The sequence below is a fragment of the Acidithiobacillus thiooxidans ATCC 19377 genome (assembly GCF_009662475.1).
Lineage (GTDB): Bacteria > Pseudomonadota > Gammaproteobacteria > Acidithiobacillales > Acidithiobacillaceae > Acidithiobacillus > Acidithiobacillus thiooxidans.
Genome location: NZ_CP045571.1, coordinates 188364 through 243644, shown reverse-complemented (window position 1 = coordinate 243644; position 55281 = coordinate 188364). Strand labels below are relative to the sequence as shown.

The window sequence follows — 55281 nt, the reverse complement described above, 5'->3', positions numbered from 1 at the left end:
TGAATGTGAAAACGATGAATACCTCCACTGATTTTGGGGTAACAATCCATATCATCGGCAATTTCCAGACGGATCAATGAGGGCGGTCGACGCGGATCAAGGGCAGAACCATAGCGCCCTTCCTGAGCATCCACGAGTGACCATGCACAGGAATCCCGCAGCAAAGCCAGAATCAAATCGACACTTTGCTGCAATAATTCCAGCCCTTTCTCCCAGCCACCAAGCAGGATTTTCGCGCGTTCCGGTGCCTGCTGACTCCAAAAAGCCAACAAAGGTAAATCGCAGTCTGCCAAACCGCCAGCCACCCCCATACGACCCCGCGCCAGCTGAATGATTTCCTGATGTCGTAATAACTCTCCAAAAGCTTCCCGATGTTCACGCAGTAATTTGAGTTGCTGATTAATGCGAAACTGCCAGGCCTGCAGAGGCCGCTCATCCACCTCAGGACTTTGGGACCAGATACTGAGGCTTTGCCCAAGTCGCTCCAGCTCCAGAATCAAGTCCAGACGCAGCTCAGGTCGACTGCAAAAATCCAGCAGTTCATTATATGGACGCAGTGCCTGCCGCAAATCTCCCTCATGAATACGCTGCACCTGCGCAAAAACGCTCTCCATGCGCAACAACAATCGGGCGCGTTCGTGGAGGGGATGCTCATAAACTGCCATGCCTGTCCTTTTTTATCCGTAAAAACCGTTCATAGCGACAGCAATTGATGCACCATTTTCGGGCATCAACCGACAGGTTGCCACAGGCAATTTTTCTAGGCAAATCCACGGGCTTTATAAACTGTGTCCCAGTAAAGCAAAATGGCTTCGCGCAACGCCTGCACGTCTTTTTCATTGCTAATAACATAATCTGCAGCGGCATTCCGCTCGGCACGCGGAAGTTGTGCCGCCAGAACAGCCTCAATTTGCGCGTTGGACCAGCCGGGACGCAACTGTAATCGTTCAATTTGCAAAGCACTCGGACAATCAATGACCAGAACCTGATCCAGCAGGGCCTGATAATGATTTTCGACAAGCAACGGGACTACCCAGACGATGACCGCTTCGGGCTGATCCTTTTGCAGGCTTTGACTGCGGTCCAGAAAAAGTTGGCGAATCCGGGGATGCAACAGGGACTCCAGCCATTTTTTGGCGACCGGATCGCTGAAAATCCGGTCCCGCAACAAAGACCGATCCAAACAACCATCCGCCAGCAAATATTGTGGCCCCCATTGCCGGACAATCTCCGCGTAGGCCGGCTGGCCCGGCTCAACCAGCTCACGGGCCATGAGATCCGCATCCAGAATATGCGCACCCAAGGCCCCCAACATCTCCGCCACGGTACTTTTGCCGCTGGCAACTCCGCCTGTCAGCCCTATGTGCATAATGGCTCAAGCTCCCAGAAAATGCAGATACGCATGGACAATATCACCAGGCCAGAGCAGCATGAGCCATCCTCCCAGAGCCAGATAGGGACCGAAGGGAATGGCATAGTCCCGCCCTTTCCCGCCCAGCAGGAAAACAATGGCTACCAACCCTCCGCTTATTGCCGCTATGAATAGTGTCAGAAATACTGCCTGCCAACCCAGCCAGGCTCCGATTAAACCCAGCAGCTTGAGGTCGCCACCACCCATGCCATGCCGTCCGGTCATTTTCAAATACACGGTCGCCAGCAACCATAAGCTGCCATATCCCAGAAAAATACCGAGGAGGGCATTCAATGGCGTGGTCAGGGCTAGTCCCGACCCCAAAAAAGCGGAAGCATTAATGAGCAGACCGAGGAGCATACCCGGTTTGGTAATGCGGTCCGGGAGCAATTGAGTTTCCAGATCAATCAGGGTAAGCGCCAACAAAGCCCAGGTGAAAAGCAGTGCAGGAATTAATGACCAACGGAATCCCCACTGCCAGGCAACCACTACGCTGAATATCGCCGTTAATAACTCCAAAGCCGGATAGCGCCAGGAGATCGAACTACCACAAGAATGACAGCGACCACGCAGCAATAACCAGCTCAGCACCGGAATGTTTTCCCAGGAATGGAGCACATGCCCACACTGTGGGCAATGGGAAGAAGGCCGAATGATTGATTCCCGGCGAGGAACACGGTGCACGACCACATTGAGAAAACTGCCAATCAGCAACCCGAACAGTCCCAAAAAAACGTATTCGGCAACGGGAAAAAGTGGCGTCACCTCCCCCTCCCAGTCACGGCACGGGTCAATCTGAGTGCAAAAGATTGTGGACAAATACCCAGTCGTGTCGCCGCTGCCACAGGGTCTCCAGAGACCTCTGCAAGCACGGATCGGAGCAAATCGGCTTCGGCACTATCCAGGGTGCAGGCAACCCCGGATTCGGTTTTCGGAGCGACTGAAGAGAAACTTCGGTCCACATTCCGGTTCGGAGCAACGTGATTTCCATTTTCAAGAATATTCTTGTCCGGAAATACCAGACTACGCTCCAGCAAATTCTCCAGTTCGCGCACATTACCCGGAAAATCATATTGCTGCAGCTTTTCCAGGACGTCTTCCGCCAAAATGGTCGGGCTCTGGTCTGCTTGCCCATTGATGCGCTGAAGAATCGCCTCGACTAGCTGGGGAACATCTTCCAGTCGTTGCCGTAATGGCGGCATGTGTAACTGCACCACATTCAGCCGATATAGAAGGTCTTGACGAAAGCTCCCAGCCTCCACCATCGCGCCAAGGTCGCGATGCGTCGCCGAAATAAACCGCAGATCCAAAGAAATTTCGCGCGCTCCACCCAGCGGCCTGATCACCCGCTCCTGAATGGCACGCAGCAACTTGACCTGCATCAACATGGGCAACTCAGCAATTTCGTCCAGAAAAAGCGTGCCTCCGTTAGCCGCCTGGAAAAGCCCCTGGCGGGACTGGGTTGCGCCAGAATAAGCGCCTTTTTCGGCACCAAATAATTCGCTCTCAATCAAACCTTCGGGAATCGCGCCACAATTCACGGCCACAAAAGGCTTGTCCTGCCGCAGGCTGGAATCATGAATAGCCCGTGCAGCCAGCTCCTTGCCGGTTCCTGACTCGCCCGTAATATGAACAGGGGCATTACTACGGGCCAGTTTGCGAATATCTGCTCTTAATTGCTGCATTACGAGAGACTGACCGATCAGCCGGTTCGTCGCATCCTGCTCCATACCCTGGGGATGATTCAGCTTGAGCGCCTGGGCCACCAACTGACGCAGGCGTGCCAACTCAATGGGCTTGGACATATAGTCAAAAGCCCCAGCCTGCATGGCCTCTACAGCACCATCCGCTGATGAATAAGCCGTAATGACGGCCACCGGAATATGTGGATGGGCATTGTGCAAATATCGCACCAAATCAATACCTGAACCATCTGGCAAACGTAAATCGCTCAGCACCAGCGAGGGGAGATCATGAGATAGACGGGCATGAGCCTCCGCCAGAGAACCTGCTCCGGACACCTGCAGCCCCATACCCTGCAAAGTAATCTTTAATAATTCAACAATATTGGGCTCGTCATCTACGACCAATGCCGAGGGAACAGGACAATTCGTCATCATGCCGCCTCCTCGTGCGGGTCCCAACAGGGCAGAAATATTTTGAAGATAGCACCACATTCAGGGTGATTTTCGCAAAGCACTTGTCCATTATTCATCTGGATCAACTCGCGCACCATTGGTAAACCCAGTCCGGTACCCCGAGAGTTGGTCGTAAAAAAAGGCTCAAAAATGCGTTCCATGACTTCCGGTCGGATGCCGGGACCGAAATCTCTTAAAGTCAGCATGATTTGTTCTTTTCCATAACGTTCTGCACTGATTTCCACCCGCACCAATCCATCTTCGTCAACGGCATACTGGGCTGTATTATGCAGCAAATTCCAGACAACCTGACGCAATTGTGCGGGATCTGCGTAAATCAGCAAGCTCATGGGAATATCCTGAACCAGCACATGCATGTCCGCCAACTGCGGATCGGCCTGAAGCTGAACAATCAATTTCGGCAACCAGCTGGATAAGGCGATGGGCTCCAGATGGGCGGGTCCCGGTCGCGCCATTTCCAGCACCGACTCGACAATGGCGTTGATACGCACCGTTTCCCTTTCCAGAATTTCAAATAAATGCCGAGAACTGGCATTTTCCATGCTCTCATCAAGCAGATTGGCTGCGTGACGGATGACACTGAGCGGATTGCGGATTTCGTGGGCAATATTCGCAGCCAAGCGCCCCAATGCGGCGAGTTGCGCCTCACGCTCCATCGCCCGCAACACAGAAGCATCCCTTAACAACAACAGCCGGTAGGGACTCCCAGGAAGCGTAATTTTTCGTACCATCAATGAGGGAGTCTGGTCTCGTAAAGCCGGATCTTCCGGACCCAAAGGAACCAGAACTTCAGTGTCGTTCCCATGATTTTTAATCAACATGGCGGCCAAACGCGCCTGCACCAGATCCAGGGCAACGGGTACATTGCCCCAAAACCGGTAACCGGAGAGTTTGCGGGCAATCGGATTGCTCAGGATAACCCGGTTATGCTTATCCAGCACCAGGACGCCCACATCCATGTGCTCGACGATTTCCCGGTTGAGCACATTGAGGTTGAAAAGCTCCTGGTCACGTTGCAGGGCCAAACGATGGTCGCGATCCAGACTCCGCACCAGACTGTCCGCCAGCACGGCTACTGCTACCAAGGCCAGGATATAAATGAATAACTGACCCAAAAGAGGATGCACACTAGTCATGCCCCCCTGCAGAGACTCCAGCACCAGAAGTAGCAGCAATACCCAGACAAATAAAAAAGCACCCCTGCCACGCAGCAAACTGGCCACAGACACCAACAACAAAAAAGGCAGAATACTGAAGGGACCGTTTATTCCACCGCCATAGCGCAGGAGCAGCAATACCAGGACGGTATCCATCAACACTTGTAACCAGATATGCCAACGCGTCTGGCCTGGAAACTTCATAAGCAGGAACAAAATATAAAACAGACTTATTCCCGCAGCGACCAGCGTAAGCACAATAAGCGGATGATTATGCGCATCTATATCCAGAATGCTTTTACTGAACGGCAATTGCACCAATACGGCAATCGCCGCCGCAATCAGGAGGCGATATGCGGAAACACCCCACAGACGCCGCCAGGATCCGTCCTGCTGGATGGACTCAGATACCATAAATTTGAATTTTGTGGTGCTGCATCAGTTATTCATTGCAGATTGGTAACCCGCAAAACTTCTTCCAGACTGGTTATGCCTTCCTTGATTCTGCGTAGACCATTCTGGCGCATGGTGAGCACCCCCTCACTGGCTGCCTGTCGTGCCAAATCTATAGCGGTGCCACCCCGCATGATGATTTCGCGCATCGCTTCACTGACTGGCATGACCTGATAGAGACCCGTACGCCCTTTATAGCCCGTTTTGTTACATTCATCACAACCCGTAGGACCCATGGGACGCCAGCCTTGCAGATCATCCGCAGCAAACCCGGCTTCCACAAGCGCCTGATCAGGAATACGAACCGGCTTTTTGCAATGCGTACACAGCTTTCGGGCCAGACGTTGGGCCATGACCAGGTGCACTCCACCGGCGATATTGTAGGTAGGAATACCCATGTTCTCCAGACGGGTCAGGCTCTGAGGTGCATCATTGGTATGGAGCGTGGCCAACACCAAATGTCCGGTCTGGGCAGCTTTTATCGCAGTTTCTGCGGTTTCCAGATCGCGGACTTCACCGACCATGATAATATCGGGATCCTGACGTAAAAATGACCGCAGGGCAGCGGCAAAATTCAAGCCGATCCGCTCATTGATATTCACCTGATTGATTCCATACACCGGAATTTCTACCGGATCTTCCGCCGTGCTGATATTACAGTCACCCGTATTGAGAATGTTCAATGCAGTATATAGCGTCGTGGTTTTACCGGAGCCGGTAGGTCCGGTCACCAGAATCATGCCATAGGGACGGTGAATGGCCTCTTCAAAGGCTTTGCGTTGTTCCGGTAAAAAACCCAGTTGCTCGATGGGTACCCTGGAACTGGCAGGATCCAGCAGACGCAGGACAATGGTTTCCCCGAAACTTGTTGGCAGGAAAGACACACGAAAATCAATGACCCGAGCCGGAGGCACACGCACCCGCAAGCGTCCATCTTGAGGCAAACGCCGCTCCGAAATATCCAGGCGACAGAGAATTTTCAGCCGCGACGTGACCCCATCCCGCAAGGCCAGTGGCGGATGCAGAGCATCCTGCAACACCCCATCCAGGCGGTAACGCACCCGGAAATCCTTCTCATAGGGTTCCAGATGAATATCCGATACGCCGCGCTGAATCGCATCCAAAAGCAGCTGCTGCACAAAACGCACCACCGGTGCATCATCCACAGTGCCATCGCTATCCTTGGATAAATCAAATTCTTCCTGGGCATCATCGGTATTTACATCTGATGACTTTTCAAGGAAGACATCATCAATTCCTGTTCCGGCATTATTGGCCAGGTTTACCGCGCGCATCAGCTTGTTGGCTTCCACAAGTATCGGCACAACTTGCAGGCCGGTATTGAACTTGATGTCCTCAACGGCTTTGAAGTCGGTAGGATCTGCCATCGCCAGATAAAGTGTCTCGCCGCGTTTGGACAAGGGCAGAACGAAATAACGGCTCATCAGATTTTTATCAATCCGGCGTATCAACAGGTCATCAATCATGACCGCATCCAGATCAAGCATTGGCATATTGTAGCGCTGGGATAAATGCGCCATCAGCGCAGGTGCCGAAACAGCCCCTTTTTCTACTGCATAAAACAGTAATGGTTTTTTTCCCCGCCCGGGATCACTAGCCAGGGCAAGCAATTGCGCCTCATTACCCAACCCATTGCTGACCAGTGCCCGCAATACGGGCGTTAAAGTGATTTGTTCCGGGTTTGCAGCCATCGACGTAATGTATCCTCCACAGTTTGGGTTTGCGGCAGAACGCCCGTCCAGATCCGGAAACTTTCAGCCCCCTGTTCTACCAGCATACCCAACCCGTCAATAGCAACCCGTCCGTACTGACGAGCCGCGCGTAACAATGGGGTTTCCAACGGGTTATAGACGATATCGTACACATTGCCATGATTTGGCAACGACTCCAGATCCAGTTCCGGATGGCTTTCCCCATACAAACCTAAGGCGCTGGTATTCACCAGCAATAGCGTCTGCGGCAAAATCCGGGCAAGGATTTGTCGTTCCAGTGGCAGAGGATGCAGGGGGAATTGGGGAAATTCAGCCGCCAGTTTTTCGGCGCGTTCGGCATGGCGGTTGGCCACATAAATAGCGGGGCAGCCAGCCGTTCCCAAGGCATAAATAATGGCCCGGGCTGCCCCACCCGCACCAATTATCAGAACGGGGCCAGAGCGCCAATTATCCCCCGCATGACGCTCCAAAGCCCGCTGAAATCCAACAGCATCGGTATTGTCTCCCATAAAACGACCCGCTGCATAATGTACCGTATTTACTGCACCAATCTGCGCTGCGGCTGGACTGAGCTCGTCCATCAGGATCTTTGTGGATTCTTTATGCGGCACCGTGACATTGAGTCCCAATACACCGGCTGCCGCCAACCCTTTGAGCGCTTTGGGCAAGTCAGCAGCCATCACTGGAAATGGCACATACACCATGTCGATCCCCAGTTGTTGCGCAAACAGCCGATGCATCCAGGGGGATAAACTGTGTTTTACCGGGTCACCGATGATTCCGTAGACGGCAGTTTCTCCACCGGGATGCCATGTTTCTACTGCTGTTACCAAAATCTGCTCCTCATAAACCCAATGCCGCAGCAATTTTTATAAAACTTATCTAAAAAACGGCAGAGGGTCAGGAGGCTTTTTGCTCCAACGCCCCTTGCCTGTTGTTCTAAGGCTCATCCTGCTGTCAGGAGAGAACTCGCCCTACGGGCTCAAACAGCTCTCCTGACGGGCGCTGGATTTCGCCAAGAACAACAACGGCGCGGGACAAAGTCGCTGCAAAGCCTCCTGACCCTCTGCCGTTTTTTAGATGACAGAACCAGATATTAAGCGTGGGCCAGTCGAGATAATAATTCCAGCCAGTTCCTGCCTGGCAGAATATTGCCCAATACTACCGGCTCACGAACTCCCGTCACCTGACCATAGGCTAGAGCTTTTCCTCGCAAGCATTGTTCACCCAACCAGGCAAAGGCCAAAGCCTCAAGCGCCTGACTGGGAATCCCGCTTTGTTCTGAACCATTATGTACCTGCAACTCAGGTAAAGCCGACTGCAATTCCCGCATCAGCGTTGGATTTTCAGCGCCGCCGCCAAACACCAGCAATTCTTTTGCATCCGGTGTCCATTTTCGCAGGGCATCTGCCACCGTTATGGCCGTCAATGCCGTTAACGTAGCAACAAAATCCGCCCCCGAATATTTCCAGTCATTCCACCATTGATGGACCAGCCGATCATCAAAACTTTCCCGACCGGTACTTTTGGGTGGAGATTGCCGGAAATAGGGGTGTTTCAGCCATTGGTCGAGGGGCAACGCCTGAACTTTACCTGCCGCTGCCAATTTGCCGTCCAGATCGCAACAGGCTTCGCCTCCGCTCAGAATCCGGACCGCAGCATCAATCAATACATTCCCGGGCCCGGTATCGAAGGCCTGCAAAGCCCGGGAGTCATCACCGCCAGGGATCCAGGTTAAATTTGCCATACCGCCCAGATTCAGGACCAGACGTGGCTGATCTGCCTGGAACAGGCGCTGATGAAATGGGGGAACCAATGGTGCACCCTCACCTCCAGCAGCAACATCTGCTCGCCGAAAATCGTGAACCACCGTCAGACCCGTAGCGATAGCCACATCAGCAGCGGAACCAATCTGCAGGGTAAAACCGGGAACAGCACGCGGCTGATGCCGAATGGTCTGGCCATGCAGGGCAATAAAATCGACCGGACCCAATTTATGGATGGCAGCCACTGCCACCTCCGCATAACAGGCTCCCAGTTGCCGATCCAGAATGGCCATTTGCTCAACGCCCAGCGGGCCATTGGCAGCAAGCACCATTTCCAGCAAGGGCGCAGCAAAAGCCTGGCTGAATAAACCGGCATATCCCCGTGCGGGAGTAACATCGCAATCCAGCACCGCTGCATCAACGCCATCGGCACTGGTTCCGGACATCAAACCCAAAGCGCGCAAGCCGTTACCGCTTCGCAACAGGATTCAGAAATTGTTCCTGCGGCGAACAGCCTCGCTCAATGTTCGTGACCGTGCTCACCATGTACGTGGCCGTGAGCCAGTTCTTCTGCAGTCGCATCACGCACATCCAGTACCGTGACATCAAAATTCAGCGTCATTCCGGCCAGAGGATGATTCAAATCAACGGTCACCTCTTCGCCTTCAATATCAATCACCGTGGCCAGACGAGCACCTTCGTCCGTCTCGGTTTCAAACTGCGTCCCGATTTCGAGATCTTCCGGATCATCAAAATCTTCCTTGGCAACCACTTCCACCAGATCCTCATCCCAGTCGCCATAACCTTCTTCGGGCGGAATGGATACTTCAACCTTGTCACCCGTGCGATGCCCGGCCAACGCCTGCTCCAATCCGGGAATGATTCCGTGGTGTCCGTGCAGATAAATAAGTGGTTCTTCACCTACAGAGCTGTCAATCAGCTCTCCCTCTTCATCGGTGAGGGAATAGTCGATGGTGACTACCTTGTCGTTGCTGATGATCATATTGGGCGTCCTATAGATGAGGGCTGGAGGATAAAGACTGATTTCAGTGAGAATTCTAGCTTGACTGGGCAGAAACGGCAAAATTTTCCGGGGTCTCCCAAAACTGCCAGGAAGGCGCAAGAATCTCGCTGAATGCTTTGATCCACAAAGGATTGTCATTAAGTGCCGGAATATATCGCAAAGTCTTCCCGCCAGCATTCAAAAAAGTTTCTTTGCCCTCCAGCGCAATTTCCTGGAGAGTCTCCACACAGTCCGCCGAAAATCCGGGGCAGAGAGCATCTATTTCCCGAACCCCCTGCCGGGCCAGATTCTCCAGGGTTTTGTCCGTATAAGGCTCAAGCCATTTTGCCGCGCCAAAACGACTCTGGAAGGTCTGAACCCATTCCTCCTGCTTCAGGCCCAACGCCTGTACCAGAAGTGCCGTGGTGACTTCGCACTGTTGACGATATGGATCACCCAACTGAATAGACCGCTGGGGCAGGCCATGAAAGGAAATCAGCAACTTTTCAGCGCGACCGTTTTCCTGCCACCAGTGGCGGACACTTTCTGCCAGCGCATGAATATAGGCAGGATGGGTATGCCAATCCCGGAGCATGCGCAATTCGGGAATATCGCGCATACCGCGCAATACATCGGCGACCTTGTCGAATATGGAAGCCGTAGTAGCTGCGGCATATTGGGGATAGAGCGGCACCACCAGTAATTTTTCGCATCCCGATTGGCGCAATTCTGCCATTTTCTGCGGTAAGGACGGTTTTCCATAGCGCATGGCCAGAGCTATGCGGACCTGCCCGGAAAAATGGGTATCACAGTACTGCTGCAAGCCATCCGCAAGACGTTGACTGTAAACCATCAAAGGGGACCCTTCGGGCATCCAGATGCTGGCATAATTGCGTGCCGAACGCGCCGGACGGAAAGTCAGAATCGGACCATTTAATATGGGCCACCAGATAATCCGGGGCAATTCCACCACCCGCCGATCACTGAGGAACTCGCGTAGATAACGGCGCACGGCAGAAGCTGTAGGAGCTTCAGGCGTACCCAGATTGACCAGCAGAACACCAATCATCACACCTCCTCAAGTTGAATCAAAACGGGTGCGTGATCTGAAGGTCGTTCAGCAGCCCGTGCATTCCGATCGATGACTACATCCTGAACCTTCGTCATCAGGGCATTGGAGGCCAGAATCAAATCAATCCGCAACCCGCGATTGCGGCGGAATCCTGCCGCCCGATAATCCCACCAACTCCATTCCTGAAGATCACCATGCTGGTGACGCCAGCTATCCTGCAACCCGAGATTCAGCAGGGCCGTCAGGGCTGCCCGTTCGGGGGGTGAGCACAGGACCTCTTCACCCCAGGCCACCGGGTCATAAACATCCCGGTCATCGGGGGCAATATTAAAATCTCCAACGAGCAGCAGCCGGGGCCACTGCTGCAATTCCTTTGCAATCAACGCGCGCAAACGCTCCAGCCACTGCAGCTTGTAGGGATATTTGTCACTTTCCAATGACTGACCGTTGGGCACATACACATTCACCACCCGGGTACCCGCGAAAGTGCCGGCGCAAAGCCGCGCCTGACCGTCGCTTCCATCAGGCCAATCACAGCGCCCATCTTCCGGCACGCTGCGACTGAGTATCGCCACGCCGTTATAGGTAGGCTGCCCATGATATAGTGCGTGATAACCCGCTTCAGCCAGTTCGGCAACGGGAAATTTTTCATCGCTGAGCTTGGTTTCCTGCAGACACAGCACATCCGGAGATTTTTCCTGCAACCACTCCAGCACTTGCGGAAGCCGCACCTTCAGTGAATTGACATTCCAACTGGCCACTTTCATGGACATTACTGCGGTAGTGTCGCACTGACACTGGGCCGTAAACGCATACTGTGCATCCAGGCCAACAAATCGGGAAACTGGACCAGAAAGTCCGGAGCCCGCAGATCCACATAACCCACTGCAGCTACCGTCGCAATTTGTGACAGATTCAATACCGGCGCGGACCCCACGTCTTTCCATGCCATGGTTTCCTCCTGAAGCATGGCCAGCGCCGTAGTCACCTTGCCGCGCGCGCGCTGCAACATGTTCAGATCCTGACAATCAGCCGCGTGACGCTGCTCCAGAACCCAGGCGATGGTTGTATCCATGATGCCGCTGGCCAGTGCTTCCACACGCAGGGCTTCAATACGCGCTTCCGGGTCCTTGGGAATAATCGCCGGGTCCGGGCGCAACACCTCCAGGTACTGAACAATCACCGCAGAATCATAAACTGCTGAACCATCATTGCGCAGCAGTACAGGGATTTTGCCGAGCGGATTGTGGGCCAGAGCGGCGTGATCCTGAGTCCGCAGATTAACCCACTCCACTTCGCAGGGGATATTTTTTTCCAATAACACTATACGGACCTTGCGGGCGTAGGGGCTGGTTTCGGTAGCGAACAGGCGCATCTTTTTTCTCCTTATGAGTAGGCCGGCGTTGACTCTGTTATCATGACTTAAATTATCATCCCTAGCCAAGCCCAGGAATCATGAACTACCAACATCATTTTCATGCCGGTAATGCGGCAGATTGCATCAAACATCTGGCGCTTTATCTTGTTTTGGAAGCCTTGACCCGCAAGGACACCCCCCTGGCCTACATCGACACCCATGCCGGGGCGGGCAGTTACCCGCTGGGCAATAGCGGAGAACATCTCGGCGGCATTACGCGCCTCTGGGCAGATCGGCGCAGCCTGCCCCAATCCGGAGAATGGCTCAAACGTATACAGCAGATCAATCACGACAAACAACTGCAGTACTATCCCGGCTCGGCCCGGCTGGCCGCAGAACTGCTCAGGCCGGAAGACAGGATGATTTTATGTGAAACAGAGGCGGAAATTGCCACGCAGCTACGGGCGAATATGGGTAAAAGACCGCACACCAGTATTTTGAACGAAGACGGATATCGCGCCCTTTTCGCCCATATTCCTCCGCAGGAAAAACGCGGTCTGGTGTTGATTGATCCGCCCTTTGAGCGCCGGGACGAATGGGAAATGCTCGCCGATACCATACTGCGTGCCTATCAACGCTGGCCGCAGGGAACCTATCTCATCTGGTATCCCATAAAAATACGGGGTACGATCACGCGGTTCTGGCAAGCCATACGCGGCAAAATTGCGGCGCAGGTATTTGAACTGACACAACGGCCGGAAGAAGGTCGCGAAGCCCTGGCCGGTAGCGGGTTATTGCTGATCAATGCGCCTTGGGGCGTCAAGGAAGCCCTCAGCGCCGGCCTTACCGAACTTGGTCCTCTACTGGCCGACCCGCAATCTGGAGGATTCTGGTCTCTGCGTTGCAGCGGCTGGGCCGCCCCTGAAAAAGCCGGTCATAAAAAATGATTCATCTCAATCACGCAGAAAAAGGTTAAGCGGATGGACAAAGAAACTCTTCCCAATATCGATCATATTCAAAAGCTGCTGCTTTATGGCGGCCCCTCCGCGCAGCTACAGCAGGAGCTGGTCAAAACGCCCGGCGCAGAAATCAGTGTCGCCGTCCTCTATCAACTGGCCCTGCGTCATGGCGTCATCAGCCCCACTGCAGCGCGTGAAGGTCTGGCCCTGTTGGCTACTGCCGGGACAGCCGGTGACAGTGGCCGCAAAATTCTGGAAAAAGTGATTGCCGACAGTGATTTTCTGGCTGTACGGGTCATGCGCTGAAGGAAACGGACATTGCGTCTTTATAGTTGGAATGTGAACGGCTGGCGGGCAGCCTACCGCAAAGGTTTGCGGGACTGGGTGAAAGAGACCGGCCCCGATTTGCTCTGCACTCAGGAAACCAAGGCGGATCCTGCAAAACTGACCGCTGCGGAAAGTCGCCTGGAAGGATATGGCAGCTGCTGGGCCGTGGCCGAACGGGCCGGTTACAGCGGCGTCGCCACTTTCACCAAAATTCCCGGACAAACTTCTCATGCGGGCTTGGGCATAGAGCGTTTTGACCGCGAAGGCCGGGTGGTTGTCACCGATTGCGGCGATTTTGATTTGTACAACGTTTATTTTCCCAACGGCAAAAAAGATAGCGAACGACTGGCCTTCAAGCTGGATTTTTATGCCGCCTTTCTGGCGCATATCAACCAGAAAGCGGCGGCAGGCCGCCCGGTGATTTTTTGCGGGGACGTGAACACGGCGCATCAGCCCATCGACCTCGCCCGCCCCAAGGAAAATCAGCGCATTTCCGGCTTTCTTCCCGAGGAGAGAGCCTGCATGGACCAATGGCAACAGGCTGGTTGGGTGGATAGTTTTCGTCATTTTCATCCTGATGAGGCCCGTTACTCCTGGTGGAGCCAACGCACTGATGCCCGCAGTCGCGACATTGGCTGGCGCCTCGATTATTTCTGGGTACACCAGAGCCTTCTGCCGCGCCTGCGCGCTGCGGGTATCGCTACGGAAGTCATGGGTTCTGATCATTGTCCCGTCTGGCTGGAGATTATTTGATGCGCCTCGAAAAGTATGTACAACTTGCCGAAAATGAGCTGTTCACCGTGGCAGACTTGCGGCGCTGGGGCAGCAGCCGCTTTGCTGCCGCCGATCTGGATTTCAGTCAGGGGCAGCAAAACCCCCGCGCCGAAGCCGATCTGATCCTGGCGCGCGCCCTGCACCTGGAACCCGAAGATCTTGCGGACTTTTCAGGTGCCCGGCTGCTGCCGGAGGAAAAGCGCCGGGTATTGCAACACTTTTATGCGCGTGAAATTCTCCGCAGGCCGGCGGCCTATATTACTGGAGAAGCCTGGTTCGCCGGGCTGCGCTTTATGGTGGATGAGCGGGTATTGATCCCCCGCAGCCTCATTGAGCCCTTTATTGAAGAGGGCTTTGCGCCCTGGGTGGAAGAATCGCGCATCCAGCGTATTCTCGAAATCGGTACCGGTTCCGGGTGCATGGCCATTACCCTGGCCCTACGTTTTCCCTATGCTGAAATAGATGCTGTAGATATTTCTCTAGAGGCCCTGAACGTGGCGCGCAGCAATGTCCAGAAATACGGGCTGGAAGATCAGGTACATTTATATCAGTCAGATTTATTCTCGGCTTTGCAGGGCCAACGTTACGATCTGGTTATCAGCAACCCCCCCTATGTGGATGCCGCAGCTATGGCCGAGTTACCCCCGGAATACACCCATGAGCCACGCCTGGCCCTTGCCGCTGGCACGGATGGACTGGACTGTCTCCTGCCCCTGCTGGAACAGGCTCCCCGGCACCTGGAAGCAGGCGGGGTATTGATTGTGGAAACCGGCGATGCAGAAGTAGCGCTCAGCGAACAAAGACCCGATTTGCCGCTGATCTGGCTGGAACACCCTGCGGGGGGCTCCGGTGTTTTCCTGATGACTTTTAATGGCTGAACAGCAACTGTAAAAACACCCGCACCGCCCGCGACTGAAAATCCCTCTGCGGGCGAATCAGAAACAGTGTCCAGAATAACCCGCGCGGCGGTTCCAGGCGCAGGGAGGCCAAAGGCCAGCGGACCTTGTCCAGAGCCTCCACCGAGGCAAAGCCAATACCCAATCCCGCCGCGACCGCGTCGCGTAGGGCTTCGACGCCCGTCACCTCCACGCTGTAACGGGCACACAATCCGGCATGGGCAATGGCGGCCTCCACGCGGCGCCGGATTCCTGAATGGGCTTCTCTCCAGACAATAGGTTGTTGCAGAATTTCCTCCCAGCGCGCCGATTGTCGTCCTTCCTGCACCCAGGGATGATCCCGGGGCAGAATGGCCACCAGTTCGTCTTCCCGCCAGGCCTCCTGCTCCATATGTTGGGGCAAATGATCTGCAGCAATTTGTTCTTCGGTAAACAGCAAATCCCAACTACCCAAAGAAAGGGCATCCGGCAAAGGACCCGTTTTCAATTGCAACTGGATACTCGGGTAAGCACTGCGGAAACGGGCCAGATGTTCCATTAAAAAATAGTTGGCGACCGTATTGGTGGCCGCAATGCGTAAACTGCCTTCCTGCAGGTTCTGGCGTCGCGCCGACCAGCTTTCCACCTCCTCCAGGCTTTCGCGCAGGCGACGCGCATAGGGCAACAGGGACTCACCCGCTGCCGTCAGCTTGATACCGCGACCACTGCGTTGATAAAGCGGTTCTCCCAAACTCAGCTGCAGGGCCCGCAGGCGCTCGGAAACAGCAGGCTGACTGCGCTGCAACATTCGGGCCCCACGTCCTACCCCTTCGGCTTCGGCAACGGCCAAAAAGGTCAACAATTCTTCTGCATGTATTTTCAATAGGGTTTTCCGATGAATGCGTACAAATCAATCTATTAGTTCTATATTAGTGACAGCGCTACAGTAGGGCAAATTTGATGGGAGACATCCTATGGAGCGTATCCAGCCATTGTCCAGAACCTGGCCACTTTTTGCAGGCGTAGCATTGGCTTTGGGCATGGGTTCTTTTGATGGCGCCTCGGTGCAGGGTATTTTTCCCTATGTGGCGGGCGGCCTTTCCACCAGTAACGATCACGCCCTGTGGACTCTAACCTACTTCATCGTGCACTGGTCCCTGGGTATTACCCTCATGCCCTGGACCACCCAACGCTTTGGCATGCGGCGCGTATTCCAGATGGCGGTTATGGTCGCTGGTATCGGTACCATCATTAGCGCCACCACCAGCAATCTCTGGATCATGCTGCTTTCCCGCGCCCTTGAAGGGATTGCCGCCGGGCTGCTGGTCCCTCTGAGCCAGAGCCTGTTTCTGCGCCATAGTCCCGAACGACAGCATGGCCTCGTCACCATTTTCTGGAGTAATGCCATGCTGGTTCCCTTTTTTTTCGGGCCGGCCCTGGGCGGTTTTTTGGCTACAGACCTCGGTTATCGCAGTATTTTTCTGCTTTCCCTGCCTTTCTGGATACTGGCATTACTGCTCGGTAGCAGTGGTATCCCCAAAGATCAGGGTCGAAAAAACATGCCACCCTTTGACGGCTGGGGATTCGGCCTGCTCTACGCCGGGCTGATGAGTCTGCAAATCGTACTCGATCAGGGCGAAGAATATGGCTGGTGGCACTCTGCGTTTATTCTGAAAATGACCCTGATTGCTCTGGCTTGTTTTTTGCTGTTTGCCTGGCGCGAAAGCGAAACAGCCCATCCCCTGCTGGAAATCCATTTTCTGAAGCGGCGCAATTACTGGTTGGGGCTTTTGTTACTCTGCCTGGGATGGGCCATGTTCATGGGCTGGGCTTCCATTTTACCGCTTTGGGCAGAAGAAGATTTGGGCTTCAACGGATTCTGGGCCAGCCTCGTTCTTTTTCCCATTGGGCTGGGGGCGATTCCCCTGTCCACCCAGATGGATCGCCTCCGGGGTCTGCTGGGCTTGCGTCGTCTGGCTGCCTTGTGTTTCAGCATTTTTGCCTTCGCCTATGGTAATGCTTATCTCAGCCCCATCAGCAGTCTGTCTGACCTTTTTATACCCATCCTCCTGATCGGCATCGGCGTCGGCATGCTCTTCGTGCCCCTGACCCTCATCATTCTTTCGGGTCTGGATAGCGAAGAAATCCCTTCAGCGGCAACGACCAGCAACTTCATCCGGGTATTCAGTGCAAATATCGGCGTCAGCCTGCTGAGTGTCTATTGGACCCGTTACAGCGCCATGGCTGCCGATCATTTTCGCGGGCAGATCAGCCGCTTCCAGAGCCATCAGGATTTTTCAGCGGCCATGTTGCACAGCATGATCATGGTCAAAGCCGACACCCTCAGTATCGACAACCTGTTGCGACTGTCCATGTGGATTTGCCTGGCCGCCGCCCTGATAGCCTATTTTTTCATCATCCCCCCGAGCCGCATGAAAACAGCCAGCGGCCCGCAAAACTATGTGGAAGAGGAAGAAGAGGAAACCGGTTTTGCGGCTTCGGCAAAAGCCGAAGCCGCCGACGGCGCCAGAACCACTTCCTGACGCGGGCGGGGAATTTCTATACCGGCATTTTCAAGGGCATCCGCCAAAGCCCAGTTAAAAGCCGCATGGGTACTGCCAGGGCGCATCAATCCGTCACGCTCTACCCAAACAATCATCTCGCAATCATATCCTGCTTCACCAAAAGCGTTGAGCCAGAGTGAAGGTGGGTACTGCTTGTTTGGCGTACATAAGGGATGCGCCAAGGCGGTATTCACCACCAGCTCACGGAGTTTTTCCCGGTCAGTCCCGTAGGGAACCCGAAAAGGAACGTGAATACGCATGACCGGATCATCCAGACTCCAGTTAATCACTTCCCCATTCACAAACTGGGAATTAGGGACCAAAACATCCACATGGTCGTTCGTCATTATCTGGGTATAACGCACGCTGAGTTTTTTGACTTCACCGTGCAGGCCATTTTCCTTGATCTGAATATAATCTCCGACCTTGATACTGTGTTCAAAAAGCAGAATCAGACCAGAGGCAAAATTGCTGAAAATATTCTGCAGACCAAAGCCCAAACCGACACCGACTACGCCACCGAGAATACTCAGACTGCTGAGATTGACGCCCACCGTTTGCAGGGCAATCAAAATACCCAGAGCAATGACGATATAGTAGGTCAACCTTGAGATTGCATAAGCCGTCGCCGTACCCAAGCTTCGGGACAGGGTTTTTCGTATCAGCCTTCTCAGCCAGATAGCGCCCCACCAGAGGAAAAACAGGATCAGCACAAATTCGACAATACCCAGGGGTTCAATAAGAATATTGCCCGGCAAATGCCATGGCGTGGTAAACCATCGCCAGAAAGCCCCCAGATAATCATGCATATTCGGTTTCTCCATCGATTTTTTTGCCCAGGTTAGGGTGTTTGTCCTGGATTATTCCCAGTCTATCAGAATGCGCTCCGTGACAAACATACAACAACCCCTGCCGCAGAGCGTCCACATCAGTTACACTAAAGCAAAAATTGACTGGATAAGGTAGCCCCGTGAAAGCATTTGTTCTCCAGCCCCTGCAAGAGGCCCTCAATGCCCTGCTACTGCAGGGCGTCATCCCGGATGTTCCGGCTCAGCTCGAACTGGATCGTCCCAAGCAGGTGGAGCACGGCCATCTGGCCAGCAATATCGCCCTGCTTCTCGCCAAAAAGGCGGGGCGTAAACCCCGTGAACTGGCCGACGCCATTATTGCGGCATTGCCCGCCAGCCCGTGGATAGTGCGTACGGAAATTGCCGGACCGGGTTTTATCAATTTTTTTCTGAGCCCTGCCGCTTTTCATGCGGTCATCGAAAAAATCCAGACCGAACAAAACCAGTTCGGGTCCAACCAACGGGGCGAGCAGCAAAAGCTGCAACTGGAATTTGTTTCGGCCAATCCCACTGGTCCGCTTCATGTGGGGCACGGTCGGGGTGCTGCCTACGGTGCGAGCCTGGCCAATATTTTGCGCTTCAATGGGTATGATATTTTCTGTGAATATTACGTGAATGATGCCGGTCGGCAGATGGATATTCTGGCCGCCAGTGTTTATATGCGTTACCTCGAAGCGGCCGGACTGCTTCCCTGGCCCTTTCCTGACAACAGTTATCGCGGCGCTTATGTGCGCGAAATTGCGGCACAACTACGCACGCAATGCGGTGATCGCCTGGAGCATGCCGCAGCCAACATCCCCAACCTGCCTGCCATGGAAGACGCCGATGCGGCTGTGGACACACTGATCGCCCACCTCAAGCAAAGTCTGGGGAACGATTACCGTGTGTTGCACAGTGCCGGGCTGGATGAAATCCTGAACGACATCCGCAATGATCTGGAACAATTCGGCGTGCATTACGAACGCTGGTATTCAGAACGACAACTGGTCGATTCCGGAGCCGTAGACCGGGCGACAGCCGAACTGGAAGCTGCGGGACATTGCTACATTCAGGATGGCGCGCTCTGGTTCCGGTCAACCGCATTTGGCGATGACAAGGACCGGGTTCTGCGTCGGGAAAACGGTGCGTACACCTACTTTGCCTCGGATGTGGCTTACCATGCCGAGAAATTTGCCCGTGGTTTCACTCATGTTTTGGATATGTGGGGTGCCGATCATCACGGCTACGTTCCTCGCGTCAAGGCAGCGCTCAAAGCACTGGGACTGGACGACGAAAAGCTGGAAGTCGTACTGGTCCAGTTTGCCATTCTGTATCGTGGTGCGGAAAAGGTATCCATGTCCACCCGTGCCGGAGAATTTGTCACCCTGCGCGAACTGCGCGAAGAAGTTGGTAATGATGCCGCCCGCTTTTTTTATGTGCTGCGCCGCGCTGACCAGCACCTCGACTTTGATCTGGATCTGGCCAAAAAGCACTCGGAAGAAAATCCGGTATTTTATATCCAGTATGCCCATGCCCGGGTTTACTCCATGCTCCGCCAGGCTACAGAAAAAGGCTTGAGTCTTCCTGCCGATAATGAGCGTGCACTGGATTGTCTGCAGGATTCCCGCGAGCTGGCTCTGGCCGATGCTTTATGGCGTTTTCCGGAAGTCGTGCACAACGCCGCCCGGGATCGGGAACCGCATCAGATTGCTTTTTATCTGCGCGATCTGGCCGCCGCTTTTCATACTTATTACAACTCCACCAAGATTCTGGTGGAGGAAACACCCCTGCGCCATGCCCGCCTGACGCTTTGCAAAGGGGTCGCCCAGACCATTGCCAATGGCTTGAAACTGCTTGGGGTCTCGGCACCGGAGCAGATGTAAACCGTCATGCGTGATTATAAGAACCAGACCAGCCGCCCACCTTCCAGAGAGCAGCGCCCGGCGCCTCCGCCCCGGAGGCCGAGGGAGCCCGAACCCGAACTGGAAATGGAGGAAGAGCAGGAAGCACTGCATTCTGCCGAAGATCGAGGCCCCAGACTCTGGCCCTGGATATTGCTCATTATCATCCTGTTGCTCAGCGCCCTGGTGTGGTGGTGGATCGCGCAATTACCCATCAACACCGGCAAACTGGGGCTCCTGTCGAAAAATTCAGGAAGCACTGCCGCCGCCGCATCAGCCAGCAGTAATGCCAAGCCTGCAACAGGGGGCAAATCATCCAGTGCCAGTTCCGTGGCATTGGCTACGGCCATCGCGCCCTCCGCTGCTCCTGCCTCCAGCACCAGCACCAGCACCAGCAAACACGGGACAGCAGCCAGCACCACCAGCACCCAGTCAACAGCCACTGCCGCCTCCACACGCAGTGGCGTGGATTTCAACTTTTATCAGATCCTGCCAAAAATGCATGTTGATATACCGGCGGACATTCTCGGCAGTGGTCCGGGTATTCCTTCCGCAAGCACCAACAGCACTGCTGCCGTGGCCGTACATCAGCCGGTAACCATTCAGGTGGGAGCATTTACGAATCGGGCTGCCGCCGTCGTGCTCCGCGACCGCCTAGCGCTACTGGGCGTCAGCACCAGCATGACCAAAGTGGATGGCAATGGCAGTAACACGCTTTATCGCCTGCAAACCCGAACGTTTGATTCTTTGGCCGATGCCCAACCCACTCTCGCCAAAATTCGTGGCATGGGCATCACCCCTTTGCTGATTGGCAACGGCATCATCGGTGCAGCAACTAATGCACCGCTGTCCCAGTCTCCAGTGCCTTGATGGCTGCAGCGGGAGTTTCCTGACCGGCCAGCACCTTGTCCAACCCGGGCAGATAATGGTTTATGGTTTCCACACCCAACAACAGGTAGGGACGCAACAAGGCCGTAGATAATACGGCTGCCGGTGCCTGCAAAATCGTCTTGAAATTGATTTCACCATCTTCCATATCCAGCTCGAAATTACCCAGAGACAGACCATAGTTGGCACGGGTCACAAATTCGGCCACCGCCAATCGCTTGTTCGCCGTAATATCCAGATTCTGTGGACGCAAATAAAACAGGATGCGCTCACGATCTGCATGAACATGACAGAAAATATCCAGGGTGCCATTGGGTACCTGCAGTGCACAGGTCATGACCGGATAATCCGGAAGCATTTTGGCTTCCCATTCCAGTTCCATAAACAGTTTTTCAACCACTTCCACATGATTCATTGTTGGGATCCTTGTTCAGCAAAAGCCTCGGCGAGGCGAAAAAAGGCAGCCTGATCCAGTGTTTCTGCACGACAGGAAGGATCAATATCCAAGCTCTGTAACTGCTCCGCACTGAAAATGCCGCGTAAATTATTGGCGATGGTCTTGCGGCGCTGCGCAAAACTGCTGGTGACAATCCTGGTAAAAGCCGGGCGCAGACAATCGGTCAGCAAAACCGGCTTACAGGGTAGCAAACGCATGAAGGCTGAATCCACCTTGGGCGCCGGAAAAAAATTCCCGGGGCCCACTGTAAACAGAGACTCCACTTCACACCAGGCCTGAATCATCACCGATAGTCGTCCATAGGTTTTGCTGCCGGGGGCCGCCACCATGCGTTCGACGACCTCCTTTTGCAACATGAAGTGCATATCCTGAATCCGCTCTACCGACTCCAGAATATGAAAAATAATAGGGGTCGCCACGTTGTAGGGAAGATTACCCACCACCCGCAGCGACTTGTCGCTGTCACCCAGACGCGCAAAATCCACCTTCAGGGCATCGGCCTGCAGGATCGTCATTTGCCCGGGGATCGCCAGCGCTTCAAGACCGGGGATCATGTCCCGATCCAGCTCAATCACGGTCAGATGATCCAGTGCCTGGAGCAGCTTTTGGGTCAACGCCCCCGGCCCCGGCCCGATTTCCAACAGAACATCCTGCCGGTCTGGACGAATGGCATCCATGATGCGCTCCACAATGTAGGGTTGCACCAGAAAATTCTGTCCAAAGCGCTTTTTGGCTGCCGGCAAGGCCCCCACTTGCATCATTAACCTCGCTTCATGCTATATTTGGGTGACGCCTTTAGCAGGCGATGCGAAACGGAAAGCCCATGCACCTTGTGCTTCGTCTTGACGTCGGTGGTCGTCCCATGGCCTGGGAAACCTGGGAAGAAGCCGCCGCCCATTATGTCCGGGGTAATGTGGCCTGGACCCTCGGGAATCCTTTTTTCACTGCCCACGGTGGAGTATGCCGACGCAGTGGCATTCATTCCCAGCTTGACATTCATCCGGTCATTGCCGTGCGCGGTCGGCATCTTGGCAAAATCAGGCCTCCTGCCCTGTCCAATCAAACCCTGTTTCACCGCGATCATCATCTCTGCATGTACTGCGGCAAACATTATCCGGTGCGCGAATTGACCCGTGATCATATTATTCCCATTTCTCGCAAGGGCCGGGATATCTGGACCAATGTGGTGACCGCCTGCCGCAGTTGTAACAGTCGCAAGGACAACCGCACTCCGGACGAGGCGCACATGCCCTTGTTGGCGGTACCTTTTACGCCGACATGGGCGGAATATCTGTTGCTCAGCAATCGCCGTATTCTCGCCGATCAGATGGAGTTCCTGCTGGCTCAGGTGCCCGAAGGACGCAGCCGGATTGGCTAAGCGCCTGTTGTTTTCGACCTGAACCAGCTTCTCCATCAGGGCCGGTTCATATGCCGGTTACGGACAATTTCTGTGGCAGCATCAAGTGCATGGAGAAGGCTTTCGCCTTGCGCCCGCCCCGTGCCCGCCACATCCAGGGCCGTACCGTGGTCTACACTGGTGCGCACAATAGGTAAACCCAGGGTAATATTCACGGCCTCACCGAACGCATGATATTTCAGCACCGGCAACCCCTGATCATGATACATGGCCAGAACCGCGTCGGCGTCCTCCAGTAAGCGCGGCGTGAACAGGGTATCTGCCGGCCAGGGGCCCGAAACCCGCATACCTTCCTGTTGCAGGGCATGAATAACCGGGATAATGATATCAGTTTCTTCGTGTCCCAGATGTCCACCCTCACCGGCGTGCGGGTTTAAACCAGCGACCAGGATACGGGGCGCGGCCAGGGCAAAATCCTGAATCAGGGCAGCCTGTAAAATCCGCAGGGTCCGTTCCAGACCACCCCGGGTAATGGCGCTTGGCACTGCGGCCAGAGGCAGATGGGTGGTGGCCAGAGCAACCCGCAAGCCGCGTCCGGCCAGGAGCATCACCACTTCGTTTTGCCCACAGGATGCAGCGAGGTATTCGGTATGTCCCGTAAAGGGAATACCCGCGTCATTGATGATGCCCTTATGCACGGGCGCAGTGATCAGAGCGTCCGCCATCCCCACGCGCAGTAAATCCAGGGCTTTGTCCAAACTGCGCAACACCGCCGGAGCATTGGCAGGATCCAGATGTCCCGGCTGGCAGCTGTGCAGCAGGGGTATATCCAGCACGCGCAGAACATCGGGCTCAAGCTCAGGCCATGGATCCCCTTCCTGCCAGGGTTCCAGTCGTACCGGCAACCCCAATATCATCGCCCGGCTGCGCAGGCAATGCAGATCCCCCAGCAGAATGACGGCTGCCGGCAGGGGATGAGTAGCCAACTGCAGACAAATATCCGGACCAATTCCGGCAGGTTCGCCAACGGTCACCAACAAACGCGGCAATGTATTCATAACCCGGATTCCTCTGGCATCATTTCCACGATCCCCTCGGGTCCTTCCACCCGCTGAGGCAAGCGCAATATCCGCGCCCGCAGCAAACGGTCACGAATATCCACGGTCAGCACATCTTCTGGTTTTACTTCTGCCCCGGCCTTGGCAATCCGACCATTGATTTGCACACAACCGGCATCACAGATTTCCTTGGCGAGACTGCGGCGCTTAATGAGCCGCGACATTTTCAGGAACAAATCCAGGCGCACTGAAGCAGAGCCTTTCAGCGCATCCGTCCGAGGATGTCGGTAAAGGCATCCTCCAGACGTGGTTCCTGCAAATGCAGATCGAGAATTTGCGCAGGCAACTGCTGCAACTGGGCGAGGACTGCACCCAGAGGATTGCGTTGTGCATCAATGCGAAATACCCGGATATTTTCACTAGCCCCGGTCAGCAAATCCTCCAGCGCTGGACCCAGTTCTCCAGGGTCATGATCAAAAGTCACTTTCAGGATTCGCCAGCTTGCCGCACTCAATAAATTCTCTTTTCTGTCGAGGGCGACAATTTTTCCCTGTTGCAGGATGGCAATCCGTTCGCACAACTCCTCGGCTTCTTCCAGATAATGGGTGGTCAAAATGACCGTTCGGCCTTCGGCATTGTAGCGCCGTATGAACTGCCAGAGTCCCTGGCGTAACTCCACATCCACGCCTGCAGTCGGCTCGTCCAGTACCACTACCGGCGGCCGATGTACCAGGGCCTGGGCAATCAGCACCCGCCGTTTCATGCCCCCGGATAAATTCCGCAGATTAGCATTAGCCTTGTCTGCCAGATCCAGCTCTGCCATGAGCTCATCAATCCAGTTATCATTATGGCGCAGGCCAAAATAACCGGATTGCATATGCAAAAACTCACGCACGGTAAAAAAGGGATCATAAGCCAGCTCTTGGGGAACCACCCCCAGCAATTGCCGGGTTCGGCGAAAATCTCTTTCGACATCGAACCCGAAAATTTCCGCTACGCCACTGGAGCGGCGAACCACACCGGCAAGAATATTAATGAGAGATGACTTACCCGCCCCATTGGGGCCCAGCAAACCGAAAAACTCACCGGCGTGAATATCCAGATCCACACCGGCCAGCGCCAGATGTCCGCTCTGATAGGCTTTACGTAAACCCTGAATGTGAATGGCAGGGCAATCAGTCATGGTCAATGTGCAGCATGTCCTGTAAACGATAAAGCGCCACCAGTTCCTGCAAGGGCTGCGATATCCCGCGAATTTGCAACGTCATCCCTCTGGACGCCTGGACCTGGGTCCATTCCATGAGCAGGGCGAGGGTGGCACTGTCTCCGGCCTCAAGCTCATTCAGGGCAATCACCGCACAGCCCTGACTTTCCCTGCTCCAGTCAAAGCGTTTGAGCAGTCCGTCCAGATGCGCAATCCGCCAGTCGCCCAGCAAGAAGAGCTGGGTCTGTCCGCCGACTTCACGGCGCTGCCAGCTGGCTCCCAGACTCAAGCGGGCTGCTTCCCGGAACTTTTTTCAGTCGCATCTTTCTCGGTCATTTGCTGGAGCAAGGCGGGGATTCCGCGACTGGAAGCTATCTGCCCGAAACTCTGTCGATAATTCAGAACCATACTCACACCATCAATGTAGGTGTTATATATCCGCCAGGTATGATCGGTGTAGAGCAGGGCATAAATGACCGGAATATCCGGACCACCATCGGCTTGGCGAATAACCATGTTGACCTGGGCTACGGGCGGGTCTTGGGAAACCTGCTGGCTACCCGTGATTTTTACCGTCTGCCCATGATAATGATTCAGCGCATTACTGTAGGTACGCACCAGCAGATCCTTGAAAAGGACTACAAACTCTTTCTGCTGCGCAGGATTCATCTGCCGCCAGTACTGCGCCATGACATATTGGGACATAGTAGTGAAGTCCATATGTGGCAACACAATATCAGCCACCTGCTTTTTGACAGCCGGGGTGATGGGTTTACCCTTGTTGGCGCGCAGCACCTTCAAGACGTTATTGGTGAGTTCATGGACCACGGTGACGGCACCCTGGGCGTTGGGAGCATCCGTAGCACTGGCCGGCACAGTCCAGGCGAAAATCAAACATAACAGCGCAATCCAGGTGATCTGACGCATCAAAATTTCTCCTTATTGACTTCCTGAAGACTTGCTGCTTCCTGCAGCCTTGCTGAACACCATCTGACCAATCATCTGATCAATGTTAACGGCCCCCTGAGTCATGGTGATGGTAGCACCGGGCTTGAGGTTCTGCGGCATGCCACCCGGCTGAATGGCAATATACTGTTCACCCAGCAGTCCCTGGGTATAAATCGAAGCGCCCGTATCAATCGGCAGCTTGATGGACGGCTCGATGCGCATGGTCACATTGGCCATATAGGTTTTCGGATTCATACCAATATGGGTAACTTCACCAATAGTGACGCCACCGATCTTGACCGGACTGCGAGTCTTGAGACTCCCGACATTGCTAAAATCAGCATGCAGTACATAACCGCTATCATAGGCAAAGCCGGAAAGATTCCCTACCCGTAGAGCCAGCACCACCAACGCTGCAATGCCCAGCAGTACGAATATGCCGACCCACCAATCTATTGCCCGAGTTTCCATGTGCTTCCTGCCCTCAGCTGAATAGCAAAGCTGTAAGAATAAAATCAAGACCCAATACGGTCAGCGAGGCTGTCACCACACTCAGCGTCGTTGCATTACCTACCCCTTCCGCCGTCGGCCGCGCCGTATATCCTTTCCAGGCGGCAATCCAGGTCACCACTACACCAAAACACAGGGCCTTGAACAAACCCGTCAGTATATCCCCTGAAAAGGTCACGTTAGACTGCATCTGCGCCCAAAAAGTCCCACCATCCACACCTAATACCGGCACGGAAATCAGATATCCGCCAAAAATCCCGACCAGATCAAAAATCGCGCAGAGTATGGGCACCGAGATGATTCCCGCCCAAATGCGGGGAGCAACTACCCAGGCAAGGGGATTAACCGCCATCATTTCCATGGCGCTCAACTGCTCGGTGGCTTTCATGGAGCTGATTTCTGCAGTCAGCGCAGAGCCCGCACGCCCGGCAAATAGCAAAGCGGTCAGCACCGGCCCCAGCTCGCGCAGCAAAGACAAGGCAATCAGCGTTCCCAAAGCCGAAGTGGCCCCAAAGCGCACCAGCGCGTAATAACCCTGAAATCCCAGAACCATGCCGGTAAAAAACGCCGCAACCACCATAAGGATGAGCGAGCGCACACCAAAACCATAAATCTGCCGGAATAACTGCTGAAAGCTGAAATGCCGGTTAAACACGCTGAGCAGGCTCGATAACAGGAAACGACTGGCGGCACCCAGGCCAGGAATGCTTTGCAAGGTGCGTCGGCCCAATTGCGGAATAAATTCGAGCATAGCCATGCGCTATAGCACCTCGCCAGCGGCATGGCTGTCCCGCAGCGCTGCGGCATAATCCTGCCGGGCCGGATAATGGAAAGGCACCGGCCCATCGGGCTGCCCCCCCAAAAATTGTCGAGCCAGGGCAGAATCACTGGCACGCAAGTCTGCCGGGCTGCCCTCAGCAATGATTTTGCCACCCGCCAGAATAAAACCGTAATCGGCAATGGAAAAAGTTTCTTCCACATCATGGCTCACCAACACGCTGGTCGCCCCCAGGGCCGTATTCAGCCGTTTGATGAGTGAGGCAATAATGCCCACGCTGATGGGATCCAGCCCGGTAAAAGGTTCATCATAAAATATCAACATCGGATCCATGACGACCGCCCGGGCCAGGGCGATTCTGCGCCCCATTCCTCCCGAAAGCTCTGCCGGAAACAGACCCGCAGCGCCACGCAACCCCACTGCCTCCAGCTTCATCATGACCAGCTTGCGCAGCAGGTTCTCCGGAAGGCGGAAATGCCGGCGCAGCGGAAAAGCCACGTTTTCAAAGGCAGTCAAATCAGTAAACAAAGCACTGTGCTGAAATAACATACCCATCTGCCGACGCAGAGCATACATGGCATCCTCACTGAGCTTTTGCAGATCCTGCCCGGCAATACGAATCTGGCCGGATTGTGGACGCAAAGTCCCTGCCATGAGATTGAGCATGGTCGTCTTGCCCCCGCCACTGGCCCCCATCAGCGCAACAATGGCACCCCGGGGAATGTGCATGTCTACTCCCGCCAGCACCGGGTGCGAGCCACGGGCAAAGCGCACATTATCCAGCTCTACAAGAGCCTCAGCAGCCATGAGCATCCTTGTTCCATTATCAGTCAGGGGTCAGAGTATAAACCGAACGGTCAACAGGGTACCAGAACAGCAGAATATCGGCCTGCGGGCAGATCTAAAAAAATCTCAAAAATCCCTTGCATCCCATGCGGATAAGTGTATAGTTCGCATCCTGTTTCCACGGCACCGAAAGCAGTTACTAAGGGGGTCAGTCCTTAAGAGACTTGGAGCACGGCATGGCCACGTTCCAGCAAGGTAGGGCATAAAACCAAGTACTGTCTGGGGGTGCACGGGAGCTACTTCTTAACCTTTTTAACTTTGGTAAGGGGGGCACCTATGCGCTCGTTAGGACATCAAATCGTTGCAGACTTTTATCACTGTGACGGCAGTACCTTGTCTGATGTTGATTTTGTCACGGATGCCATGCTGGAGGCCGCCCGGCGCGCCAACTGCACCATTGTGACGCAAACCTTTCACCACTTTTCTCCTTACGGGGTCAGTGGTGCCGTAATCGTTGCGGAATCCCATCTGGCCATTCATACCTGGCCCGAATATGGTTATGCAGCGGTAGATGTATTCACCTGTGGCGATATCATTCAGCCTGAAGATGCCTTGAATTATCTCAAGGAAGCTTTTGGTGCCGGCCAGGTCTCCACCATGGAGATGAAACGCGGGCAAGTAGACATGATGGGCATTCCCGCCCATGAACTGCGCGTCAAGCCGGTTCTCTGCGCCTGAAAGTATCCGTCACCACAGCGGGCGGGCTCTGAATACCGGAGCCCGCCTTTTCTTTTATCTCATTCTTCCGCAAAATCCACGCGGGGACATACCATTCCGGTCACAATGAGAGGCAATCATGAGCACAGAACTTTGGTATACCGAACGCTATGAAGAACATGGCGCGAGCTTGAGCCTGAAAATCCGCGAAGTACTGCATCGCGAACAAAGCCCGTACCAGACCATAGAAATCTTTGAAACGGAACATTTTGGCACCCTCATGACTCTGGATGGTCTGGTGATGGTCACCGATCGTGACAATTATCTGTACCACGAAATGATGAGCCATCCCGCCCTGTTTACCCACCCCGCACCCAAAAGGGTGCTGATTATTGGCGGCGGAGATTGTGGCACCCTCCGGGAAGTGCTGCGTCACCCGGAAGTGGAAGAAGCCACGCAGGTCGAACTAGACGAAAGAGTGACCCGGGTTGCCGAACGCTTTTTTCCCGAGTTGTGCGAAAAAAACCATGATCCCCGCGCCCACTTTCACTTTACAGATGGCATCGCCTGGATCAAGGAAGCCCCTGCCGGACGTTATGACGTCATCATTGTGGATTCCACGGATCCGGTAGGACCGGCTGCCGGTCTGTTTGCCACCGATTTTTATGCCGCCTGTCACCACGCTCTGGCCGAGCAGGGCGTTCTGGTTGCACAATCTGAATCTCCGCTACTGCATGCTGACCTCATTCGCCAGTGCCAAAGTCGCATGGCAGAGGCAGGCTTTGAAGCGGTGAACAGCGTGTATTTTCCCCAGTTTTGCTACCCCTCCGGCTGGTGGAGCGGCACCTTGGGGCGCAAGGGTCTGAGCATGGACGCGTTTCGCGCTGAAGATGCCAAAGCCTTTACCGGCACTCACTACTACCATGCTGGTATGCAGCAGGCAGCACAGGTAGCCCCGGCTTTCCTGCTCGGCTAAACCTGTCCGGAACTGAACCGCTTCATCCTAAAAACGGCAGTTGCCGTGGGTGCTTTTTGCTCCATTGTTCCTTGCCTGTTGTTCTAAGGCGCATCCTGCTGTCAGGAGAGAACTCGCCCTGCGGGCTCAAACAGCTCTCCTGACGGGCGCTGGATTTCGCCAAGAACAACAACGGCTCAGAACAAAAGTCGCTGCAAAGCACCCACGGCAACTGCCGTTTTTAGGTTCATTGGGCAGGCCGCCCCGGTCCGATATGGGTGTACCGGGGACAGTAATTCCAGAGATGCAAGGCTGGCGTATCATGTTCCCAAGCCAGGCGGGAAATGCTCCCGGGGTCCAGATGCAAATGATCTCCAAAGCGGAGATCCAACCCCAGCCAGCGCGTCGCCAGGGCGCGCAAAATGTGCCCGTGGGCAAAGCAAAGAACATGCTTGTGCCCTTTTGTATCCCAGTCGTGAAGCAGCCGATCGCAGCGTTTCGTCACCTCTGCCGGGCTTTCTCCCTCCGGCCCGCCACAGCGGAATATGCTCCACTCTGGATTTTCCTTGTGAATTTCCTGGGTAGTCTTGCCCTCATAACGGCCATAGCGCCATTCCATCAAATCATGATGTAATTGCGGATGCGCAAAACCGGCAAGGATGGCCGTGTGATGGGCACGAATCAGCGGGCTGGAATAAATCCCGTCAAAATGCCCCTGATTTTCAAACGCTGCCCAGAGCGCCTCGGCATCTGCTCGCCCTGCGAAGGTCAGACCAATATCCGTGTCCGAGGTATGCTTACCCTGATCCGCCCATTCGGTCATACCATGCCGCACCAGGGTAATGGATTCAATTTGCATGATGGCTCTCCTGTTTTTTGCCAGATACTCTTCAAACTATAGACGCTCCGACAAGGGGCTTGCGCGAATGGTCGTGGGTCGTTATGGTTTAATCAGTTTTTCTGATTTATCTGATCAAGGGGCGCATAATGAACAAGACAGCAATGGAACTGGTCAAGGAAGCCAAGGCAGAAATTCGGGAAATGGATTTACAGCAGGCCCATGGCAAACACCAGTCGGAAGAAGTGGTTATTATAGATGTTCGCGAAACCCATGAATTTTCTGGTGGCCATATTCCTGGTGCGCACCATATATCCCGGGGCATGCTCGAGTTCAAGGCAGACTCCCATCCGGCCCTCAAGGACAAAGATCGGGAAATCCTGGTTTACTGCAAAACCGGAGGGCGTGCCGCACTGGCCGCCCAACAATTAAAGAAAATGGGTTACACCAATGTTCATTCCATTCAAGGTGGCATGGACGCCTGGGATGATGCCGATCATCCAGTTCACAAGCCCTGAAAACATCAGGGCGGGATTCGCCTGAAACCCAATTCAGCCGCAAATGGATTGGGCGAGCCTCAATCACTGCGGTCATGGGTGTGCCTTGGCAACTTTATTGAGCAGCTGCCCGCCGCTAATGGCTGCCAGCGCGGCGGGGACAGTCGTTTATTATAATCTCCCCCACCATCATTCTTCGCCATAAAATGATGTCCCAATACGTTATAAAGCAACTCATCTTTCGGCGCGAGAATGCGGTGCAGCTTTGAACTTTACCCACTTGTAAAGTGACCAAAACCAGGAAGCTCTCACCTACTACCAAGGAGAACCACATGGTCAAGCGCTTTACCGAAGACAGCGATATCACCCCGGCTTATGGATCCCGGACCATGGATCACCCTATTCCCAAATACCGATTGCCTGATGGAGAAATGTCTGCGCAAACAGCCTACCAGTTGATTCATGATGAGCTTATGCTGGATGGGAACGCCCGCCTCAATCTGGCCACTTTTGTCACCACCTGGATGGAGCCTGAAGCCGAAAAGCTCATGGCTGAAACTTTCGACAAAAACATGATCGACAAGGACGAATATCCACAAACCGCCGAAATCGAAACCCGCTGTGTGAATATGTTGTCCCGTTTGTTCAATGCCAACCCCGAAGAAAAACCCGTAGGCGTCTCGGCCATTGGTTCCAGCGAAGCCGTCATGCTCGCGGGTATGGCGTTGAAATGGCGCTGGCGGAAACGCCGTCAGGATAAAGGCCTGAGCACAGAAAAGCCCAACCTCGTCATGGGCCGCAACGTGCAAGTCGTCTGGGAAAAATTCTGTCGCTATTGGGAAGTGGAACCTCGTTATATTCCCATGCAGGATGATCGATATACCCTTACTTCCGACGAAGTCCTGGCTATGGTGGATGAAAACAGTATCGGTGTCGTCGCAGTACTGGGTACCACTTTTACCGGGGAGTTTGATCCGGTCAAAGAAATCCACGACGCCCTTGTGGCCCATAATCAGCACAGCGGGTTGCAGGTTCCCATTCATGTCGACGCTGCCAGCGGCGGCTTTGTAGCCCCTTTTTTGCAACCCGATTTACACTGGGATTTTCGCCTGCCCAATGTGGTTTCCATCAACACCTCCGGGCACAAGTATGGACTCGTATATCCTGGAGTGGGCTGGGCGCTGTGGCGGGGTGAAGAGCATCTCCCGGAAGATTTGGTATTCCATGTCAATTATTTGGGCGGTGACATGCCCACTTTTACCCTCAATTTTTCCCGCCCGGGCAACCAGATTGTCGGACAGTATTACAATCTGCTGCGTCTTGGGCGGGAAGGTTACACGCGAATCATGTCGAATTTACGGGATACCGCCCTTTGGCTTTCTGGCGAAATGGCCAAAATAGGGTCGTTCAGCCTCTTGAGTGATGGCAGCGCCATTCCGGTATTTGCCGTAAGACTCAAAAAAGCCAAATCCTACAGTGTATTTGATGTATCCGAACGGCTGCGTATTCGGGGCTGGCAGGTTCCTGCTTACACCCTACCGGAAAATGCCGGTGAAATCGCCGTATTACGGCTAGTCATTCGAGAAGGATTTTCACGAGATATGGCGGGTCTGCTTTTACAGGATATCAAGAACGTGATTGCTGAACTCGAAGCAGCCCCGCCCGCCGCCAAAAAATCAGATGATCAACACTTTCATCACAATTAGCTCATTCTTCGCCTTCTTCTTCATCTACCGTTCCATTTTCCTTGAAGGCTGATGGATCCAGGTGATAGCGTCTTAACAAACGATAAAATTCGGTGCGGTTGCGCTGCGCCAACTGAGCCGCCTGACTCACATTTCCCCGGGTCATGCGCATGATCTGAATAAGATAGTTCATTTCGAAACGCCCTTTGGCATCGGCCAGGGGCATGACTTCGCCCTCTTTGTCGCGCAGGGCGTGGCGAATCAGGGGCGCACCAATACGTGGTGTGGTGGATAAAACCACCGCCTGCTCAATGACATTGGCTAACTGCCGGACGTTTCCTGGCCAGGGCGCCGCCACCAGGAGCTCCATCGCCTCCGGAGCAATACCGCGCACATCCTTGCGGTTTTTAGCGGCGGTATCGCGCAGAAAAAACTCTGCCAGCAAGGGAATATCCTCAGGGCGTTCGGCCAGGGCGGGCAATTCCAGCGTCACCACGCAAAGACGATAATACAAGTCGTCGCGAAAACGCCGTTCAGCCATTTCTTTTTCCAGATCACGATGACTGGCGGAGATGATGCGGACATCGACGGCGATGCTTTCTGTCGACCCTACCGGGCGAATCATGCGTTCTTGCAGAGCCCGTAATAATTTGACCTGCAGGGAAAGCGGCATATCACCAATTTCGTCCAAAAACAGGGTGCCCTTTTCCGCTGCCTGGAATAATCCCTGATGATTATTGGCCGCCCCGGTAAAAGCGCCTTTCTTGTGACCAAAAAGCTCCGACTCCAGCAACTGCTCCGGAAATGCCGCACAATTCAGGGCAATAAATGGCTGCGGACGCCGTGGACTGGCCTGATGAATGGCCTGCGCCAGCAACTCTTTGCCCGTACCGCTGGCACCGTGCACAAAAACGCTGGCATCGGAGGCCGCTACCAGGCGTGCCTGATCCAGCACCGCCTGCATTTTAGGGCTACGGGTCAAAATTCTATCCCAACTGGTATCCTTGCCCTTTTTTCCGGAAGATGGGGCTACGGCTGCGGTCAAACTAAAAGCGCGCTCAACCTGGGCCATCAGATCTTTACCATCAAAGGGCTTGGTCAAAAAGGCAAAAACCCCCTGATTGGCGGCCAGCAAGGCATCGGGTATGGAACCGTGGGCTGTCAAAATGATGACGGGCAAGGTGGGATACTCCCGACGAATGGCATCCAGCAGGGCCATGCCATCCATCTGGTCCATTTTAAGGTCGGTAATTACCAGACCCGGATGCTCCATGGCCAACAGCGCCAGAGCTTCATTACCATTAGCCGCCGTACTGATGTTATATCCTGCCGTTTTCATGCGCAGCGACAACAGGCGCAGCAAATCTGCGTCGTCGTCTACCAGCAGGATTTTACCTTTATCTGCCATGATTCAGTGTCCCTGCGGAAAGCGGGCGTTTTTCTCTATTTGTACCAATTCGTTCAGTTTACGACGTAATTCGGCTTCATGCTGCTGCGACTGGAGAAGACGATTTTGCAAGTCGTTCACCTTGTTTTCCAGCTTTTGGTATCCGGGATCTCCTGCCCTTGCATCGGCCAACTGTTTACTCAGAACAGCTGCTTCGGCTTTTTCGGAAATGCAGGGTGCAGTCACCGGGGTCACTTTTTCCAGTTCGGCTATTTGTGCCTTGAGGGTTGCCAGCTCACTGGTTTTAATAATCTGTTCCCCCGGTTTGAGCAGTACGGCGTTAGACGGAAGAGCTGGGACCGGGGTGCTGGCGCATCCCGTCAGTATCAGCGGAATGATGAGCATGGGAAGCATCCTGCCCAGCAAGGGGTAAGCGCAATCTAAACCAAGCACCTGGTGTTTTTTTATCCTGCAATTCAAGGCTTCCCCCATAACTCAACACATATTCCCTGGCAATGGCCAACCCGAGACCACTACCTTCTATTTTTCCGGAATCCGAAGCTTCGCCGCGATACAAAATATCAAAAATCTTTTCCCGCTCATCGGGATCCACTCCAGGACCCTCATCCTGAACGTCCAACACCGCATCTTCGTCCTGTACTTGCAAATCCACCCGTATGGTAGCGTTTTGAGGAGAAAATTTCACGGCATTTGACAACAAATTATCACAAATAGTGCGGAGTCGATCTGCATGTCCGCGAATACGCACCTCCTCAAGCCGGGTTTCCAGGTGCAATGCATTACTTCTTAGGCTGGGCTTATAACTCAGCAGCAGATCCTCTACCACATGCGTCAAAGATAACTCCTGCACCATCCCTGCCCCCACAGGCCCCTCCGCCAGACTAAAGCGCAACAAATCTTCTATGAGGCGCTGCAAGCGTAAGCTGTTATCCCCTACAATCTGTACAATTTCCTGCTGCTCAGCACTGAGATTCTGGCCGAGATCATCCTGCAACAACTCTGATCCTTCGCGAATGGCTGTGAGAGGCGTTTTCAGCTCGTGGGAAAGCTGACGCAGAAAATGCAGCTTGGCCGCTTCCAGAGCGTTCAGACGGTTCCGCAACCATTCCAGGCGATCTCCCAAACTGGCTATGTCGCGCGGACCTTTGACCGTTATGGGTGTTTCCAGATCACCTGCACCCAGCCCGGACACCGCTTGGTCCAGACGCCGCACCGGTCGGGTAATGAGAATAATGAACACAATAGCTACCGCGACTGACAGGGGTAAAACCAGAAGCACCTCAAAAATGGTCAGCCGTTTAATGGCCAACGCACGCGTGCCCAGTTTACCGACCTCTGTACTGATTCCTTCATTCACATCACTTTGCAGACTTTGGGCCTCCCCGCTGGCCCGGCTGAAATCACCTGCCAGAGCACTCCGGTTGCCCTCCAGGGAAACCAGGGGTAATAGCTGACGGGCACGGGATAGATTTTCAGCCAGATGATGCAGCCGCTCCAGGTCGACCGGCGAGGGGCCTGCCGCCGCAAACTGGGTACTGGCTTTTTGGTACTCGCTAAAGCTCTGATCATACAAAACCAGTAATGCCTGATCCTGCAGTACAGTGTATTGCAGACCATAACGCTCCATGGAACGCACGGCGTTATTCATGCGATTGGCCGCATCACTCATGGCCACTGCCCGGAGAATACTGACCTGCCCCTGTTCGGCAAAATGCGCGATGGAAAGCGTCACGCTGACAATGACCAATACCAGTGGCACGATGGCCAGACCGAAGCCAAACACGACCAGCTTGGAAATGGAACTTGGACGAAGAACCATGAAGCTTTGCACTCCCAAAAATACCCAGGCTCCAGCGTAAATTCGCCGGAAACAAATCGCAAGAACATCAGATAACCTTAATATACTTTAATAATATCGCTCTATTAACCAGCAAAACATTAGAATTACAAACTACTGTGGAGATCGAATACGATCTTGCCATAAAAAAGTGAGGACGCGTTCCCACCCGTAATCCTCAAACGCCGCAAAATTCCAAAAATAACTTTAATTATCAGGAGAATTTCATGCGACGAGCCCCCATCCATCCGCTTATCGGCGCGGTCTTGCTGGCACTGGCCAACAGCTCCGGGGCAACAACCCCGATGACCATTAACATTAACCTACCAGGATATGGATTCATGACGGACTCTGCAGATGGCGTCCTGAATGCCTCGGCCAATGCGCGTGATAATGCCCATCTGGCAAGCAATACCGCGAAGATTTTGCAGAACATCCCCGAAGGTTCTGTTTCCGCCGCAGGTGGAGTATCCGGATTGCCAGTTTTAAACGGCTTGAGTGACAATCAGCTGCTCTTGCAGGTTAACGGATTCAGCACTCCCAATGCCTGTGCCAATCATATGAACCCACCACTTTCGTACCTTCCGCCAGCTGCCATTGGTCAGATAACCATCTATCCCACGGTGGTTCCGGTAAGTGTGGGGGGCAACGCTGTTGGTGGGGCCGTCATCGTCAAATCTCCGCAACCAATTTTCGCAAAGACCGGCAGTCATTTTGTGAGTGGCGGCAGCGTAGGCGAGTTTTATCAAAGTAATGGCCATATTTACGGGACGCATCTGAATGCCGCTGCGGCTACCCGGCACTTCAGCATTAACTATAGCGGCTCCTATGTACATGGCGGCAACTACACCGCAGCAAAAGCTTTCAAGCCTGTAACCTACGGCATTCCCGGCGATGTGGTGGCTTCATCCCTGTATGAGGCAGTATACCAGAATCTCAATGCTGCCTACCGCTGGAAACAGCAGGTGTTGGAACTGGGCGTGCAATATCAGAGCATTCCCTACCAAGGATTTCCCAGTGCCCGCATGGATATGACCGGAAATCACAGTACCCGCCTTAACCTCCATTATCAGGGACGCTTTCAATGGGGTGAATTAGAATTACAGGCTTACAATCAGGTAGTTCAACACAACATGAACTTCCTTGCAGACAAAAACCTGGGCGCCATGATGGGCATGCCAATGAACACTCAGGGCGTGAATAACGGCGTAAAGGGCAAAATTGCTGTGCCTCTGGACACACGCAATCGCCTGGAATTCGGTGCCAGTTACAACCATGAACATCTGAACGACTGGTGGCCCCCAGCAACCAGTAAAATGAGCATGATGGGTCCCAATACTTATATAACTATCGACAATGGCAGAAGGGATCGCTATGCCGCTTTCGCCGACCTGAAAACGCAATGGGATCCACAATGGAACAGTGATCTTGGCCTGCGGCTGGAAGATGTGCGCATGAACTCCGGCCCGGTCCAAGGTTACAATGCCATGATGTATGGAAACCCGGACAACCCGCAAAGCTTGCCGGGTACATTCAACCGGAGTGATCGCCAGCGCCAGTACATCATCTGGAATTTTTCGGCCATCGTGCACTACCAGCCCGATAAACACAGTAGCTATACCCTGGGACTGGCGCGTAAAGCCCAAGCCCCCAGCCTTTACGAACTCTACCCCTGGTCCAGCAATGCCATGGCCATGAATATGATCGGCTGGTTCAACGATGGTAATGGTTATATTGGTAATCTCAACCTGAAACCAGAAACAGCCAACACGGTCAGTCTGGCTGCCAATTTCCATGGCTCAGATCCACAAATCTGGCACGTGCAAATTCAGCCTTACTTTACCTACATTCATAATTATATTGGTGCTGTCCGCTGTCCGACCAGCCTGGGAGGAGCCTGCACAGCGGCAAATCTGCACGCGGAAAGCGGTTTTGTCTATTTGCAATTTGCCAATCAAACCGCCGAAATATGGGGTATCAATATGGATAGCTCTGCCCGTCTGGCACAAACCCGGCGTTATGGAACATTTACAATGTCGGCAAAAGCCGCCTATGTGCGCGGGGATAACTTGAGCAACCATACGCCCCTCTACCACATGATGCCCTTAAACTTGCGACTTGCCTTGCATCAAAACTGGGGAGCATGGCGCAACACTATCGAAGAACAGCTGGTTGCCGCAAAAAACCAGGTAGACGCGCTGCGTAATGAACCGCAAACAGCTGGCTATGGCTTATTGAATCTGCGCACCGCATATCGGCAGGGCCACTGGCAGGCCAGCCTGGAACTCGCGAATCTCTTGAACCAGTTTTATGAACAACCACTTGGAGGGCTTTATCTGGGCCAGCGCCCCATGACTTATGGCACAGCACTACCTGGTTCAGGACGTTCTGTGAACATGAGCCTGCAATATCAATTTTGATATTTTATCCTGAAAACGGCAGTTGCCGTGGGTGCTTTTTGCTCCATTGTTCCTTGCCTGTTGTTCTAAGACTCATCCTGCTGTCAGGAGAGAACTCGCCCTACGGGCTCAAACAGCTCTCCTGACGGGCGCTGGATTTCGCCAAGAACAACAACGGCTCGAAACAAAAGTCGCGGCAAAGCACCCACGGCAACTGCCGTTTTTAGATTTATCGGACGTAAAAAACCCGGAGAAGATTCCCCGGGTTCATCTGCACAACTGAACTCCGCGCCATCAGGCTGCGGATTGAAGCTACTTATGCAGCTGGTTCAGCCTTCTTTTCTTCCATTTTCTTTGCCATTTCAGGCTTCTTCATTTCAGCCTTCTTCACCATTTTCTTGTGCTCAATTTTCTTGTGCTCGGCTTTCTTTACCATTTTGTGCTCAGGCGCTTTGTGCTCAACCATCTTTTCAGGAGCCTTGGCAGGCACTTCGGTGGTCGCAAAAGCAGCAGTAGCAGTCAAGAAAGACAATGCAGCAGTCAGGGCAACAATTTTCTTCATAAATAAGCTCTCCTCAAAAGGTGGTTCCAGATTTCCGCTTGCAGCGGCGCTGTTTCAGCAGCGATAACCTCATAGCATAACGCGTGCCAACTTTTTAAGTTAATGATTATAATAAGAAAATAAAATATAAAAACATTCATGGCGCTGAAACAGGCAGAATCAACCTTAACGTCCCATCTCCAGCCAATAAAAATCCGGGCACGAAAACTCCCGGTGCAAAATTATTTGCGCTTAACTATCAGTCAGATAAAAATAAGTCCCTGGTTTATCCCATAGCCTGTCAGCGATCGCCGCCACCCCGGAACGCATGGTAATACGTCACTTGTTAGCGACAGGTGGAAAGGATTTTATAATAAATGGATGATCTGACGCCGCGCGCGCCTGTCGTCATTCAACGACGACGCTGGAGAAACAGCTTATGGAGAGGATGGGAAATATGGGAGGTTGCCGAAACGACTTCCTCCGGGTTGTTTTTGAACTGCTCAGGCAGAAGGCGGAACAAAGCCTTCAGGTTGCTGCGCGCCGTCACCAAAAAAGTAGGCTTCCATCTGTTTTTCCAGAAAAGTTCTGGACTTGGGATCTATCGGCGAAAGACGATATTCATTAATCAACATCGTCTGATGCTTCAGCCAACCCTGCCAGGCTTCCTTGGAAACTTCCTGATAAATACGCGCGCCCAGTGGGCCAGGATAAGGGGGACGATCCAGACCTTCAGCTTCGTGACCCAGTTTTACGCATTGCACCATTCGAGACATAAGAAACTTCCTCGCTAGAACATCAGGATATTAAGGAGACGCCGCCCATCTTACCTGAACCTGTCTCACGGGCAAGTTACGAAGTCTGACTGAGAATCTTGCGAACAGGGGTTGGCAATCCTTCTGCCAGGGCATTTTCCCGGGTAAACCAACGTCCTGTCAAAATCTGATCTGCGACACCCGGCACAATTTGATCGTCTTGCACCGTCGCGAGAATGCAGCGGAAGTGTAATTGAAAATGGGTAAATACATGCTTTTGAACCATTGTCAGCGCCTTTACTTCTACGGTAAGACCATGACGGAGGACACAGAACTGTCTTACCCGCTCGCGCAGCAGGATCCCATCGGCAAGGGCCTTTTGCTGATCATTGCAAAGGAAGGGGTTCGACGAACCTTCCGGGTTAAATTGAGGCAGACACCAGAGCCCACCCCATATGCCAGAATCCGGTCTTTTTTCAAGAAATATCCGTCCACTACGATCTTCTAACTGCAGAAAAAAAACGCAGCGATCGGGTTTTTCCGGCTTGCGGGTGGGCAGCGGCAGTTGTTCACTCAACCCACCCGCATAAGCCAGGCAATGCCGTTGTAAGGGGCATGCGTCGCAGTGAGGATGCCGTGGAAGGCAAATCATTGCGCCGAAGTCCTGAATAGCCTGATTGTAGGTGTGGGCATCAGCGGGCGTCAGTGCCTCAGCCAGCTTCCACAAATGCTGCAGGGTCTTGCTGGCCTTGGGATCACTACTAATGGCCTGGGTCCGGATCAGGACACGGCGGGCATTGGCATCGAGAATAGGGCGTTGCTGGGCAAAAGCACTGGCCAGTACTGCAGCAGCCGTACTGCGCCCCACTCCCGGGAGACTTTCTGCACTTTCCGGCGTATCGGGAAATTCACCCGCAAAATCCGTCATGATTTTTTGCGCAGCACGTTGGGCGTTGCGGGCCCGGGCGTAATAGCCCAAACCGCTCCACAAGGCCAGCACCTGATCCTGGGGCGCAACAGCCAAAGCCTCCCAATTGGGCAGGACGTCCAGAAACCGCTGGTAATAGGGCTTGACACTTTCCACCTGGGTTTGCTGCAACATGATTTCCGCAAGCCACAGGCGATAACTGTCCCGGGTCTGTCGCCAGGGCAGACCATGACGGCCATTTTCGCCGTACCAGTCCAGCAATATGTCGGCAATCTGCATCATGGTTTTCGACTACGGATAAGCACGTTCTCCGCCCGGATTTTTCCCCAGATCAGCTGCCCGATCTGCAGCGAGCCGGTGATCGGCCAGGTTGCGGGAAGCTTGGGTAGTACCGCTCCTGGACCCGCTTTGGGCGCGGGGAGATAGGCACCAAGGTTCAGGCGCTGGATCTGTAAAGCCAGATGAATTTTGAGGGGTTGCCAGGTTCCCGTAATGTTTCCAGACCAGGGACTGCTATCTAGCAGTCCCTGGCGGATGCTCCAGTCGAAGCGGGGATTTTTCCAGGCCAGCTTGCCGCTCATTTTGAAATATCGCGGGACCTTGGGGTTCGTCAATTTCGGCCAGAACAATCCCCATTTTTTTGCCAGCTCAGGCAGATGCTCTGCACTGAGGACATAGCCTGCCTGACCGGTCCATTGCGCCCAGGAAAACCGGGCATGATCAATCTGCATGTGAAAATCTGATCCGGCTTGCAGTGTCGCGCTGCGCAGCGCAATTTTCTGCAGCCCTGGCTGGGCCTGTAAATCCTGCAGGGAAAGCTCCATCCGCCGCTCATGATTATCTTGCCAACGGACCTGCAGCGCGGGAATCTGCAGAACTTTATCCTGAATTTCCAGGCGCGGCATCTGGAGACTCAGGGCATCGGGAACCTGACGAGTGCCAATCAGCAATTGCAAATTGCGCAGAGAAAGTCCGCTGGTGGAGTGAATATCCATTTGCAAACGGCCTTGACCCGCATGTTGATTCCAGAACCAGCGTCCGGTAGCGGCCCCGGCACCAGAACGAGGGAAACTGGCCTGCACATCGGACAGCTGTAAGACATGTCCCGCCAGACCAGACCAGCGCAAACTGCCATCGCGGATCTGGATGTCTCCCGGCAGACTGACATTCATATTGGCGGAAGAAGCTGCCGAGCCCGGGCTGGCTGGCCAGGGACCATACACAGAAGGCTGATCCAGAAAAATCTGGCGGATTTTTATATGCCCGGCAAGCAGGGGGCGCCAGAGCACACTGAACATCAGCCGCCGCAACCGCAGGCGGGGCTGTGCTGCTGTTCCGATCCGCAAGCCTTGCAGGGTCACCTGCAATTGCTGCTTGCCCCAATAAAAGCGGGGATTGGCCTGCAGATGTACGGGGGTCTGCAGGCGGGTAGCGAGAACTTCTTCCAGAACAATACGGGGGCCACCGATGAACCAGAAAACAAACATTCCGATGAGCAGCAGCAACAGGAGCAGTATCAACCCGACCCCCATACGGTGCATGGGTGATCTAGCTATGGCCGGTCTCCAGGGCCACAGAAAATTCTCCCGCCAGAGCACCCATTGCCAACTGTTCGGCTTCGGCAATGGATGTCTGGCGGATGATTTCCTTCACCTCGGGAATTGCCCCCGGGTACATACTGAATTCCCGCAAACCCAAGCCCAGCAGTAATGGTGTAAAGGCCGGATTGGCTGCCATTTCGCCACACATTGCTACTGGAATACCCTTGGCGCGCCCGGCAGCAATGGTGTGCTGAATCAAAGCCAGGACGCCGACGTGCAACGGATCAAAAAGATCATTGACATCATCATCGCCACGATCAACCGCCAGGGCATATTGAATAAGATCGTTGGTCCCGATGGAGAAAAAATCGGCACAACCGGCAAAATAGTGCGCGGCCATGGCCACGGCGGGCACTTCTACCATAATCCCGAGAGGCATATCCGGATCACAGGGCAGCCCCTCGCCACGCAATTCTGCCTGCAATTCACTTACCAGCGCCCGGCTTTGCAGCAATTGGCTCATACTGCTGAGCATCGGCAGCATCAAACGCACCGGCCCCAGGGCCGAAGCCCGCAATATGGCCCGCAAATGCGGGCGAAACCACTCGGGACGACGCAGACAAAGGCGTAGTCCACGCAAACCCAAAGCCGGATTCAGGGCATTATGTGTGGTCGTTTCGTCGTCACTTAACCCCTTATCGGCACCAATATCCAACGAGCGGATGGTAACGGGAGCCCCTGCCATTTCAGTCACCACCCGGGAAAAGGCCTGATACTGCTCTTCTTCATCAGGAATATCGGGACGATTCATAAACAGAAACTCACTGCGATACAAACCCACACCATCGGCATTCATGCGCCGCACCAGACTGGAGTCGTCCGGTAATTCGATGTTGGCCCGCAAATGAATTTCTACACCATCGGCAGTAATGGCGGGCAGATCCCGTTGTTCTTCCAGAAGCCGGCGGCGGCGCTGTCGTTGTTCCTGTAAACCTTGATACTGTCGCAGTACCAGCGCGTCGGGTGCCACCAGAATAATGCCCTGATCACCATCGACAATGACCATGTCGCCGCTGCGTAGCAGACGACTGGCAGAATGGGCGCCAACGACCGCTGGCAGACCAAGACTCCGTGCGAGAATGGCGGCGTGCGAGTTTGCTGCGCCAAAGTCGGTCACCCAGGCCAGGACCTTGTCCTTTTTCATGAGCACGGTATCAGCAGGGCTCAACTCTTCAGCAATGATGATTTGTCCTTCCGCACTCTGCAGCGTCGGCGGCTCCCAGCCAACGAGCTGCCGTAATACCCGATCGGTCACCTGAATAATGTCTTCCCGCTTGGCACGCAGATAGGCATCTTCCATGCGGTCAAAAATTTCCAGCAGGCGTTCCCGTTCCAGCTGAATGGCCCAGGCCGCATTGCGGTGATCTTCGCGAATGGAACGTAACGGTCTTTCCCGCAAGGCGGGATCATCCAGCATCAGGAGATGCGCATCAATAAACAGGCGGGTATCCTGGGGTGCGTCGGCAGGAATCACGTCACGTACCGCAAAAAGTTCATCACGGGCAGTGCTGAGAGCTGCACGTAAGCGCAGCACTTCTGCCTCCACAGCTTCTGGAGCCAGAATATGTTCGGGAATATCCAGCGTCGTCGGCTCCAGCACCAGCGCTGTGCCAATCGCAATGCCACCAGAAGCCCCTATACCTGCCAGTTCAAAACTCATGCATCTTCCCCGAATCGGTCCTTAGCCAGGGCCAGCAAGGCATCGGCACAGGCCTGCTCTCCCTCTCCTTCGGTTTCCAACGTCAGAATGGTTCCCTGGGCTGCGGCCAGGGTCATCAAGCCCATGATACTTTTACCATTGACCCGCTGAGCATCGCGCTCCAGCCAGACAGCACAGGGGTAACGTGCCGAAAGACTGACAAACTTCGCCGAAGGCCGGGCATGCAAGCCCAACGAATTAATAATAGGATAGTCAACACGGACCGTCACAACACATACTCCCCGACAACGAGGTCAGACTTAAATTGTTTTCAGCATAACCTGACAGCGAATGTGCGACCATAGCGCCAGCAACACCGGACATTGTGGCGAATGACCGCCACCCGCTCCAGGCTTATGGTCAGGTACGTGGTACAGCACGCAGAGCAAGAATATCTACAACTCCCTGCACAGCCCCATCCAAGGCCCCCTGACGGGCTGCGGCCAAACCTTCTTCGCGCCGCGATAAGGCCCGCAGCAGCATCGCCAGATTCAAACCGCTAATGGCTGCTACGCGGTCTTCGGGAAGAATCGCCGGAATCAGGTTTGCCGGGGTTGCTCCGTAAAGATCATTGAGAATCAGCATGGCATCACCTTCCGGCAGTTTTTCAATGAATTCCCACAGGCGCTTGCGCCCGGTTTCGGGATTAGCGTCGGGCAGAATCTCCACAACCTCGACGGCTGCTGGCATGGTGCCGAAAATATGTTCCAGGGTATTGGCAAATGCCACGCCCATACCTGCATGGGTGAGCAGAACAAGGTGAATCATGTCAAAGTCTCGGTGATATTCAGTTCACGATGCTGAATCAGAATGCGTTGGCCTTTACTCAGTAATTCACGCGCCAGAACTTCCACCATGTACACACTGCGGTGCTGCCCCCCCGTACAACCCAGGGATACTGTCACATAATTACGATGTTCCCGGGCAAAGGGGGGTAACCACACCTGCAAAAAACTCCGCAAGGATTCCAGCGCGGTCTCTAGCTCTGGACGCCCTGCCAAAAAAGCCTGTACGGCAGTATCGCGCCCCGTTAAAGCCCGCAACTCCGGATCATAGTGCGGATTGGGCAAGGCACGCAGATCAAACACAAAATCAGAATCCAGTGGCAGCCCGCGCTTGAAGGCAAAAGATTGCAGCAGCAATACCAAATTGCCATAGTGCTGCGACGCCAGACTCCAGGCCTGCACCCGCAGGCGCAACTGGTGGGTATTGATCCGTGAAGTATCCAGCCTTTTGTCTGCCATATCAGCGAGAGGTTGCACCATTTCCCGCTCTCTTTGCAAAGCTTTCAGCAGGGATTCACCGGGAGTAGCCGCACTGTCATCGGTCAGGGGATGGCGGCGGCGGGTTTCACTGTAGCGCTGCAACAGGGTGTCTTCGCCCGCTTCCAGAAACAAAATACGTGGATGCAGTCCATACGCATCCCGTAAATCTTTGAGGGCCTGTGGCAAGGCCGCAAAAAAATCGCGATTACGTACATCTATGCTGACGGCCGCCAATAATGACTGCCCCTCGCGATGCGCCAGCTGCGCGCCAAAGGCCACCAGCAGGGTAGCGGGCAAATTATCCGCACAATAATACCCCTGATCTTCGAGCGCCTGGAGCACCGTGGATTTTCCCGATCCTGACAGTCCGCTGACAATAATGAAGTCCCGCTCGGCCATCATTCCTCCCCGACACTCAGACGTACCTGTTCTTCAAAGTCAGCGAGCATGTCGCCTCCGGACTCTTTCACATACTGGCTGCGGGCCGCTGCTTCCACCAGCACGGCAAGATTGCGCGCTGCCGAAACCGGAATGCGCAAGCGCGTCAGCGGAACCCCCAGAATATCCAGATTGTCGACCTTACCCTGCAGTCGGTCGATGTCGCCCAGCTCCATATCCTGCATATCCTGAATTTCGACCACCAGACGAATGCGTTTGGAACGAACGATAGCAGCCGCGCCAAAAAATTCCCGGATGTTGATAATACCCAGGCCCCGCACTTCGAGAAAATTCCGCAAAGGAGCCGGACAATGGCCGGTGATCACCTGAGGCGCCTCACGCACACATAATACACTGTCATCGGCTACCAGACGGTGACCACGGCTAACCAGCTCCAGCGCCAGCTCGCTTTTGCCGATACCGGCCTCGCCCTGCAACAACAACCCAACGCCCAGCACATCCACCAACACTCCATGCACTTGCTGCCGGGGAGCCAGCTCGCGATGCAGGTAAAGTTGCAGACGGGCAAGCACCTTCGGGGCCTCCAACGCAGTCGTCATGACCGCCACTTGCCGGAACCGCAGTGCCTCCAGAAGCTCTGGACTCAGCGTTTCACTTTCGCACAGTACCAACAGGCTCAGCTTTCCCGTCAGAAATTGCTCAAAACTCAGGGGGTTATCCCGTAGAAACTGAAGTTCACAAGTTCCGGCTATTTGTACGACGTGGGGACGAATAAAATTCAGAAAACCGACCAGAGCCGCGCCACCGATATCGTCTTCCGCCCAGGGGTCGCCACACAGCTGGCAATCCTTATCCGGTCGATGCAGACAATCCCAGAACATCTCCTTGTGGAGATCTTCGCAAAGCCGACGCAGACTGATTTGTCTTTCCATGTCTGCGTCTTTCCTAAAAACTAATCAGAATGGGTCATTGCGGTAAAAAATCCTTCGGCATTGTGCACCTTGAGCAAGTCTGCACGCACTGCCTCAGAGGCCAAACGTACCGCCAGGGTCGAAAGAATTTCGAGATGAGCCGTTGCCGCCGTTTTGGGTACGGCCACCGCAATAAATACCTGCACCTCCAGACCATCCGGTGCGGCAAAGGGGATTCCCTGAGCACTGCGCAGGGCAGCCACAGCCACCTCAGTCACGCCGTCAATGCGGGCATGGGGAAGCGCGACACCATGGCCGATTCCAGTGGAACCCTGCTCTTCACGACTTTTCAGGGCCTCGGCAATGACGGCGGCTGTTTGTCCGGTCGACTCTGCGAGAAGCGCCGCCAAAGCGTCCAGCACGGCTCCGGCATCCGTAACCGGAGGATCAATCAGAACTTGTTGGGGAGTTAAGGGCAGAGTCGTCATGGTTGAGGGTCATTCCATCTCGGCAATGGCTGCCAGACCGGAGGGATTATCATTACGCCGGTCCTGGCGTTTTTCCTTGTAACTGTCAATCTGGCTTTCCAGTTTTTCGGTGACCAGATCCAGGGCGCGATACATGTCGGCATGCTGGGATACGGCGTGAAACACATGACCAGCCGCATACATAGTCACATCAGCGGTATTTTCGGGATTTTCATGGGGCGCATGTTTCAGAACAACCCGGGCATCAATCACCTGATCAAAATGTCGATCAAGCTTGCCGATTTTCTCTTCTGCATGGTTTTTCAGGGCTTCTGTCAGGTCCAGGTGCTGACCGGTAATGGTAATTTGCATGGCGCTCTCCTGTCCTCTTGCGAGGATTGTTTATGATAATCGCCCCTGATCGGGGTCCGGCTTCAGTGTAGCGCCAACCGCCGCCACAAAAAACCCTGTATTATGGACGTCGAAAACTAAAGCCGCCGACGCTGGCTTGCCGGCGGGATATTAGCCGCTTCCCGATATTTGGCTACCGTCCGGCGGGCAATCTGAATGCCCTGATCGGCGAGAACCTTGGCAATTTCTGCATCACTTAAAGGATGTTTGGGATTTTCCGCCTGGGTCAATTTGATGAGCAGGGCGCGAATGGCCGTCGCTGATGCTGAGCCGCCACTGTCTGTTCCCACATGACTGGAAAAAAAGTACTTGAACTCGAAAAGACCTCGGGGAGTAACCATGTATTTCTGGTTGGTCACCCGGGAAACCGTGGATTCATGCATTTCCACGGTTTCAGCGATATGGCGCAGCACCATGGGGCGCATGGATTCCGGACCGTTGCTAAAAAAATCCTTCTGCTTATCCACAATTGCCCGAGCCACTTTCAAAATGGTTTCCTGACGACTTTGCAGGCTTTTGATAAACCAGCGTGCCTCATTGAGCTGATCCTGAATATATTTATGAGCGGCATCTTTGCCCCCGGCCATGCCCGCATAGCGGCGGTTGATGCGCAGCTTGGGCATGGCCTCAGGGTTCAGGTCAACCCGCAGACGCTTTCCGGACCAGCGCACAATCACATCGGGAATGACATACTCGGTATTTTCGCTTCCGACTTCTTCACCCGGTTTAGGGTTGAGGGCGGAAATGAGCGCCATGGCTGCTCCCAGCATGCCCTCATCAACCCCCAGACTGGCGCACAGCCGTGGATAATCATGGCGACCCAGGGCTTGCAAATGGTCTTTGACAACATCCATCGCCAACTTTTGCACGCTGGCGTCTACATCCGTCAACTGCCTGAGCTGCAACAAAAGACACTCACTCAGATCACGCGCCGCCACACCGGGAGGGTCAAAGTCCTGAACGCGCAACAATACCGCCTGGAAAACGGCAGCATCAGCACCCATAGCAGCAGCCAGATCGTCTGGATTTTCAACCAGATAACCGCGATCATCAATGGCATCAATGATCATCTCCGCCATGTTGCGCTCCTCAGGACTGAAGTGCGTCATATCCGCCTGCCAGCGCAGATAATCCTGAAGACTTTGACTGTGACTGTTCCGTGCTTCAAAGTCGGGAAGCTCATCATCAGAACCTCCACCTGATGCACTGGTGCCCAGATCAAACACGTCATCCCATTGGCTGTCGACCGGCAAATCATCAGGCAAAGTATCTTCCGCAGCCAGATCCAGCTGGCGATCTTCACCGGAGCTTTCACCGGGTTCTGGAGCGCTGCCGGGGACTCCGGTTTCTTCACCGGATACGTCCTCATCCAGAAGAGGATTGCTTTCCAGCATCCCCTGAACTTCCTGTTGCAGATCAACCGTCGATAACTGCAGCAGGCGGATGGCCTGCTGCAGCTGCGGGGTCATGGCCAAATGCTGACCGAGTTTGAGTTCTAAACCTTGTTTCATTGCCTTCCAGATTCAGATTCGAAACTGATCTCCCAGATATACCTGACGAACCATGGGATCATCCACGATTTCCTGTGGGCTCCCGGCCGTCAGCACCTTCCCATCATGCAGTATATAGGCGCGTTCGCAAATGCCTAATGTTTCGCGCACATTATGATCAGTAATCAGGATACCTATGCCGCGTTCACGTAAGTCCTGAATAAGACGTTGAATTTCTAAAACAGAAATCGGGTCGATCCCCGCAAAGGGTTCATCCAGCAAGATGAAGCGCGGACTCATGGCCAAGGCGCGCGCAATTTCCACCCTGCGCCGCTCGCCGCCGGAGAGACTGTGCCCCTTGGTGTCGCGCAGCAGGCCCAAATGCAATTCAGCCAGGAGCTGATCCAGGCGATCCTGGCGCTCGGCTTTACTGAGCGGCAGGGTCTCCAGAACCGCGAGAATATTATCTGCTGCGCTCATTTGCCGAAATACCGATGGTTCCTGAGGCAGGTAACCCAATCCCATGCGCGCCCGTTCATGCATGGGGAGTGCAGTGATATCACGTTGCTGCAGAAAAATATGACCGCGATTCGGACGTACCAGTCCGACCATCATGTAAAAAGTGGTGGTTTTGCCAGCGCCATTGGGGCCGAGCAAGCCCACGACTTCCCCGGCGGCAACCTGAACAGAAACATCCCGGACAACCGTACGACGACGATAGGATTTGACCAGGGACTGGGCCTGGAGCAGATCGCTCATGGCCTCCCACCGCTGGCAGAGCGGTTTGCTGCTGCAGGATAAAACACGGAGTGGACGCGCTGTCCGGGGGCTGCCGTCACTGCCGTTTGCTGGTTATTCAAAAAGTAGGTTACCTGCTGGCCACTGATTTCATTTTTTTCCTGCCAGAGATGGGCGTTTCCCTGCAACACAATTTCCCCCGAACCCGGCTTGTAAATCAGGGTATTTCCATAGCCGTGGCGCTGCGCGCTGGACATGGTAAAGCTGACGGGACTACCAGTTGCCGTGGCCGTTTGTACTTTGCCCTGCAGGGCAGCTATGACGAGTTTGTTGGCATGAATGACCACATCGCCCTGGGTCATAACGACATTGCCGAGATAAGTGGCCTGCTGGGAAGGCTTGTTTTCGGCATGCAGCGTATCTGCACTGATATGAATGGGTCCTTTGGCCAACGTCTGTTGGGCAGCAGGGGCCGCCAGGGCCGCCAGGGAAACTATCATCAGCCCGACCGGCCAGTAACGCCCTACCGAGCCATGCTTAAGGCGCATAAACACCACGTACATTCCGCAAAATATTGACCTCCTCGGTTTTGACCGACGCCCAAAGCCCCATTCCGGTCATCCAGTCCTGACCATGTTCCAGACGAACCGGATCCTGGGTGCTAATAATGCCCGTTTGCGGGTTATAGTGCACCCTCTCGGTCAGAAAACGGGTATCTGGTTTCATTGTCCCGATGACATTCCCCCACAGGGTAATCAGGTGGCTGGATCCATCGACCTTGCCCTGATTGGCGCTCAGATTCAGTTCCTGGCCGGGTCGAAAACGTTTGACTGCGACGTCTTTGAGTATGGTCTGATCGCGACGCGGTTCGTGATAGGCCGTGTGCGCCGTGGCCAGTAAGTCCAGCTTCCCGGCGGCATCATACTGGCGCATGACAACATCTTCAGCGGCCTGATCGCCCTTATGAATTTGACCGTGCCAGTCAATTTGCGGGAGCGACAGGGGGCGCTGCGGCCATGACCACCAGACCAGTCCGGCAAGACACATAAGCAGCACGGTAAAACCCAGGCTGGGAAGCCGCAAACGCAGCATCAACAATGCCCCTGTTGCCCAGCCTGGGTCAAAACGGCGGACCAGCAGCCCTTGGCCTGCAAAATCAGCTCACATAATTCCCGGACGGCCCCTCGGCCACCCTCATACTGGCTTTGCCAGTGAACCCGCTGGGCCAGTTCCGGATGGGCATCAGCTGGCACAGTGGCCAGCCCGACGCGCTGTAAAATGGGCAAATCAATGAGATCGTCACCCATGTACGCGACCATGGCATCTTCGACATTCAGCTCCAGCTTCAGCTCACTGTAAGCCAGATGTTTGTCCTTGCAGCCCTGAAAAAGATGTTTGATACCCAGGTCCCGGGCACGATGCGCCACTGCTGGAGAGAATCGTGCGGTAATAATGGCCAATTCCACGGCATGCGCCTGCAGCAGCTTGATCCCGTAACCATCGCGCACGTGAAAGGCTTTGCTTTCGGTGCCGGCATCATCAAAATACAGCCGTCCGTCGGTCATCACTCCATCCACGTCCAGGATCAGCAGCCGGATTTGCGCAGCACTTTCCATCAGGGTTTCCGCTGCCAAACGCTTCATACAATTCCGGCCCGAAGTAAATCATGCATATTCAAGGCGCCGACCAAGCGCTGATTGTCGTCCACAACCAGCAGCGCCCCCACCCGTTTGGCCTCCATCAGGGCCAAAGCCTCGGCCGCCAGAGCCTCAGCGCGGATGCTGCAGGGTTGGGCATGAGCCAGGGCAGACATGGGTTGCTCCCAGAGATCCTGACGTTCGGCAAAAGCCCGCCGCAAATCGCCATCGGTGAAAATTCCCAACACCCGATCCTCGCCATCCACCACAGCGGTCATCCCCAAGCCTTTGCTGCTCATTTCCAGAACAGCATCACGCAGCATGGTCTCCAGGAATACCTTTGGCAAAGCCTGGCCTTGGTGCATCACATCCTGAACCCGGAGCAACAGTCGCTTGCCAAGGCTTCCACCGGGATGGGAAAGCGCGAAATCATCCGCCGAAAAACCGCGTGCCTGCAACAAGGCCATGGCCAGGGCATCGCCCATGGCCAGAGTTGCCGTGGTAGACGCCGTCGGCGCAAGATTCAGAGGACAGGCTTCGCGCAGCACACTGCAATTGAGATGCACAGCGGCACTGCGCGCCAGGGTCGATTGGGGGTTTCCGGTCATGGCGATCAGTGGCACGGCCAGACGCTTGACCACCGGAAGAATGGCCAGCAATTCAGCCGTTTCACCCGAATTGGAGAGCGCCAGAAGACAATCAGAGCGGGTCAGCATGCCCAGATCGCCATGACTGCCCTCCGCAGGGTGCAGAAATAAAGCCGGACTGCCCGTACTGGCCAGGGTCGCGGCGATTTTTTTGCCGATGATGCCGGATTTGCCCATACCACTCACCACCACCCGGCCCGAACATTGGAGAAGTAACCCGCAAGCCTGGACAAAACTGTCGTCAAGACGTGCTTCCAATGCACTTACCGCTTCAGCCTCCAGACGCAAAACATCACGCCCGGTAGCCAACAGATTATCGACATCCATGCTTACTGCCATTCTGACAAACACTTAATCTGCACGATCACCGTCCTGTTCCTGAATGGCTTCATAGACTGCATGACAATGGGGATGAGCCGCCATGACCTTGTCAATATCTGCAAATGAAGTCTGGCGCAGCAAGGTCCAGCAACGCATATTTTCTGCGGCCAGACTTTCGGGATGCTGTGCATACCAGTTGCTGCTGTCCTTGGGCGTATTGCCGACAAGCACTTGCCCCCGCGCCCACCACAATAGCAGGGCAAAAAGTGCTAGCGCACCAATAATGACCAACGTATATACAATTTTCATAAATTCTGCTGGAAGACCCGGGTTAAGTTAAACTTCTTCGTGATATTGCTGGTTCAACAATTGTACCAGTTTCCCTTCGCGCTCAGTAATATCCGCCATCAGGCGGTCGCTGAAATCCTGCCAGAATAATTGCAGACGGGCGAGATCTTCTCCTTCTGCAAACTGGCCCATCAATTCGCCCACCTTTTCAACGACTTCACGAAGTTGCAAACTGGTACTCAGGGCATTTTTAATTTGTTCGCGAGGATGGGGTATCCAGCTCCGGTCACTGACGTAAGAGCGCAAACGCTCACCATACTCCAGAACCCGTTTGCGCAACTTGCCGCCAAGCCCAATTTGCTGACTGCGCAAATCCCCCCAGACAGCGAGTTCCATCAAATCAACCCAGTCTTTCCGCCAGCGTTTTCGGAGTTCGGCGGACACAGATATCGCGTCCTGGACGGCTACCAGGTCAAATTCCATCTTGCCGTACCCTGCATATTTCCTGCGCCACTTGCCATCGCTCCGGCGTACCTACATCGGTCCATATTCCCTGATACAGGGTCCCCTCCACCACACCCGCTGCAATCCACTGTCGCAACCAGGGCGCCAAGGGTGCCGATTGCTCCGGATAGCCCCGCAACAGCGCCGGATCTATGCGGGCAATTCCTGCATAAGTATGACGTTCTTCGCCCTGCAACACCACCATCCCCGCATTCAGGGCAAAGTCTCCTGCGGGATGATGGGGTGGATTGGGCACTAGAACCAGATACACCGCAGCCGGTGATACCTGGAGCAGGACATTCAAGGGAAAATCCGTACAAATATCGCCATTGACCAGCAAAAATGGAGCACCTCCTAGTTGTGGCAAAGCCCGGATCAAAGCGCCACCCGTCTCCAGGCGTCCCGATCTTTCGTCACTGTAGATAATGCGCACTCCCTGCCAATTGTAACCCAGCTTTTCCACAATCAGGTCGCCCAGATGACCGATATTGATGATGACCTCGCAGACTCCCGCAGCGGCCAGGGATTCCAGATGCCGCACGATGAGCGGTTTTCCCCCGACTTCCAGCAAGGGCTTGGGAAGATGGTCCGTGTAGGGACGTAAGCGTTCACCCCGCCCGGCTGCGAGGATCATCGCCCGGGTCATAGCGCCAGCCAGACCGAGAACTGCGGGAAAAATATTTGCAGCTGCGCATCACTGGCCAAGGCATCCAGTACATATTTGCGAAATTGCGGTAGTAAATCCAGATAACCCGACTTGCCATCGCGATAGGCCAAGCGGCAAAAAATTCCCAAAATCTTGATGTTGCGTTGCAATGCCATCCATTCGACACTGCGTACAAAGGACTCCTGCGGCAATACCGCCCTGCCAGTTTTGCTGAGTCGGCCCTGAAAATCCAGAATCCATTGGTGCCGGCGGGCAGAGCCCCAATCCCAGTAACGATCCCAAAGCAAGGAGGCCAGATCATAGGTCCAGGGGCCGATCACAGCGTCCTGAAAATCAATCATCACCAAGCGCCGGGGATCGGTCTGCAGCATGAGATTGCGGGCGTGGAAATCCCGATGGACCCAGACCTGAGGCTGATTGAGGGCATTGTCCTGCAACAGTGCAAACAGCTTTTGCAAGTTCTGCTGCGCTTCTTCATCCGGCGTCACCCCCAGATGCCTGAGCAAATACCAGTCATAAAACAAAGTCAGCTCTTCGCCCAGACGTTGCCTTGAAAAAAACGGTAGACGAGGTCGCGCATCATCCTTTCTGCCCGCGCTTTGCAGGGCAATAATGAGATCCAGCGCCTGCTGCATCCAGAACTCCGTTTCCGTGCCTGTATCCAGAATGGCCTTGAGATCCGTAGTTCCCAGATCTTCAAGGAGCACAAATCCCGGCTGCAACTGCGCTGCCAGAATTTTTGGCACGGGCAGTCCAGCACTTTGCCAGCGCTGCTGAACCCGTAGAAAGGGCAAAATATCCTCAGGTGGTGGCGCATCCATAAACAGCCGCTGGTCTGGCAAACGCCAGTAATGCCGGCCACTGGCATCACCGGGAATGGCCTGAGACTGTCCAGCATCCACGCCCCTGGCCTGCAGCCAGGCTGCTGCATCTGGCGATATTTGTCCGGCCGAAACAGCGGGCGTCAAAATTTTTCTGGTGTTTAGAGATTGCGACATAAAAGCATTTTGTGCGATTTTAGGCGCCTATGAAAAGCCCTCTTCAGCAGGTTCGCAAATTTCGACACGGAAAATCTCTTCCGTCCGGGCACGTTGCTTCTCCACGTCGCCGCATTTGCCTGGCCCTGCTGGCAGCATTACTATACCCCGGTCCCGCCTGGGCTACGACTGTGGAAAAGCCGGTGACCCTGTATGCCGATCAAGTCAACGGAATGGGCAGTGGGCACTGGACGGCCAAGGGTAATGTCGAAGTACTTTATGGAGATCGGCGGGTTTACGCCGATACGGTGCATTACGACCAGGCCAAAGATGAAATTCTGGCTGATGGCCACGTGCGGATGGTGAGCCCCGGCA

The 55281-nt window shown here is 54.3% G+C and carries 63 protein-coding genes (2 of these 63 running past the window's edge); 14 read left to right on the top strand and 49 right to left on the bottom strand.

Annotation, left to right across the window (positions count from 1 at the left end; genetic code table 11):
• The 12 genes from zapD to GCD22_RS01215 form a co-directional block, all read right to left on the bottom strand.
• A protein-coding gene (zapD, locus tag GCD22_RS01270; RefSeq protein ID WP_024893398.1) for a cell division protein ZapD crosses the window boundary here: on the bottom strand, positions 1–665 show its 5' portion. It extends 82 nt beyond the left edge of the window; the window shows 665 of its 747 coding nt (coding positions 1–665); the start codon lies at positions 663–665; its stop codon lies off the left edge, out of view.
• Positions 666–760: 95 nt separating this feature from the next.
• Positions 761–1369, bottom strand: a complete 609-nt coding sequence (gene coaE / locus GCD22_RS01265) for a dephospho-CoA kinase (protein WP_031569871.1) — start codon at positions 1367–1369, stop codon at positions 761–763.
• 6 nt (positions 1370–1375) lie between these two features.
• Positions 1376–2176, bottom strand: coding sequence for a prepilin peptidase (locus tag GCD22_RS01260; protein ID WP_031569873.1), 801 nt, complete (start codon positions 2174–2176; stop codon positions 1376–1378).
• A complete protein-coding gene (locus GCD22_RS01255) occupies positions 2173–3531 on the bottom strand; it encodes a sigma-54-dependent transcriptional regulator (protein WP_050816103.1) in 1359 nt (452 codons plus the stop codon). Before GCD22_RS01255 ends, GCD22_RS01260 begins: the two co-directional genes overlap by 4 nt.
• Positions 3528–5141, bottom strand: a complete 1614-nt coding sequence (locus GCD22_RS01250) for a two-component system sensor histidine kinase NtrB (protein ID WP_024893401.1) — start codon at positions 5139–5141, stop codon at positions 3528–3530. The genes GCD22_RS01255 and GCD22_RS01250 overlap by 4 nt, the downstream gene beginning before the upstream one ends.
• A 32-nt stretch (positions 5142–5173) precedes the next feature.
• A complete protein-coding gene (pilB, locus tag GCD22_RS01245) occupies positions 5174–6892 on the bottom strand; it encodes a type IV-A pilus assembly ATPase PilB (RefSeq protein ID WP_024893402.1) in 1719 nt (572 codons plus the stop codon).
• Positions 6862–7746, bottom strand: coding sequence for a shikimate dehydrogenase (locus tag GCD22_RS01240; RefSeq protein ID WP_024893403.1), 885 nt, complete (start codon positions 7744–7746; stop codon positions 6862–6864). The genes pilB and GCD22_RS01240 overlap by 31 nt, the downstream gene beginning before the upstream one ends.
• A 263-nt stretch (positions 7747–8009) precedes the next feature.
• Positions 8010–9143, bottom strand: coding sequence for an anhydro-N-acetylmuramic acid kinase (locus GCD22_RS01235; protein ID WP_024893404.1), 1134 nt, complete (start codon positions 9141–9143; stop codon positions 8010–8012).
• A gap of 56 nt (positions 9144–9199) precedes the next feature.
• Positions 9200–9682, bottom strand: a complete 483-nt coding sequence (locus GCD22_RS01230; protein ID WP_024893405.1) for an FKBP-type peptidyl-prolyl cis-trans isomerase — start codon at positions 9680–9682, stop codon at positions 9200–9202.
• A 55-nt stretch (positions 9683–9737) separates the two neighbouring features.
• On the bottom strand, positions 9738–10751 hold the full coding sequence (hemH, locus tag GCD22_RS01225; RefSeq protein WP_024893406.1) for a ferrochelatase: 1014 nt from the start codon (positions 10749–10751) through the stop codon (positions 9738–9740).
• Positions 10751–11521 (bottom strand): exodeoxyribonuclease III, encoded by a 771-nt coding sequence (gene xth, locus GCD22_RS01220; RefSeq protein WP_024893407.1) that lies wholly within the window; start codon positions 11519–11521, stop codon positions 10751–10753. The genes hemH and xth overlap by 1 nt, the downstream gene beginning before the upstream one ends.
• Positions 11522–11526: 5 nt before the next feature.
• Positions 11527–12129 carry a glutathione S-transferase N-terminal domain-containing protein gene (locus GCD22_RS01215; RefSeq protein ID WP_024893408.1) on the bottom strand — a complete coding sequence of 201 codons (603 nt, stop codon included), beginning with the start codon at positions 12127–12129 and terminating at the stop codon, positions 11527–11529.
• 80 nt (positions 12130–12209) lie between these two features.
• Here GCD22_RS01215 and GCD22_RS01210 point away from each other — a divergent pair, with 80 nt between their 5' ends.
• Genes GCD22_RS01210 through prmB form a run of 4 tightly spaced genes read left to right on the top strand, consistent with a single transcriptional unit; the run spans position 12210 to position 15049 of the window.
• The gene (locus GCD22_RS01210) at positions 12210–13058 is read left to right on the top strand and encodes a 23S rRNA (adenine(2030)-N(6))-methyltransferase RlmJ (protein ID WP_024893409.1); all 849 of its coding nucleotides are present in this window, start codon (positions 12210–12212) and stop codon (positions 13056–13058) included.
• A 33-nt stretch (positions 13059–13091) separates the two neighbouring features.
• Positions 13092–13376, top strand: a complete 285-nt coding sequence (locus GCD22_RS01205) for a DUF2322 family protein (RefSeq protein WP_010640562.1) — start codon at positions 13092–13094, stop codon at positions 13374–13376.
• 12 nt (positions 13377–13388) lie between these two features.
• The gene (locus GCD22_RS01200) at positions 13389–14150 is read left to right on the top strand and encodes an exodeoxyribonuclease III (RefSeq protein ID WP_024893410.1); all 762 of its coding nucleotides are present in this window, start codon (positions 13389–13391) and stop codon (positions 14148–14150) included.
• Positions 14150–15049: a 50S ribosomal protein L3 N(5)-glutamine methyltransferase gene (prmB, locus tag GCD22_RS01195; RefSeq protein ID WP_024893411.1), complete on the top strand. Its 900-nt coding sequence runs from the start codon at positions 14150–14152 to the stop codon at positions 15047–15049. Before GCD22_RS01200 ends, prmB begins: the two co-directional genes overlap by 1 nt.
• Here prmB and GCD22_RS01190 read toward each other — a convergent pair.
• Positions 15039–15929, bottom strand: coding sequence for a LysR family transcriptional regulator (locus GCD22_RS01190; RefSeq protein ID WP_024893412.1), 891 nt, complete (start codon positions 15927–15929; stop codon positions 15039–15041). The genes prmB and GCD22_RS01190 overlap by 11 nt on opposite strands.
• 91 nt (positions 15930–16020) lie before the next feature.
• Between GCD22_RS01190 and GCD22_RS01185 the strand changes: the two genes are divergently transcribed.
• Positions 16021–17589 carry an MFS transporter gene (locus GCD22_RS01185; RefSeq protein WP_024893413.1) on the top strand — a complete coding sequence of 523 codons (1569 nt, stop codon included), beginning with the start codon at positions 16021–16023 and terminating at the stop codon, positions 17587–17589.
• Here the strand turns inward: GCD22_RS01185 and GCD22_RS01180 are convergent.
• The gene (locus GCD22_RS01180) at positions 17505–18419 is read right to left on the bottom strand and encodes a mechanosensitive ion channel family protein (RefSeq protein ID WP_010640572.1); all 915 of its coding nucleotides are present in this window, start codon (positions 18417–18419) and stop codon (positions 17505–17507) included. The genes GCD22_RS01185 and GCD22_RS01180 overlap by 85 nt on opposite strands.
• A 161-nt stretch (positions 18420–18580) precedes the next feature.
• Between GCD22_RS01180 and argS the strand changes: the two genes are divergently transcribed.
• Positions 18581–20320 carry an arginine--tRNA ligase gene (gene argS, locus GCD22_RS01175; protein ID WP_031569879.1) on the top strand — a complete coding sequence of 580 codons (1740 nt, stop codon included), beginning with the start codon at positions 18581–18583 and terminating at the stop codon, positions 20318–20320.
• A gap of 6 nt (positions 20321–20326) precedes the next feature.
• Positions 20327–21208, top strand: a complete 882-nt coding sequence (locus GCD22_RS01170) for an SPOR domain-containing protein (RefSeq protein WP_031569881.1) — start codon at positions 20327–20329, stop codon at positions 21206–21208.
• On the opposite strand, the gene GCD22_RS01165 is transcribed toward GCD22_RS01170, so the two are convergent.
• Complete coding sequence (locus tag GCD22_RS01165; RefSeq protein WP_010640577.1) at positions 21174–21641, bottom strand: YbjN domain-containing protein; 468 nt, start codon at positions 21639–21641, stop codon at positions 21174–21176. The genes GCD22_RS01170 and GCD22_RS01165 overlap by 35 nt on opposite strands.
• Complete coding sequence (gene rsmA / locus GCD22_RS01160) at positions 21638–22444, bottom strand: 16S rRNA (adenine(1518)-N(6)/adenine(1519)-N(6))-dimethyltransferase RsmA (protein ID WP_175438520.1); 807 nt, start codon at positions 22442–22444, stop codon at positions 21638–21640. The genes GCD22_RS01165 and rsmA overlap by 4 nt, the downstream gene beginning before the upstream one ends.
• 62 nt (positions 22445–22506) lie before the next feature.
• Here rsmA and GCD22_RS01155 point away from each other — a divergent pair, with 62 nt between their 5' ends.
• On the top strand, positions 22507–23061 hold the full coding sequence (locus GCD22_RS01155) for an HNH endonuclease (protein WP_010640580.1): 555 nt from the start codon (positions 22507–22509) through the stop codon (positions 23059–23061).
• Between the two features lie 35 nt (positions 23062–23096).
• On the opposite strand, the gene pdxA is transcribed toward GCD22_RS01155, so the two are convergent.
• From pdxA to GCD22_RS01115, 8 genes are read right to left on the bottom strand one after another with little or no spacing between them, the layout of a single operon-like run.
• Complete coding sequence (pdxA, locus tag GCD22_RS01150; RefSeq protein ID WP_024893418.1) at positions 23097–24098, bottom strand: 4-hydroxythreonine-4-phosphate dehydrogenase PdxA; 1002 nt, start codon at positions 24096–24098, stop codon at positions 23097–23099.
• The gene (locus GCD22_RS01145) at positions 24095–24346 is read right to left on the bottom strand and encodes a S4 domain-containing protein (protein WP_010640584.1); all 252 of its coding nucleotides are present in this window, start codon (positions 24344–24346) and stop codon (positions 24095–24097) included. The genes pdxA and GCD22_RS01145 overlap by 4 nt, the downstream gene beginning before the upstream one ends.
• 14 nt (positions 24347–24360) lie before the next feature.
• Positions 24361–25281 carry an ABC transporter ATP-binding protein gene (locus GCD22_RS01140; protein ID WP_024893419.1) on the bottom strand — a complete coding sequence of 307 codons (921 nt, stop codon included), beginning with the start codon at positions 25279–25281 and terminating at the stop codon, positions 24361–24363.
• On the bottom strand, positions 25274–25591 hold the full coding sequence (locus GCD22_RS01135; RefSeq protein ID WP_024893420.1) for an STAS domain-containing protein: 318 nt from the start codon (positions 25589–25591) through the stop codon (positions 25274–25276). Before GCD22_RS01135 ends, GCD22_RS01140 begins: the two co-directional genes overlap by 8 nt.
• The gene (locus tag GCD22_RS01130; RefSeq protein ID WP_024893421.1) at positions 25588–26229 is read right to left on the bottom strand and encodes an MlaC/ttg2D family ABC transporter substrate-binding protein; all 642 of its coding nucleotides are present in this window, start codon (positions 26227–26229) and stop codon (positions 25588–25590) included. The genes GCD22_RS01135 and GCD22_RS01130 overlap by 4 nt, the downstream gene beginning before the upstream one ends.
• A gap of 12 nt (positions 26230–26241) precedes the next feature.
• A complete protein-coding gene (gene mlaD / locus GCD22_RS01125; RefSeq protein WP_024893422.1) occupies positions 26242–26721 on the bottom strand; it encodes an outer membrane lipid asymmetry maintenance protein MlaD in 480 nt (159 codons plus the stop codon).
• A 13-nt stretch (positions 26722–26734) separates the two neighbouring features.
• The gene (gene mlaE / locus GCD22_RS01120; protein ID WP_024893423.1) at positions 26735–27517 is read right to left on the bottom strand and encodes a lipid asymmetry maintenance ABC transporter permease subunit MlaE; all 783 of its coding nucleotides are present in this window, start codon (positions 27515–27517) and stop codon (positions 26735–26737) included.
• Between the two features lie 3 nt (positions 27518–27520).
• Positions 27521–28345, bottom strand: coding sequence for an ABC transporter ATP-binding protein (locus tag GCD22_RS01115; RefSeq protein WP_010640596.1), 825 nt, complete (start codon positions 28343–28345; stop codon positions 27521–27523).
• Between the two features lie 315 nt (positions 28346–28660).
• On the opposite strand from GCD22_RS01115, the gene speD reads away from it, so the two are divergent.
• Both speD and speE read left to right on the top strand, forming a co-directional pair.
• Positions 28661–29062 (top strand): adenosylmethionine decarboxylase, encoded by a 402-nt coding sequence (speD, locus tag GCD22_RS01110; RefSeq protein WP_010640598.1) that lies wholly within the window; start codon positions 28661–28663, stop codon positions 29060–29062.
• Positions 29063–29180: 118 nt separating this feature from the next.
• Positions 29181–30017 carry a polyamine aminopropyltransferase gene (gene speE / locus GCD22_RS01105; protein WP_010640600.1) on the top strand — a complete coding sequence of 279 codons (837 nt, stop codon included), beginning with the start codon at positions 29181–29183 and terminating at the stop codon, positions 30015–30017.
• 226 nt (positions 30018–30243) lie between these two features.
• Here speE and GCD22_RS01100 read toward each other — a convergent pair whose 3' ends face one another.
• Entirely contained in the window at positions 30244–30855 is a 612-nt protein-coding gene (locus GCD22_RS01100) for a histidine phosphatase family protein (RefSeq protein ID WP_024893424.1), read from the bottom strand.
• Between the two features lie 128 nt (positions 30856–30983).
• Between GCD22_RS01100 and GCD22_RS01095 the strand changes: the two genes are divergently transcribed.
• Together GCD22_RS01095 and gad are read left to right on the top strand one after the other, a co-directional pair.
• A complete protein-coding gene (locus tag GCD22_RS01095) occupies positions 30984–31352 on the top strand; it encodes a rhodanese-like domain-containing protein (RefSeq protein ID WP_010641189.1) in 369 nt (122 codons plus the stop codon).
• 311 nt (positions 31353–31663) lie between these two features.
• Positions 31664–33037, top strand: coding sequence for a glutamate decarboxylase (gene gad, locus GCD22_RS01090; RefSeq protein ID WP_031571033.1), 1374 nt, complete (start codon positions 31664–31666; stop codon positions 33035–33037).
• Position 33038: 1 nt separating this feature from the next.
• On the opposite strand, the gene GCD22_RS01085 is transcribed toward gad, so the two are convergent.
• Genes GCD22_RS01085 through GCD22_RS01075 form a run of 3 tightly spaced genes read right to left on the bottom strand, consistent with a single transcriptional unit; the run spans position 33039 to position 36243 of the window.
• A complete protein-coding gene (locus GCD22_RS01085) occupies positions 33039–34424 on the bottom strand; it encodes a sigma 54-interacting transcriptional regulator (protein WP_153940358.1) in 1386 nt (461 codons plus the stop codon).
• A gap of 3 nt (positions 34425–34427) precedes the next feature.
• Entirely contained in the window at positions 34428–34808 is a 381-nt protein-coding gene (locus tag GCD22_RS01080) for a hypothetical protein (RefSeq protein ID WP_010641183.1), read from the bottom strand.
• A complete protein-coding gene (locus tag GCD22_RS01075) occupies positions 34744–36243 on the bottom strand; it encodes a HAMP domain-containing sensor histidine kinase (RefSeq protein WP_031571028.1) in 1500 nt (499 codons plus the stop codon). Before GCD22_RS01075 ends, GCD22_RS01080 begins: the two co-directional genes overlap by 65 nt.
• Before the next feature lie 245 nt (positions 36244–36488).
• Here GCD22_RS01075 and GCD22_RS01070 point away from each other — a divergent pair, with 245 nt between their 5' ends.
• A complete protein-coding gene (locus GCD22_RS01070) occupies positions 36489–38681 on the top strand; it encodes a TonB-dependent receptor (RefSeq protein ID WP_051690524.1) in 2193 nt (730 codons plus the stop codon).
• Between the two features lie 295 nt (positions 38682–38976).
• Here GCD22_RS01070 and GCD22_RS01065 read toward each other — a convergent pair whose 3' ends face one another.
• From GCD22_RS01065 to GCD22_RS00965, 21 genes are all read right to left on the bottom strand, one after another.
• On the bottom strand, positions 38977–39222 hold the full coding sequence (locus GCD22_RS01065; RefSeq protein ID WP_010640611.1) for a hypothetical protein: 246 nt from the start codon (positions 39220–39222) through the stop codon (positions 38977–38979).
• Between the two features lie 482 nt (positions 39223–39704).
• Positions 39705–39977: an oxidative damage protection protein gene (locus GCD22_RS01060; RefSeq protein WP_010640613.1), complete on the bottom strand. Its 273-nt coding sequence runs from the start codon at positions 39975–39977 to the stop codon at positions 39705–39707.
• A 76-nt stretch (positions 39978–40053) separates the two neighbouring features.
• Positions 40054–41166 (bottom strand): A/G-specific adenine glycosylase, encoded by a 1113-nt coding sequence (gene mutY, locus GCD22_RS01055; protein ID WP_024893427.1) that lies wholly within the window; start codon positions 41164–41166, stop codon positions 40054–40056.
• A complete protein-coding gene (locus GCD22_RS01050) occupies positions 41163–42425 on the bottom strand; it encodes an AsmA family protein (RefSeq protein WP_139111684.1) in 1263 nt (420 codons plus the stop codon). Before GCD22_RS01050 ends, mutY begins: the two co-directional genes overlap by 4 nt.
• 7 nt (positions 42426–42432) lie before the next feature.
• Complete coding sequence (gene ptsP / locus GCD22_RS01045) at positions 42433–44145, bottom strand: phosphoenolpyruvate--protein phosphotransferase (protein ID WP_031571013.1); 1713 nt, start codon at positions 44143–44145, stop codon at positions 42433–42435.
• Positions 44142–44414, bottom strand: a complete 273-nt coding sequence (locus GCD22_RS01040) for an HPr family phosphocarrier protein (RefSeq protein WP_024893430.1) — start codon at positions 44412–44414, stop codon at positions 44142–44144. The genes ptsP and GCD22_RS01040 overlap by 4 nt, the downstream gene beginning before the upstream one ends.
• A 130-nt stretch (positions 44415–44544) precedes the next feature.
• Positions 44545–44952: a PTS sugar transporter subunit IIA gene (locus GCD22_RS01035; protein WP_010640622.1), complete on the bottom strand. Its 408-nt coding sequence runs from the start codon at positions 44950–44952 to the stop codon at positions 44545–44547.
• A complete protein-coding gene (gene rapZ, locus GCD22_RS01030; RefSeq protein WP_024893431.1) occupies positions 44949–45848 on the bottom strand; it encodes an RNase adapter RapZ in 900 nt (299 codons plus the stop codon). Before rapZ ends, GCD22_RS01035 begins: the two co-directional genes overlap by 4 nt.
• Positions 45848–46780: an HPr(Ser) kinase/phosphatase gene (hprK, locus tag GCD22_RS01025; protein WP_024893432.1), complete on the bottom strand. Its 933-nt coding sequence runs from the start codon at positions 46778–46780 to the stop codon at positions 45848–45850. Before hprK ends, rapZ begins: the two co-directional genes overlap by 1 nt.
• Positions 46781–46800: 20 nt before the next feature.
• A complete protein-coding gene (locus tag GCD22_RS01020) occupies positions 46801–47247 on the bottom strand; it encodes a PTS sugar transporter subunit IIA (protein ID WP_024893433.1) in 447 nt (148 codons plus the stop codon).
• Between the two features lie 9 nt (positions 47248–47256).
• Positions 47257–47598 (bottom strand): ribosome hibernation-promoting factor, HPF/YfiA family, encoded by a 342-nt coding sequence (hpf, locus tag GCD22_RS01015; RefSeq protein ID WP_010640629.1) that lies wholly within the window; start codon positions 47596–47598, stop codon positions 47257–47259.
• 116 nt (positions 47599–47714) lie between these two features.
• Positions 47715–49148 carry an RNA polymerase factor sigma-54 gene (locus GCD22_RS01010; protein ID WP_031571010.1) on the bottom strand — a complete coding sequence of 478 codons (1434 nt, stop codon included), beginning with the start codon at positions 49146–49148 and terminating at the stop codon, positions 47715–47717.
• Between the two features lie 12 nt (positions 49149–49160).
• Complete coding sequence (gene lptB, locus GCD22_RS01005; RefSeq protein WP_010640632.1) at positions 49161–49886, bottom strand: LPS export ABC transporter ATP-binding protein; 726 nt, start codon at positions 49884–49886, stop codon at positions 49161–49163.
• Positions 49883–50413, bottom strand: coding sequence for a lipopolysaccharide transport periplasmic protein LptA (gene lptA, locus GCD22_RS01000; RefSeq protein WP_226831403.1), 531 nt, complete (start codon positions 50411–50413; stop codon positions 49883–49885). Before lptA ends, lptB begins: the two co-directional genes overlap by 4 nt.
• A complete protein-coding gene (gene lptC, locus GCD22_RS00995) occupies positions 50403–50957 on the bottom strand; it encodes an LPS export ABC transporter periplasmic protein LptC (RefSeq protein WP_024893436.1) in 555 nt (184 codons plus the stop codon). Before lptC ends, lptA begins: the two co-directional genes overlap by 11 nt.
• Complete coding sequence (locus GCD22_RS00990; protein ID WP_031571007.1) at positions 50957–51508, bottom strand: KdsC family phosphatase; 552 nt, start codon at positions 51506–51508, stop codon at positions 50957–50959. The genes lptC and GCD22_RS00990 overlap by 1 nt, the downstream gene beginning before the upstream one ends.
• Positions 51505–52476: a KpsF/GutQ family sugar-phosphate isomerase gene (locus tag GCD22_RS00985; RefSeq protein ID WP_024893438.1), complete on the bottom strand. Its 972-nt coding sequence runs from the start codon at positions 52474–52476 to the stop codon at positions 51505–51507. Before GCD22_RS00985 ends, GCD22_RS00990 begins: the two co-directional genes overlap by 4 nt.
• A gap of 24 nt (positions 52477–52500) precedes the next feature.
• Complete coding sequence (locus tag GCD22_RS00980; protein ID WP_010640641.1) at positions 52501–52779, bottom strand: hypothetical protein; 279 nt, start codon at positions 52777–52779, stop codon at positions 52501–52503.
• Between the two features lie 27 nt (positions 52780–52806).
• Positions 52807–53241: a hypothetical protein gene (locus tag GCD22_RS00975; RefSeq protein ID WP_024893439.1), complete on the bottom strand. Its 435-nt coding sequence runs from the start codon at positions 53239–53241 to the stop codon at positions 52807–52809.
• A complete protein-coding gene (locus tag GCD22_RS00970; protein WP_024893440.1) occupies positions 53231–53908 on the bottom strand; it encodes a nucleotidyltransferase family protein in 678 nt (225 codons plus the stop codon). The genes GCD22_RS00975 and GCD22_RS00970 overlap by 11 nt, the downstream gene beginning before the upstream one ends.
• Positions 53905–54927, bottom strand: coding sequence for an aminoglycoside phosphotransferase family protein (locus GCD22_RS00965; RefSeq protein WP_031571004.1), 1023 nt, complete (start codon positions 54925–54927; stop codon positions 53905–53907). Before GCD22_RS00965 ends, GCD22_RS00970 begins: the two co-directional genes overlap by 4 nt.
• A 29-nt stretch (positions 54928–54956) precedes the next feature.
• Here GCD22_RS00965 and GCD22_RS00960 point away from each other — a divergent pair, with 29 nt between their 5' ends.
• Positions 54957–55281, top strand: the start of a protein-coding gene (locus GCD22_RS00960) for an LPS-assembly protein LptD (RefSeq protein WP_024893442.1). Its footprint extends 1871 nt past the window's final position; the window shows 325 of its 2196 coding nt (coding positions 1–325); it begins with the start codon at positions 54957–54959; its stop codon lies off the right edge, out of view.

Bases quoted from the DNA above. Each gene is read 5' to 3' on its own strand.
- GCD22_RS01075 (WP_031571028.1), bottom strand. From the start codon at position 36,243: ATGGTTCTTCGTCCAAGTTCCATTTCCAAGCTGGTCGTGTTTGGCTTC.
- prmB (WP_024893411.1), top strand. From the start codon at position 14,150: ATGCGCCTCGAAAAGTATGTACAACTTGCCGAAAATGAGCTGTTCACC.
- rapZ (WP_024893431.1), bottom strand. From the start codon at position 45,848: ATGGCCGAGCGGGACTTCATTATTGTCAGCGGACTGTCAGGATCGGGA.
- GCD22_RS00980 (WP_010640641.1), bottom strand. From the start codon at position 52,779: ATGAAAATTGTATATACGTTGGTCATTATTGGTGCGCTAGCACTTTTT.
- GCD22_RS01155 (WP_010640580.1), top strand. From the start codon at position 22,507: ATGCACCTTGTGCTTCGTCTTGACGTCGGTGGTCGTCCCATGGCCTGG.
- lptA (WP_226831403.1), bottom strand. From the start codon at position 50,413: ATGCGCCTTAAGCATGGCTCGGTAGGGCGTTACTGGCCGGTCGGGCTG.
- speE (WP_010640600.1), top strand. From the start codon at position 29,181: ATGAGCACAGAACTTTGGTATACCGAACGCTATGAAGAACATGGCGCG.
- GCD22_RS01180 (WP_010640572.1), bottom strand. From the start codon at position 18,419: ATGCATGATTATCTGGGGGCTTTCTGGCGATGGTTTACCACGCCATGG.
- GCD22_RS01230 (WP_024893405.1), bottom strand. From the start codon at position 9,682: ATGATCATCAGCAACGACAAGGTAGTCACCATCGACTATTCCCTCACC.
- GCD22_RS00965 (WP_031571004.1), bottom strand. From the start codon at position 54,927: ATGTCGCAATCTCTAAACACCAGAAAAATTTTGACGCCCGCTGTTTCG.
- GCD22_RS01140 (WP_024893419.1), bottom strand. From the start codon at position 25,281: ATGACTGATTGCCCTGCCATTCACATTCAGGGTTTACGTAAAGCCTAT.
- GCD22_RS01020 (WP_024893433.1), bottom strand. From the start codon at position 47,247: ATGACGACTCTGCCCTTAACTCCCCAACAAGTTCTGATTGATCCTCCG.
- ptsP (WP_031571013.1), bottom strand. From the start codon at position 44,145: ATGAGTTTTGAACTGGCAGGTATAGGGGCTTCTGGTGGCATTGCGATT.
- GCD22_RS01050 (WP_139111684.1), bottom strand. From the start codon at position 42,425: ATGCACCGTATGGGGGTCGGGTTGATACTGCTCCTGTTGCTGCTGCTC.
- GCD22_RS01210 (WP_024893409.1), top strand. From the start codon at position 12,210: ATGAACTACCAACATCATTTTCATGCCGGTAATGCGGCAGATTGCATC.
- GCD22_RS01185 (WP_024893413.1), top strand. From the start codon at position 16,021: ATGGAGCGTATCCAGCCATTGTCCAGAACCTGGCCACTTTTTGCAGGC.
- GCD22_RS01095 (WP_010641189.1), top strand. From the start codon at position 30,984: ATGAACAAGACAGCAATGGAACTGGTCAAGGAAGCCAAGGCAGAAATT.
- GCD22_RS01100 (WP_024893424.1), bottom strand. From the start codon at position 30,855: ATGCAAATTGAATCCATTACCCTGGTGCGGCATGGTATGACCGAATGG.
- GCD22_RS01130 (WP_024893421.1), bottom strand. From the start codon at position 26,229: ATGCGTCAGATCACCTGGATTGCGCTGTTATGTTTGATTTTCGCCTGG.
- xth (WP_024893407.1), bottom strand. From the start codon at position 11,521: ATGAAAGTGGCCAGTTGGAATGTCAATTCACTGAAGGTGCGGCTTCCG.
- GCD22_RS01205 (WP_010640562.1), top strand. From the start codon at position 13,092: ATGGACAAAGAAACTCTTCCCAATATCGATCATATTCAAAAGCTGCTG.
- GCD22_RS01065 (WP_010640611.1), bottom strand. From the start codon at position 39,222: ATGAAGAAAATTGTTGCCCTGACTGCTGCATTGTCTTTCTTGACTGCT.
- GCD22_RS01085 (WP_153940358.1), bottom strand. From the start codon at position 34,424: ATGGCAGATAAAGGTAAAATCCTGCTGGTAGACGACGACGCAGATTTG.
- pilB (WP_024893402.1), bottom strand. From the start codon at position 6,892: ATGGCTGCAAACCCGGAACAAATCACTTTAACGCCCGTATTGCGGGCA.
- GCD22_RS01215 (WP_024893408.1), bottom strand. From the start codon at position 12,129: ATGCGCCTGTTCGCTACCGAAACCAGCCCCTACGCCCGCAAGGTCCGT.
- GCD22_RS01035 (WP_010640622.1), bottom strand. From the start codon at position 44,952: ATGATTCACCTTGTTCTGCTCACCCATGCAGGTATGGGCGTGGCATTT.
- GCD22_RS01070 (WP_051690524.1), top strand. From the start codon at position 36,489: ATGCGACGAGCCCCCATCCATCCGCTTATCGGCGCGGTCTTGCTGGCA.
- GCD22_RS01060 (WP_010640613.1), bottom strand. From the start codon at position 39,977: ATGTCTCGAATGGTGCAATGCGTAAAACTGGGTCACGAAGCTGAAGGT.
- GCD22_RS00975 (WP_024893439.1), bottom strand. From the start codon at position 53,241: ATGGAATTTGACCTGGTAGCCGTCCAGGACGCGATATCTGTGTCCGCC.
- pdxA (WP_024893418.1), bottom strand. From the start codon at position 24,098: ATGAATACATTGCCGCGTTTGTTGGTGACCGTTGGCGAACCTGCCGGA.
- mlaD (WP_024893422.1), bottom strand. From the start codon at position 26,721: ATGGAAACTCGGGCAATAGATTGGTGGGTCGGCATATTCGTACTGCTG.
- hprK (WP_024893432.1), bottom strand. From the start codon at position 46,780: ATGGAAAGACAAATCAGTCTGCGTCGGCTTTGCGAAGATCTCCACAAG.
- GCD22_RS01115 (WP_010640596.1), bottom strand. From the start codon at position 28,345: ATGGCTGCTGAGGCTCTTGTAGAGCTGGATAATGTGCGCTTTGCCCGT.
- coaE (WP_031569871.1), bottom strand. From the start codon at position 1,369: ATGCACATAGGGCTGACAGGCGGAGTTGCCAGCGGCAAAAGTACCGTG.
- GCD22_RS01250 (WP_024893401.1), bottom strand. From the start codon at position 5,141: ATGGTATCTGAGTCCATCCAGCAGGACGGATCCTGGCGGCGTCTGTGG.
- mlaE (WP_024893423.1), bottom strand. From the start codon at position 27,517: ATGGCTATGCTCGAATTTATTCCGCAATTGGGCCGACGCACCTTGCAA.
- hpf (WP_010640629.1), bottom strand. From the start codon at position 47,598: ATGCAAATTACCATTACCGGTCAGCACCTGGACCTGACAGAAGCCCTG.
- GCD22_RS00970 (WP_024893440.1), bottom strand. From the start codon at position 53,908: ATGACCCGGGCGATGATCCTCGCAGCCGGGCGGGGTGAACGCTTACGT.
- gad (WP_031571033.1), top strand. From the start codon at position 31,664: ATGGTCAAGCGCTTTACCGAAGACAGCGATATCACCCCGGCTTATGGA.
- rsmA (WP_175438520.1), bottom strand. From the start codon at position 22,444: ATGATGCAAGTGGGGGCCTTGCCGGCAGCCAAAAAGCGCTTTGGACAG.
- GCD22_RS01255 (WP_050816103.1), bottom strand. From the start codon at position 3,531: ATGATGACGAATTGTCCTGTTCCCTCGGCATTGGTCGTAGATGACGAG.
- GCD22_RS01080 (WP_010641183.1), bottom strand. From the start codon at position 34,808: ATGCTCATCATTCCGCTGATACTGACGGGATGCGCCAGCACCCCGGTC.
- GCD22_RS01170 (WP_031569881.1), top strand. From the start codon at position 20,327: ATGCGTGATTATAAGAACCAGACCAGCCGCCCACCTTCCAGAGAGCAG.
- GCD22_RS01165 (WP_010640577.1), bottom strand. From the start codon at position 21,641: ATGAATCATGTGGAAGTGGTTGAAAAACTGTTTATGGAACTGGAATGG.
- mutY (WP_024893427.1), bottom strand. From the start codon at position 41,166: ATGATGCAGATTGCCGACATATTGCTGGACTGGTACGGCGAAAATGGC.
- GCD22_RS00990 (WP_031571007.1), bottom strand. From the start codon at position 51,508: ATGAAGCGTTTGGCAGCGGAAACCCTGATGGAAAGTGCTGCGCAAATC.
- lptB (WP_010640632.1), bottom strand. From the start codon at position 49,886: ATGAGCGATCTGCTCCAGGCCCAGTCCCTGGTCAAATCCTATCGTCGT.
- GCD22_RS00985 (WP_024893438.1), bottom strand. From the start codon at position 52,476: ATGGATGTCGATAATCTGTTGGCTACCGGGCGTGATGTTTTGCGTCTG.
- GCD22_RS01010 (WP_031571010.1), bottom strand. From the start codon at position 49,148: ATGAAACAAGGTTTAGAACTCAAACTCGGTCAGCATTTGGCCATGACC.
- lptC (WP_024893436.1), bottom strand. From the start codon at position 50,957: ATGCTGCGTTTGCGGCTTCCCAGCCTGGGTTTTACCGTGCTGCTTATG.
- speD (WP_010640598.1), top strand. From the start codon at position 28,661: ATGCGCTCGTTAGGACATCAAATCGTTGCAGACTTTTATCACTGTGAC.
- hemH (WP_024893406.1), bottom strand. From the start codon at position 10,751: ATGATTGGTGTTCTGCTGGTCAATCTGGGTACGCCTGAAGCTCCTACA.